The following is a 48,994-nucleotide window of genomic DNA, read 5'->3' as shown; positions in this document are numbered from 1 at the left end:
GCTGAGTCTGTTGTCTCAGCAAGGGCACCTGTCAACGTGCCTATGGTAGCAGCAACTGCGCTAGCTACAAGCTCCTTCCTTTAGGGAGGAGTAGTTGACAAAACAACCTCCTTTTTATGGCATGCAACACAAACTATGTAGTGAGCCATAGAGCCAAATCCTGTATGCATGACCTCATCATTGATCCCAAAAGGAAGGACTTGATGAAAATATTTTTTTAAGGTGTCTGTTAGACGCTGTTGTGAAAAAAGGTTCACATGCCCTAGTTGGCTGGCTTTTGATGCATAAGGGGCCGCAGTAACGTTAGGGGTTCCTATCACACAAACCCCGTCTTCAGTCATGTTCTGATAGATAGTATCAAAATAGAGGGCTTCGTGTTCAGGTAAGATATGCTCCACAACATCTAATGAAACAACTCCATCAAACAAGCCATAATTTTTACCCATGAAATCATCAAAAAGGAACGTGTATTTGTCCTCTTGCAAGTTATCTTGAGCGGCTTTTAAAGCGGGCTCATCTAGGTCAATGCCCATATATTTAGAACTATTCTGAGCAAGAAGGGTCGCTCCAATTCCATCGCTGCAACCTAACTCGAGGATATGGCGCCGTTTTCCTAGTATTTTACTAGAAAATTTATAGCGAGAGAGGACAAACCCTAACCGTTTTGGGTCATTACGAAAATTAAAAGACCAATGAGGCCCAAATTTAAATGACTGATCCGCAAAAAGTTTCGTTTTTTCATCAATCGTGTCCATCCAATCCTACGCTTTGCTATTCGATATAAGGAGCTGGGCAAGAATAACTCATGCATTTCTGCAACCATAACATCTTCATCTGCTTTGTTGCAACTCCTTGAAAGCTAATAAGCTTCCTGCGGATTTGCGCCGCGCAGCTAAAGCGCTATGGCACCAGAAATGCATGAGTTATTTTTGCCCAACTCCTAAGTTCCCATTCTAATCAAATCGGTCATTTTTTTGGAATGGTTAGGAGTTATTCTTGCCCAGCTCCTTACTTTGTGGCTTATCCAAAATTTGACGGAGAAAGAAGTCGCAAGGAACTGCTTTGCAGTGGAAAAGATCAATATGCGTAGAGTCAATGCAGTTGAGGAATTCTTTCTGCTTTTCGGTATACTCAAGCCACTTATCTGTAGGCTGGGAAACGAGAGGGGTAAACTCTTGAATAGCTGCAAGGAGGTCTTCCTCGGACATTTCAAGGTATTCAAGCCGTTCATTGGCACTAACAACGCCAAAATCAAAAAAGGCCGCATCATTCAAAAGCTCTTTTATGGAAAGAATCTCTCCTGTATCTGGATTTCTAACTTTTTTATAAACATACCGATATTTGGGGTTATGGATCATAACAGCGGGCTCGACATAATCGATCCCTAGAATAGGGGTGTGAAAGCATGAGGCAAAAGTCTCTGGACCTGTTTTTGAAGAAATCATAAAAGCTGCTCCAGAAAGAAGGGCAAAATCATTCTCTATGGATATATAGGGGCTTTTAGAATAGTCGATGAGATGAGGCCTCGGCTTAAAAACGGGTTGTTCCTCTCTTCCGTGAATGACAACAGAAAAGCCTCTACCAATTAAATCATCGATTAATGGGTCAAAGCGTTCAACATGATGGATGCTTCGTCTGTTCATCACCTTGTTGTTGTATTCTTTACGATTCAAGTTTAAAACAACAAAAGACTCTGAAATTTTTAGATCCTTTTTAAGCTGGTTTAGTAGGTTTTTGAGGTTTTGGTTAGGAGAAATAGGATCGCTTTGATAGATTAAATCTTTATAGTCGTTATAATTACGATAATTATAGAGAAAGTTAGCTCTGAACTGGTAGTAACCTTTTTGAAAGGGCTGAGGTTTAGTCTTGAGTATAGATGCATTAGGATCAAAATAGCGGTTATACTCACCAATAGAATCTTTTTGCTTAATTTTTAGAAAGTCTTGGATATTGTATAACATGATAGCATTTGCTCTTTCTGATATCAGGACAGGGGTGACTTTTATTAAAGTTTTCAAGTAAAAAATAGATTTAGCAAACTTTAAAAGAATGTTGTGAAACAAAAAACCTTTGTAGGAAATCACTGGACATTCTGAACAGATATTTTTAGCGACGGCTCTTACAAAATCAGGTTCAGGACTAATATCAAAAATCACGACAGGACCTCTAGTACGGCTCCAGAGAGCAGCATAGTGTAATGTAATTGCAATGGCTCCAAGGTCGTGGCGGCAGATGATGAAAACTTGTTGATCCAAGGGGACTTTAGAAAGCTCTTTCGAAAAATAGTGGTATAAAACGTGAAAATAGAAGCTATTAAAGCAATTGAATAAAATATGCTTAAACTTTCTTCGAAAAGATGGCATTTTTAAAATCGATAGAACCTTTAAGGTTGTTTTGGCAGAAAAGTAGAGGGGAGGATGATTTTCTATAAAGGACTTGGCAGCGCTTAGTGTTTTTTTTCGTTTGAAGTACAGTTTAGATAAGGGGTGATGAAAATAGATCTTCAAGGCGTCTTGAAAAGAAGAAAAAGAAAAATTGGAGCAAGAGGAAAGCTTTTGGGGGCTTAAAGAGGTGTTTTTTGAGCGTTTAACAGAGGTGCTGAGCTCCTCAATACGAATAGGAACCACTAACCTAGAGTGGCCCAAAAGCTTTTCGGAAGCGATTTTTGCTAGTTGATAGCGAGAAAAGGTTTCTTGACCAGTAATATTAAAGAGCCCATGATGGTTATTTCTAATTAGCTTTACAGTGATTTTTGCGAGGTCCGATACTAATATAGGAGAAAAAATCTGGTCGGTTGCAGCCCTTATAGGCTTTCCATGTATTAAAGGTTCAACTATTGTATCAATTAAAGCACCATCTCCGGGGTTTGTTGAATAGGCCTTACTAATCCTAAGCATTAAGTATTGATTGTTGCAGCTTTTAGGAATGGCTTTTTCAAGCTCTGCTTTTTGTTTGCTGTAGTGATTCAGAGGAGATGGAGGAGATTTTTCGGAATAATCTCCTGTCAAGCCATCGAAAATACAGTCGCTAGAGAAAAGAACGGGGCAAACACCCTTTTCATGGAGTTGTTTTGCAAGCGCAAGAGGGCCTTCTACGTTGCATCGATAGCTTAGTTCAGGGTTTTTTTCGCAAGAAAGGATGTTTGTAATCCCGGCTGTAATAATTGCATGGGTGCAGCCTTCCAGTGGAAGGTGGGCAATAGATGGGCTCAACAGATTTAAGCGATGAGGAGAATCAATTTTTTTATGACCGGTTGCTATGACAGAATAATTGTTTTCAGCAAGGGCTTGTAAGATATAAGAACCAACGAAGCTTCTTTTTCCTATTAATAGGATTTTTTGGTTCATAAATGTGTTAAAACCTCGGGTTCCTGGCTTTTAGACTGGATATTCCAGAAGGAAGCATAGCTTGTGTTTTCTTGAATCAATGCTTCGTGAGTTCCTGTTTCAATAATTTCTCCTCCCTTCATGACTAAAATCTGGTCCGCTGAGGTAATGGTAGAAAGACGGTGGGCAATTACAATTAATGTGCAATCTTTTCGGATCTTTTCTAATGTATTGTGTATAAGCTTTTCATTATGGCTATCTAGATTGCTGGTTGCCTCATCCATGATTAAAACAGAGGGGTTTCTAATCATTGCTCTTGCGATGGCCACCCTTTGTGCCTCACCACCAGAGATGCGGTAGCCATGCTCTCCTAGATGGGAATCTAGTCCATCTGGCAGGTTTTTGACAACATCGTAACACCCAGCAATTTTACAGATCTCCAGAATATGCTCATCAGTAGCCTCGGTTCCAAAACAAATGTTTTCGCGGGCGGTATCATTCAGGATAATATTGTTTTGAGAGATCACCCCTAGCTGGGAGCGCCAACTTTGGTAGCTATATTGCGAAAGATCTTTTCCATCGATACAGATCATCCCACTGCTTGGTTTAAACAGCCGAGTGATCAGGTTAACCATCGAAGACTTTCCCGCTCCTGAAAGTCCGACAATAGCAGTCATTTGTCCTTTTGGAAACTCAATACTCACGTTGGTTAAGGCTTGGGCTTTTTGATGGGGATATTGGAAGTAGACATTCTTGAACACAATCCCTTGCTTAATGGGGGGAGCAGGGGCACCCTTAGTAGGCTCAAACCCCTTGTTATGTTTTTCTAAAATCTCATTGAGCTTAATCACATTACCCGACTGTGAGGCAACAACACCTAAGTGGTTGAGAATTTCCCGAAAGGTTGTTGTGAATCTATAAGAAATAGCTAGGTAGGTCAGAAGGATTGGGAGAGAGTGGTCTCCGTTTGAAATAAGAAAAAGTGAGCTAATTCCAATCGTTGCTCCCATCATTGTCATGCTAAAGGTTTCTCCTACAGCAATAAGCAAACCTTGAAGAATAGCGTTCCCTTTTTGAAATTTTTGGATTTTAGAGAGAACCTGCCGACTTCTTTCTAAGAAAGCCTTTTGCATACTAAAGATATGGATGAGCTTAATTCCATTGACCGCTTGAACAACATCGTTGCTAAAGGTGAGGACTTGGTTGGCACATTTTTCTGAATAACGACTAATGATGATGATGAGTTTTTTATAAGCAAACCCTGATGCGATAAAAAAGAGGATGAAAAAAGCTGTTAGGGGAATAGAGATTTTGAAAAGAAGGAGGGTAAGGATTCCTAGGGTGCAGGTATGAATAAAAATCTTGTGAAAGGATTGCAGCATAGGGAGGATGGACGAAGAGGGCATTTGGGTATAAGCTGCTAAGCGTCCTGTTTTGTATTCGCTAATTGTTGGAAAGTCGAATGAAAGGATGTGTTCGTAGATATTTGCTTGGACCTTAGCAGACATTCTACTGTTAATAATTCCCGCTCGGGTATCTGAAACAAAGATGATTAAAGCTTTGAGAATTTGAGCGCCAACTGCAGAGATCACCATCGTTACAAATAGAGCATTGGTAGACATTTCCTGAAGGAAAGAGAGGTGTGCTATATGACGGACAAACGGTTTGTCGAGGAGGAGTTCAAGATCCTTTCCATTCAGGACATAAAGAGAGCAAAGGAGGAGGCTAAAGGTCAGTCCTTCAAAAAATGCAGCAAATGCTCCAGGAGTGGAGGCGATCAGAAACTTGATCAGGTCTTTCTTTTCCCGCTTAAAGATAACATTATAGATATTGGAAATGTATTTTTTTTGCTTCTTAAACATATTAGGGAATAAACCAGTAGTAGTCGCCGGTGTAGCCCACCTCTTTGAAGAAGGTTTTCCACTCGTCGACATGCATGATTGTTTTTGCGGTGAGGTTCCAATGATACATCAGCTCTTTTTCCTCATCGTTGCGGTAGGCATCGACAGTGATGAAACTCGATTTGCGAGAAACCCGCTCGATTTCTTGGAGTGCCTTGGCTAGCTCCTCTTTTTCAAGGTTGTGGATCGTATTGATCGAGATTACCAGGTCGAAAGAGTTGTCAGGGTGGGGAAGGGAAGTGGCGTTGGCTACTTGAAGGTGCTCTTTAACTTCAGGCTTGGCATTTTCGATGGCATAAGAAGAGACATCGATTCCAGAAATCTGGATACCGGGGATGAGGCGACTAAAGTCATAAAGCATAAACCCTTTCGCAGCCCCGACATCGAGGATCGAGCTTTTTTCGGTGAGGTTGTAGTGGTTTTGGAAGGTGGGGACAACAGGCGTCCAGAACCGGTCCATATAAGCAAAACCCCCATAGCCATGACGCCGCTCCCCATCGAAGAACTCTTTGCCAAACTGGCGGGCAATGGCCCGGTCCTCTTCGGTTTTTGTCGCGCCCCGCTCTTTGACGTTTCGCTTTGTTTTAGGATAATTGACTAGGAGGTCTACTTCTTGTCCCATATGATTACTTTTTGTGAATATATTCTAGAGGTTGTTTATTAATCGCGTCGAAATGGGCATTGACCCACTTGACGGTTTGGTCGATCCCTTCTTCCAAGGAAATTTCAGGTTTCCAACCGAGCTCTTCACGAATCTTGGAAGAGTCAATGGTGTAGGCTTTGTCTTGACCGAGTCGCTCTGGAGCGATTTCGACCGCTTCTTCCATGGGGACATCCATCTTTTTGCAGATGGTTTCGACAACATCTTTTACCGCCACCCCTTGGTCAGGAGAGATGTGGTAGATGTCACCGACCCGCCCTTTTTCCATTACGAGGAGCTCTCCTTGAGAAACATCGCGGATGTGGATGTAAGATTTTACGGCAACGCCGCCCCCATGAAGTTGGATTTTCTTCTTGTTTTTGATGTAGATCGCGGTCCGGGGGATGATTTTAAAGAGTTGCTGATGGGCGCCGTAAACATTGGTCGCGCGCACCATGACGAGGGGGAAGTCAAAATTCTTCTGGAAGGTGAAGAGGGAAAGGTCACCCGCTGCTTTCGATGCAGCGTAGGGGGTCGATGGGTTTACAGGGGTCGACTCTTTGATAAATCCTTCGCAAGTGCCATACACTTCTGGAGAAGAGATATGGACATATTTTTTCAGCCACTTTTTGTCCTTGAGCAGATTGGCAAGGCTGGTTAGGGCAACGGCATTGGTTTGAAACCAGTGGTCGGGGTTCTCCCAGCTAGGACCGACTTCACTTTGGGCGGCAAAGTTGACGATATATTCAGGTTGAAAAGCCCCTAAGAGGCGGTCGAGTTTCGCGAGATCTTTGTTGAGATCGATCTGCTCGAAGGTAAAGTGGGGAGAGGTGCGGGTTTTGTAAGGGAGGAATAGGGATTCTTTTTCAGAGGAACGGCTGATGCCGGTGACTTCATATTCGCCTTTTTCAAGGAGAAGATCGATAAAATCACTTCCTGAAAATGAGTTGCTACCAATAACTAAAACTTTTTTCATATTACACCTATGTAACCCTGGAGAAAAAACCAAGGATGTTTAGATAGCTTTTCAATTTTTTTCAGATTCGAAGATATCCAGTTGGCACATACTTGTTTAAAGTAGGGGCAACTGGATATCTTCGAATCTGGGAAAAAGAGGAAGCTTAGATAAATATTCATGGTTTGGTCTCCGGGGTTCTTAAAATGGGCCTGTGAAGGAAGCATCGGGAATGTCGAGAGGACCTGTCGTCCGTGCTTCGAGGAGCTGTTGAAGAAGGGTTTGCGCTTTCGAAGGAAGGCGCATCATTTTATAAACCTCCATCTCAATCATCCGGTGAGAGGGATAGTAGTGGTTAGCAAGGGCCCAGCTGGTGGGGCTATGGCGGTCGGGATAAGCGATACGGGCAGGAGGGTTTTTTAGATCGGTAAAGGCTTCTTCGGCGGCAAGAGCAATCACTTCCGCACCAAAGCCACATGTTTTCCAGTCGGGATCGGCGACGATGAGGCGCCCTGTTTTTCGGACCGACTTGAGGATTGTCTCTTTATCAAGAGGCTTGATGGTCCGGATGTCGATCAATTCGACCGAAATCCCATCCTCTTCAAGCGCTTGAATCGCTTTACGAGCTTCGAGAACCATATGAGAAGTGGCGGCGATGGTGATGTCCTTTCCTTCTTGAACGATATGGGCTTTTCCAATCGGAACCTCATAACTTTCTTCAGGAACGGGACCATGGATATTGTGGAGCCACCGGTGCTCAAGGTAAACGACAGGGTTGTTGTCTTTCACAGCAGAGATGAGAAGTCCTTTGGCATCATAGGGAGTCGAGGGCATCACCACTTTTAGTCCGGGGATGTGGGCAAAAAGGCTTTGGAGCGATTGGGAGTGTTGGGGTCCTTGTCCCCATCCCCGTCCCATCACAAGGCGGATGACGATGGGGGCAGTCATCTGGTCGCCAAACATATAGTGCCATTTGGCAGCGTTGTTGATCAGTTGGTCGAGGGCAAGGAGGAAAAAGTCCACCCGCTGGTGGGTCATAATAGGGCGCATACCGCGGATGGCTGATCCAATGGCAATCCCCGTCATCCCATTTTCAGAAGTGGGCATATCCATCACCCGATCGGGCCCAAATTTTTCTTGTAAACCCAGGGTTGTTCCAAAGGTTCCTTTGGGATCGGGGACGCCGAGTCCCATGAGATAAACCGAAGGGTCCTCCTCCATTGCTTGGGAGGTTCCTTCTAAAATAGCTTGGTTAAATTTTATCGATCGTTCCATCATCACTCTGCGTAGGTCAGTTCATAATCGAGATCAAACTCGGGAAGGGGACTTTCCTCAGCAAAGCTAAAGGCTTCATCGACCTCCTTCTTAATTTTTTCTTCCATCTCTTGGATGGTATCTTCAGTAAACTGTTTTTGGTAGGTTTTTATCGGACACTTTTCAAGCCAGTGACTAAACTCTTCGATTGTTCGGTAGGGGAGGTCGGTGTCAAAGTTCGGGCCGCAATGTTCCCGGAAACGGTAGGTGTCAAGGAGGAGAAATGCAGGACCATTGCCGTTTCGGATGTGGTGGACCGCTTCTTTAGCAAGGGTGAGGGTTTCTTCCACATCATTTCCATTCCCTTTTTGGGAGAAGATGCCATGTCCTTCGGCAATTTTGACAAGGTCGCGCTCTTTTGATTGGCGGACGGAGAGAGGAGAGTAGACCGAATAGAGATTGTTTTCACAGACAAAGAGGACGGGAAGTTTTTTCAGGCTGGCAAAGTTGAGACTTTCCGCAAAGACCCCTTCTTCGGTAGCTGCCTCTCCCATATAGGTAACGGTGAGAAGATCGTCCTGTTTAAGAGAAGAGGCAAAAGCAAGCCCTACTCCTATTGGAATGCTTCCAGCAACAATAGGGGTCGATCCTACAAACCCAACAGAGCGATCGACAAGGTGCATCGACCCTCCACGTCCCATCGAGCAACCCGTTTTTTTTCCGTGAATTTCAGCAATCATCGTTTTCAGATCGCCCCCTTTGGCAAGGTAGTGGGCATGGGCTCGGTGGTTGCTAACCATCAGATCTTCTTTATTAATGGCGGCGGAAACCCCAACGGCAATCGCCTCCTGCCCGATACTGAGGTGGGTGGGACACCGCATTTTTTGTTCCGAGTAGCGACTGGCAATCGCTTCTTCGATGCGGCGGATCCGGAGCATTTCATAAAAATAAGTTTCAGGGGTCACTTCAGTAGCCTCGTTAGAAATTTGTTAAAGGGAACTTTTTTGACCGGCTCTTTGTTTCCAACGGTTTGAACATTGATGGCCGAAGCAATCGAACCCAGGAAACCAGCAAGGGAAAGGGGGTACCCTTTCGCAGCGCATAGCGCAGCGATGGCAAAAAAGCTATCTCCTGCACCGACCCGATCAATCGTATTTGTAACAAGGGCGGGGATATGGACTTCAGGTTCTTTGTCTGAAGAGCAGAAAACTCCACGCACCCCTTGGGTGATACAGGTGTTTTTACATTGGAGGATTTCAGAGATGTCAGCAGCGAGTCCCTCGATCGAACTATAGCGATCATGGGCAGACAGGCGAAGTTCAGGTTCATTCAGAGAGATAAAATCAGCCCGTCGGTAGTGAGTGACGACATTAAAGCCTCGGTTACCACTATTGGTTTGGGTGTTGATCGCTAAAAAGTTGGGGAGGTCGGACAGCGCATCGACAATCCGAGGGTTTGTAAAGCCATTGCCAAAGTCGCAAACCAAGATCAGGTCGAAGTCTTGGGTTTGCTCTTTAAGGTAGGTGATTACCTCCTCAGTTTCCTTAGAGGAAAGGAGGGAGTCATTGGTGGAGTAGGTTTCGAAAAGCTTTGAAAGGCGGTTTCCATCTTGCATCACATATCGCTTTTTAGTGAGGGTGGCATGGTTGGGCAAATGGATAAACTGTTGCTTCACCTTGGGGTCGATCAACTCATCGATCAACTCGCGATGGGAACACTGTGCGCCGATGGAAGTTAGGAGGGTGACATGATCAGAAAACTGGGCAATGTGGTTGGCGATAATGAGAGAGCCTCCAAGGTAGCGCTCATTTTCGCGGCAGCGGGCCACCATGTGCAGCCCTTTTCCCGATTGCCCCATCGGTTCAGTAAACTGGTATTCATCGATAATCGCATCGCCAACGATCAAAACCTTGAGATCTTTTAGAGCTTCCACTTTGCCAATCAAGTCTTCGACAGAGTAGGCTTCCTTAATTTCAGCAAGAAGGGCGCGAAGCTCCGGAGAGATGTTCTCATAATACTGATTGAGAAGGGAAGAGGAGCTAAAGACAATATCGTCGGTATAGTAAACCGTTCCTTGGGTCTCTTCAACAGCTGCTGTTTCTTCGGAGATTTTTCCCGTCACGTCAGCGCCATGGTCAGCATACTCCTTTCCTTTAACGTAGACATTGGGCTTAATCTTTTTGATGCAGCTGACCGCATCGGGGCTATCGTTAAGAACGACATAGTCGACGCAGTTAAGGGCGGCTAAAGTTTCAGTTCGGAGCTCTTCGTTAAATGCGGGGCGTCCCGGTCCCTTATTGACATGCGCGTCAGGAGTGATGGAAACGACAAGCTTTGTTCCCTGCTCCTTTGCTTCTTTAAAGTGGCGGATATGTCCAGGATGCAAAAGATCAAAGACCCCATGACAGTGGACAATCTTTTCTCCCTCTTTCTTTTCGCTCTCTAGAATTTCTTCGAGCTCTTCAAAGGTTTTAATCTTACTTTGCATGGGCTAGTGACGTTTTCGTTTGACTGAATTTCCATGAATCGATGATTGTATGCAAGAGAAAAAAGTGGCCCATCTCTACAAGGCCATAGTCCATAACTGGCAGATAAAAGTTGAGATTCCCCAATGTTCTTAAAGGGTTATCGGGCTCAAAACCGCTCAGAGTAATCACAGGAGACCCTTTTTCCTTTGCGACTGCAGCTCCATTTAAAATATTTTGGGAGCTTCCCGAACTGCTAATACAAATCAAAAGGTCTTCTTTTTTTAAAAGAAGGTCTAAGGGACGAGAAAAAACTTCCTCATATCCATAGTCATTTGAAATGCAGGTCATCACATTTGAGTCATAGAGAGTTTGGGCTGGCACTTTGAGAGCATTGAGAAGGTCGATGGCAAAGTGGGAAGCAATCCCGGCGCTTCCTCCATTCCCAATGACAAAAGCTGTCCCTTTTGTTTCCTGAAGCATTTTGTGAAAGAGATCAAGCGCTTCGTTTTGATTTAAGAGGGTGTCTGATGAGTAGACACAGTTTTGGATCACATTCGAAAGTTCTGAGAATCTTTTTTCAAACATAACGTTTCCTTACGAGCCAATTATGAAAGATATTCAAACCAAGTCTTGGTTGCTTCTTTAATACTTTCGGGTTCCCATAGAGGAGCATCCCGAAAATCTTCAATACTTGCTAAAAGCTGGGCAACCCCCTCCTCAAAGGAGGTTTTTGCTGTAAACCCGAGAGTTTTTTCGATTTTGCTCACATCGGCGAAGGTGCAATCAGGTTCTCCTGGCCGCTTTGGAATATTGACCGAGTCGTGGTTCAACAGTTCGACAATCCTGTTAACCGGATAGTGGTTTCCACTGCCGACGTTGAGGATTTTTCCCGATGCCGACGACTCCGCTCCCATTAAAAAGGCGCGGGCGACATCTTTGACAAAGGTAAAGTCGCGGGTTTGGGTCCCATCTCCCACCACGGTCAGAGGTTTGTTGTTGAGCTTTTGAGTAAGGAAGACTCCGAAAACCGCTCCATAGGTTCCCGTCGTACGCGCACGTGGCCCATAAACATTAAAGAGGCGGAGAGAAAGAGAAGGGATCTTATAGACCTGCTCCCAATGCATCACCAGCTCTTCTCCCAAAAACTTAGTCAAAGCATAAGGATATTGAGGGCGAATCGGCGTTGTTTCTGGAGTCGGGTAGGTGTCGGGAATGCCATAACATGAAGAGGAAGCCGCATAAAGGAGTCGCTTCGCCCCTTTGGCACACTCTAAAACATTAAAGGTTCCGTCGACATTGACCTCAAAATATTCGCGGGGGTTTTCAATCGAAGGGACGATATCGGCAAGGGCAGCCAGATGAAAAACCCAGTCGACCCCTTCGAAATGGGGGCGGACCGCATCGACATCGCGGATATCTGCCTCGACAAAAGTGAGGTTTGGATGCTTCGGAAGGTTAGTCACCCGTCCCGAGGCAAGATTATCAAGAGCAATCACCTCATGCCCCTCCTCAAGGAGGAGTTCGCTCAAATGACTTCCAATAAAACCAGCACCACCTGTAATTAGTACGCGACGCACAATGTTTTTACTCATGGTTGCCCCTCTTTTGGTCACCCTTTATCCTCCAAAAATTTCGCCTTGTCTTATGGACAATGTTCTCAATTTTAGGAGGACAAATTGCTCCAAAATAGTCGAGCAAACAGGAGCAAAAATCTTGCTCGTCACGTACTAGAGCTTTCACTTTAAGTTTACCGCCTGCATCGTTTTAATATTAAAGTAACGTTTGTCCTCTAAAGAGTTGGGAAGCTTATCTTCACTAAAAGCTTCGACAAGACCGGTCACCGCATCCTCAATGGTATAGTTCGGTGTAAAGCCAAGTTTGTCGGCGATTTTTTGAGAGGAAACATGGTAGGAGCGGTTATCATCGGTCGGAACCGTTTCGATATCTACTGCCTTTGTTTTTCCCACTGTTTTCTGAACAATTTCGCCGAGCTCTCTGACCGAATGGTTATGGTAACCCACATTAAAGATCTCCCCTTGGATTTTTTCGGCAGGCATCTCTAAGACATGGAGGTAAGCGCGGACCATATCGCGGATTTCAATGTTAGGGCGGAGCTGCTCTCCTCCCATGACCTTAATTTTCCCCGTGTTGAAGGCGAGGTTGGTTAAGATATTGACAACCACATCGAGTCTTTGCCGCGGCGCATACCCACACACCGTTGCCGGTCTGAGGACGCAGCAGGTGAAGTTCTCATCTTGGTACTTAAAGAGAATTTCCTCACAAGCAGCTTTAAACTTCGAGTAGTCGGTCAGGGGAGTGAGCTCCATATCTTCGGTCACATTGGGAACATCTTTGACCCCATAGACCGATGAAGAGGAAGCATAAATAAAGCGCTCTACCCCTTTTCGTTTAGCCATCTGAACAAATGGTTCGAAGGGATCAAGATTGATCGATTTCCCTAGCGTTGGGTCGAGCTCAAAACTGGGGTCATTCGAAATGCAAGCTAGATGTAAAGCGGCTTTACATCCGTTCAAAGCCTCTTCCATATGGTCGAGGTCGCGGATATCGCCCTTCACCAAGGTGAGTTTCGGATGATCTTTAATGTCATTGAAAACATCTTCTCCATAGAGAAAGAGATCATAAACAGTGACTTCGTAACCGGCGTTGAGTAAGGTGGGGACCAAAAGAGATCCTACGTAGCCGGCGCCACCTGGAATAAATACGTGCATCTGCGTCTTCTTTTTCAGTTTGTATAAAGAAGCAGACTATATTGAAAATATTTCTAGCTTGCAAGGTTTCTTTGTCACATGACTTTGTATATGACAATTTTTTAAACTGATGGTTAGCTGCGACTTCACCAAATTTCCATCCTTCCGATTGGTACCTGAGCTAGATGTCCTGGAACTCAAGTTTGAGGATGTTTTCTCAATGTGCTGAAAATTCCCCCAATATTTTATAAAATGCTGAAGAATATGATGAAGTCAATATCTGTTGGGGATTGATTGAGTTCAAATAACTTTTCTTAATATCGAAAGATTCTTTATTTTGTCTATCACTAATAGTAATTTGTTCTTCAGAAATTGTTAATCCTCTTTGGGTCAAATAACAAAGCTTTAACATATCTAGAAAAGAAGCAGCGCCTGCAACCTCTTTAGCAAGCATTGACGACTTAATCTCTCCAAGAGAATTAATGATGTCCTTTTCGTCTGCCTTATAAGAGCAAAAACACATCTCTACTGTTACAAGAAGTTCTTTGAGAAAAGATGGCCTTCTAGCAACTGCTTCAATAGCATCAGCAACGCTACTCCGAACGTTTCGATCAAGAGAAGGGTTGTTTGTCATATTAATAAGAGCTTCTAACGCTTCTTCGGAGAAGGCTTGTCTTCCCCTAGCAGCTTCTTCAAGAGCGTTAGCAGCACTCCTTTGAATGTTCCGACCAAGAGAAGGGTTATTTGCCATATTAATAAGAGCGTCTAAAGTTTCTTTTGGAAGAGCTCCCTCTTTAGCAATCCTTGCAAGAGCTTCAGCAGCGCACATTCGAACGTTATTAGTATCAAATAGCATGTATTCATCAGAAGAGGAGCTATTAGTATCAAGTAGCATGTATTCATCAGAAGAAGAGCTATTAGCATCAAGTGTCACGTCCCAATCAAGAGAAGGACTGTTTGCTACTTTAATAAGAGTATCTAAGGCTTCTTTGGTTTCAGCTTGCCCCTTTTTAGCAACTTCTTCAAGAGCTTTAACAGCGCTTCCTCGAATGTTTCGATCAAGAGAAGAGTTATTTGCTATATTAATAAGAGTATCTAAAGCCTCTTTGGCTTCAGCCTGCCCCTTTTTAGCAACCTCTTCAAGAGCTTTAATAGCGCTTCCTTGAATGTTTCGATCAAGAGAAGAGCTACTTGCTATATTAATAAGAGTATCTAAAGCCTCTTTGGCTTCAGTTTGCCCCTCTTTAGCAACCATTCCAAGAGCGTTAGCAGCGCTTTCTTGAATGTTTCGATCAAGAGAGGAGTTATTTACCATATTAATAAGAGCTCCTAGAGCTTCTTTGGCAAAAGCTTGTCCTTCTTTCGCAACCTCTTCAAGGGCATTAGTAGAACTTTTTTGAATGCTTGAATCAGAAGGGCTATTTGCCATATTAATAAGAGCGTCTAAGGCTTTTTTTGCGAAGACTTGTCCTCCCTTAGCAGCATTCCCAAGAGCCTTAGCAGCACTCCTTCGAATGCTTTGGTCAATAGAAGGGCTATTTGCTACTTTAAAAGCAATTCCCGGAACACTCTTAACTAATTTGCCTTGAGTGTTTTGTGGAAAAGTTTTTTGCAAGCCGCTTTCGCTTAAACCATTGTTTATCAGGCTATTAGATTTATTTGTAGCGGGAATTGCTGCTACTTTAATAAGAGTATCTAAAGCCTCTTTGGTTCCAGTTTGCCCCTCTTTAGCAACCATTCCAAGAGCGTTAGCAGCGCTTCCTCGAATGTTTCGATCAAGAGAGGAGTTATTTACCATATTAATAAGAGCTCCTAGAGCCTCTTTGGCTTCAGTTTGCCCCTCTTTAGCAACCATTCCAAGAGCGTTAGCAGCGCTTCCTCGAATGTTTCGATCAAGAGAGGAGTTATTTACCATATTAATAAGAGCTCCTAGAGCTTCTTTGGCAAAAGCTTGTCCTTCTTTCGCAACCTCTTCAAGGACATTAGTAGCGCTTTTTTGAATGCTCGAATCAGAAGGGTTATTTGCCATATTAATAAGAGCGTCTAAGTCTTTTTTAGCGAAGGCTTGTCCTCCCTTAGCAGCGTCTCCAAGAGCGTTAGCAGCGCTACTTCGAACATCCCGATAGAGGGAAGAGTTATTTAGGATAGTAATCAGGGCATCTAAAACCTTCCTGGGAAGACCTTTCTTCGCTTTAACAGTGCTACTTTGATCGTTCCGATCAAAAGAGGGGTTATTTGCCACTTTAATAAGAGCATTTAGAACCTCATTGGGAAGAGTTTGCCACTCTTTAGCGACCACTTCAATAGCATCGGTAGCGCTATTTCGAACACCCCGATCAAGAGAGGAGTTATTTATCATTTTAATAAGGGCATCTAAAGCCTCTTTGGTATCAATCTTTGCAAGAGCGTTAGCAGCACTCCTTCGAATGTAATGATTAATAGAAGGGTTATTTGCCACTTTAATAAGAGCGTTTAAAGCCTCTTTAGCAAAAGCTTGCCTCCCCTTAGCAATTTCTCCAAGAGAGTCAGCAGCTACACTTTGAACATCCCAAAAGTCCGTATCGAGAGAAGAAATGCTTACTATTCTAATAAGACCAGCTAGAGCTTTTTTGGCTCCAGCTTGCCCCTCTTTAGCAATATTCAGAAGGGTGGAAAGAATATTCCACTGGGAATGATCCCAGCCAAAATTTTCAGCAATGCTTAAAGTTGCTATGATCTTATTTGGGATAGGCATCTTTTCTTTAGCAAAACGACTTATCAGATGAGTCGCTTCTTTTTGCTTTGGGTTTTCTGATAGATTTTCAAGGAGTGCGGTCACAATAGATGGATTATGCAGAAGTCTTATGTTACGATTCAGAAGCTGAAAGTTCATTTCTTGAAGGGGGGCTGTCCTGATGTACTTAGTAGCTTGTTGAATGAGTGTTTTATATTGGGGGATGATCTTTTCAGGATTATTGCACTCCTCAAAACATCGAGCGAAAAGGACCAACTCATACCCTCTTGCTAGGTCACGGGGTGCAGCAAATAGATCTTCAAAGAAATCCTTAAGGGCGTTGGTGTTTTCTTTGAGGGAAAGGCATCCAGAGGTCATTGATAGCATCAGTCGATAGCGAGGATTAAACTTATTTTTACGAACAAAGTTCTGGGCCTTCTGCCGGCATCCCTCCAGATAATATCTGGCTAGGTGCTTAGCTGCAAAAAACTCTTGGAAGGTTAAGTGTATAAAATGTCCCTCCCTTTTTTGTATCCGAAAAATTCCCATTTTTTTTAGGAGAGTTTCTGTTGTTTTTTTAAGACATTTTCCGATGTCTCTTGAACTTAAATATAGGCTTCCATCTTTTTCACAGGTTGCTTTCCATGCTAAAGCTTCCAGGGTAAGGCCAATGGGTTTTGCTTCATTTATATCGAAAGGGTTTGAAAGATCAATTACATCCTTTTTACGGTGATTACTCTCATACTTTACAAGAAAGCGCTTACAAAGCCAATCCGTAATTTCTACATAGATAGAACTGATAGTTGCAGGGTGGTCGAGTTTAAATGTCTCTTTTCTATCGAAAAATAGAGCACATAATAGGGTAAGGTTAATCGGGATGGACGCAAGGCTTTTTAGGGTTGGTTCTTTTTCAAGTTCGTTTTTTAGGTTTTCTTTTCTTTTTGTTCTCTCTTGGTCACTAAGTATCTTTTTACAGTGTTTAAAATAGGCATTGATATACTTACCTATTCCTTCACCATTAAACCCCAGAATTTCAAGCTCTGCTTCCTGATTAAAGCCCATAACCCTATCAGGTCTTGATGTTAAAAGAATATTAAAAAAATTTTCTTTAAATTGTTTGAATAAACCTTCCTTAAAAACTGAAAGCTCATCATAGCCATCAAGGATGAGGAGAGACTTTTTTCGAACCTTTTTTTGTTTAAGAAGATCGATAAGCTCTTCTTGATCAACTCCACATTCTTTTGCTAAAATTTGGTAAATATCGTTGTGCTCATATTTTTCTAAGTTTCGTAATGGCATCCAAAATAAAAACTCAAAGTCTTCATTCCATAATTTTCCTTGTGCCCACTTATAAGAAATATGATGGCAAAATGTGGTTTTTCCGGAGCCTGCTGATCCAAAAGCCACAATCCTTTTCACCTTTGACTTTAATTCTTTTGCTTTCCAAATCTCATTAGGAAGTACTTCTTCTTTAGGGTTAAAAATTGCCTCATGTGTAATGGGCCTTAAATCTTGAGCTACAGATAACTTTTCATTCTTTAGCTTTTGATTTTGTTCGTCCCTTTCCTTTCCTTTAATCATAGCAAGGCGTGTATAGGCATGCTCAATAGGCAAATGATACTCAAAGTCTCCATCATCTTGCATATTCAATACGGTTAAAGTTTGTCTAGCTTTGTAGCTCTTTTTTAAACACTCCTTTAATTTGGCTTCCAAGATACTTTCTAATGGAACCGTTGTTCTACTTTTAACCTTCCCGAGCTTTTTCTTTTTGGAAAGATCTTTTCTGATCATCGAAGTCCGCACTCCGAGCCTTTCTGCTTTTTTTCCTTGGTAGTGAAGAGCAATAAAATCTCCCTGAGTGTTGATGAGCGCTCCTCCCGAAGATCCTGGAGCAGCCTTAGCGTTATATCGCACTTCGCAATCAAAGACTTTAGTGACGCTTCCCACATCGAAGCATAGCTTTCCCTTAACAAGGCGGTCTGTTGTTAAGACATCAGGGTGCTGAATCAAGGAAATGTGGTCATTAATACTGGGTTTCACTGAGTGGAATAGCGATAGTGCATGGGTATAAACTTTTGCAAGTGCTTCAGTATGTTTGAGAGCGACGATAGTGTAGTCGAGGTGGCCTTTATCAACAGACTGAGGATTGTCAATTGTTCCTCTTCTAGGGCTAGTGACGAAGAAGCCATTGTTTCTTTCATATGGGTTTAAATCTAATTCTGGGGTTAGCTCAAACTGAACTGTTTTTTCCTTGCGATATTTGAAAAAAACCGCTTGAGATTTTGCGGCAATCCTTTCATTGGGGATAACATGGTGGTTGGTGATCAAAAGATCTGAGCCTATTAGGACACCTGTCCCCCTATTTAGGACACCTGTCCCCCTAGGAGAGGGCGCAATAATCAGACAAATTCCCTTCATTTTTTCTTGAATGATCTGGTTAAAATTGGTGAGATCGGTTGAATAGGCAGTTGTATGTTGAATGGCTATCTGATCTTCGTCTGAATCTGAGCTGTCAGTCGAACCGGATGAGCTCCAATTATCAAAAGGTTCATTGTCCTCAGAGTTTGGTGGATTAGCTTTATCTTGGGTATCTTGGGTTAAAAAGCTTTTGCTACTATCTGAATCCGAACTATCAGAAGAGCTAGTCCACCTATTTGTTGTGTTTTTGGAGCTGTCTTGGCTCTCATCTGAAGAACTACCGGAGGAGCTTGAGTCCCACAGTTTTGAAATCTCTTCTGCGCTGTAAGAGCTTGCGTTTGATTGATCTGCTTTATTATCAAATTTATGATCTGAGTCATCATCAAAGCCAGAGCTATCGGATGAGCTATCAGAGTCCCACTTAGCAGTCTTTTGATAAGATATGGGTAGAGTCATTTAGAGCTCCTTCAGATGATTGAGGCATCAGTTGTTATTCGAAGAGCTGCTAGAGCTTAGAGCGTTGGAGCTTTTCTCTAGCATTGTTTTTAAGCGTTTTAATCTGTGTTGTTGAGCCTCTAATCCTTCTTTCTCGAGGTATAGTAGCTTTTCGTGCTTTGCATATTCATCTCTGTCTACTTTAGTCAATTGAGCGTTTTGTGTTGAAGTTCCTTGCTCTTGTCTTTCTGAGCTGTCAATGCGCGAGTAATGAAGCCCTTCGTGTAGGATAGTGACTTCCTCTCCCGTAGAAGAGCCAATTGTTCGCTTGGTACCTCGAGATATCAGTGTGACTTGTTTATTAAATAGCAGAGAAGCAAGCTTAAGCTCGTTGTCGGTTAAGTAATAGCTTGAAGGCTTAATACCTGCAAAGTATTTACTGCGATGTTCAAGGAGATAGTTTCTTTTCGTTTTATCTCTTGACCTTTCAAATTTCCTAAGGTTCTTCTTGGTGGCATCAAGGGCTTTGATTCCTTTTTCCTTAGCCCAGCTAAAAACTTGTTTTCGAACAGGTTCAAATGCATCCAAGCACTGCTTTTGATCCTTCTTTAACTGTTGAGCAAGCTCTTGGTCTTCAAGCTTATCCCAACCCTTAGTTGCAGAGGCTGCCTTTCTTAATAATTCGAAAAGTTCCTTATCAATTTCTGGAGAATCTAAAACCTGAACATAAAAAGAGTATAAGTCTTGTTTTTGAGAGCTACTTAGATCAAGCCCAGCGATCAAAGATCGATAGTCTTTGCTTTCCCTAGAAAAATATTCATCTAAGCAGTCTATGATTTCTTTCTTGAAATGGGCTTGTTTAACAGCTTCTTGAAAGGCATTTACAAAGTGATCTTTTGCATCCCTCTGAACATCTCCTGTGGGCTTTGGAGAATAAAATACATATTCATTTTTAATCTTTTTCCCAAGAAGCGCATGAATAGCGCATGCCCCATCACCCCTAGTAGTCGTATTAAGCTTCCGTCTGTTGGGTACAAGATTTTTGTTATAAAGTCTGATTTTTTCATCGACTTCTTGTTCTCGACTTTGGCTCTTTTTGATTTTACCATCTATATCAGAACTTTTTATTGGCTGCTTGTCTTGATTTTCATAAATCAATCCTAATATTGTTGAAGAAAGGAGGTCATCAAGGTAGGGATGTTTTTCTCTATGAAACCTTGCAGCTAGTTTACGTAAACTTGCTTTTTCAAAATTTGGATCTTTCTCTTTCACAAGAGTGGCAAGATGTTTAATTGTAACATATCGCACCCTCCAAAAGGGATCTTTTCTTAATGTTATTTTGCCAAATAATTTTATTTCTTGTTTCTCAATTTGAGATAAGGTTAAAAGGCTGGGGAAGTTACCTTCGAAAACCCTTCTTTTTAGCTTGAGATCAGCTTCGGGGCTTTGGATGATTTGCATAAACAGATAACTAGCTTGTTGGGCTAAATACTTGTGCTTATCAGCGTCCTCTAAAAAAGGACTGAGGTGGTTAAAGGCTGTTTCATCTGGTACGTTTTCTGCACCATGCCAGCTTAAAGCCCAAATGTCTTTGTACCATTTTTCCTCAATTTCTTTGTAAATACGGACAGAAAGATCTACAAGTGGAGAGACTAGCACAGATAAGTTGATAGAGGTAGGTGAAGCCGATAAAGCCATTTCAGCAATCCCTTTTGCAATGGGGGATCTGTGATCTCTTACAACCTCTGTCCACTTCCCTTTGCCAGGCTCAAGCTTTTTAGTTGCAGCTGCAGAGCACTGAAGGGCAAAGCGGGTTTCTACTTCTTTTTTTGGAAGAGTTGAAAGGACTTTTTTAAGCTGTTTTTGGATGTCAGTAACAGTAGATTTATAGATATGCCTCTTTTCAATTGAACATTTATATATGAAAAGCTCAAGAAAAATTCGACTTGTTTTAGAAAGAGAGCATTTCAACTGGTCAAAGCACTGAACTTCTTGAGAAGACAAAATCTCTAATGCTTTTAATATCATAGGAAAAGGAATATTTTTCTCTATTAGAGCTTTTTGAAAGGCCTTTTGTTTTTCATATAGAATTTGGGTCCTTTCTTCCTTGGAAAGCTGTTTTTGGGTAAGTGTTTTAGCTGACTTATCTTCAAAAATGGCACTTCGATAATTTTTAGCAATTTTATAGAGCTCTTCCGAGCGCTCAGTCGCAATTTTTGGCTCAAAAGAAGTCGCCTTAATCAGAGGATCAACTGCTTTTTGAAAAGCGTTCCATCCAGATAATAGACTAGGGTTTTTTGGAAAAAAATTTGAAGAACCTGACATATCGACTCCCTGAGGTTAAATATTGAATTGCAATTCTTCTTATATTCACTTTTTTTGTCAACAAGTAATTTGACTTTGCTGATAAAAGCTAAGGTGCAGTCTAAATTTTTTTACAAAAAATTAAAAAATCAGTATCATCCCCTGCTTTGGTAGATCTTGAAGACAATTGAGGGTTATCTAACTATCTGAAGGAGCTCTAAAATGACTGGATCCGTATCTTATCAAAAGCCTGCTAAGTGGGGCTCTGATAGTTCATCAGACAGCTCTGGTTTTGATGATGACTCAGATCATAAATTTGAGAATAAAGCAGAGCCGTCAAGCGCAAGTTCTTACAACATAGAAAAAATTTCAGAACTGTGGGACGCTAGTTCCTCTGATAGCTCTTCAGATGAGAGCCAAGACAGCTTCAAAAACACAACAAATAGGTGGACTAGCTCTTCTGATAGTTCGGATTTAGATAGTAGCAAAAGCTTTTTAACCCAAGACACCCAAGATAGAGCTAACCCACCAAGTTCTGAAGATGCTGAGCCTTTTGATAATTGGAACTCACCCAGTTCGACTGACAGCTCAGATTCAGACGAAGACCAGCTAACTGTTCAAGGCACAACTGCCTACTCAACCGATCTCACCAATTTTAACCAGATCATTCAAGAAAAAATGAAGGGAGTTTGTCTAATTATTACCCCATCTACTAGAGGGACAGGTGTCTTAATAGGCTCAGATCTTTTGATTACCAACCACCATGTTGTCCCTAATGAAAAGGTTGCCGCAAAGTCTCAAGCGGTTTTTTTCAAATATCGCAAGGAAAAAACAGTTCAATTTGAGCTAACACCAGAAATAGACCTAAACCCATACGAAAGAAGCAATGGTTTCTTCGTCACTAGTCCTAGAAAAGGAACCATTAACAACCCTCAATCTGTTGATGAAGACCACCTTGACTACACTATCGTCGCTCTTAAACATACTGAAGTGCTTGCGAAAGTTTATAACCATGCACTATCGCTATTCCACTCAGTGAAACCCAGTATTAATGACCGCATTTCCTTGATTCAGCACCCTGATGTCTTAACAACAGACCGCCTTGTTAAGGGAAAGCTATGCTTCGATGTGGGAAGTGTCACCAAAGTCTTTGATTGCGAGGTTCGACATAACGCTAAGGCTGCTCCAGGATCTTCAGGAGGAGCGCTTATTAATGCTCAAGGAGATTTTATTGCTCTTCACTACCAAGGAAAGCAAGTAGAAAGACTCGGTGTCAGGACTTCAATGATCAGCAGAGATCTTTCCAGAAAGAAAAAGCTAGAGAACGTTAAAAACAGAACAACGGTTCCGTTAGAAAGTATTCTCGAAGCGAAGCTGAAAGAGTGCTTAGAGAAGAACTACAAAGCTAGAGAAACCTTAACCGTATTGAATATGCAAGACGATGGAGACTTTGAGTATCATTTGCCTATTGAGCATGCCTATACACGCCTTGCTATGATTAAAGAAGAGGAAAGGGACGAGCAAAATCAAAAACTAAAAAATGAAAAACTTTCTGGAGTTCAAGATTTAAGACCCATTACACATGAGGCGATTTTTAAACCAAAGGCGCCAATACTCCCCAAAGAAATCTGGAATGCTAAGAAGTTAGAAGAAAAGGGTGAGAAAAGAGTTATAATTTTTGGCTCTGCAGGTTCAGGGAAAAGTACATTTTGTCACCATGTTTCTTTCGATTGGGCAAATGGTAGACTATGGAACAAAGAGTTTAAATTTTTGTTTTGGACGCCCTTGCGAAACCTCGAACTAAAGAAGTACGAAAACAAAAGCATTTATCAAATCCTAGCAGAAGAATGTGGGATGAAAGAAATGGCGCTTTTAGATCTTTTCAACAAAGAAGATATTAGAAAAAAGTCTCTTTTAATCTTGGATGGATACGATGAACTCTCTGCCTCCAAACAAGGCCTATTTGACCAGCTTAAAAAAGCGTTTCCTAATATTCTTTTAACTTCAAGACCTCAAAGGGTTTCACGTTTTAATCAAGTATCAGAGCTCGAAGTTTTAGGATTTGATGATGAGGGAATCTTTGAATATGTTAAAACTTACTTTGAACAGCGCAAGCAAAACCTAAACAGTGCAGAAAAGGCAAAAAGAAAAGAGAATCTTGAGACGGAGTTAAAAAAAGAGCCTATTTTAAAGAGCTTAGCGTCCATCCCGATTAACCTTACTCTCTTATGTACGTTATTTCTCGATAGGGAGGAAACCTTTAAGCTAGAACGTCCTATTACTATTACTTCAATCTACATAGAAATTACGGAGTGGCTATGTAAGCGTTTTCTTATGAAGCATGAAAGCGGGAAGTATAGTCACGATGATGTGGTTGATCTCTCAAATCCTTTTGATCTAGATGAAGCAAACCCTATTGCACTAGCTTTAGAAACGTTAGCTTGGAAGGCAACTTGCGAAAAAGATGGAAGCTTATATTTAAGCTCAAGAGATATTGGACGATGTCTAAAAAAAGTGGCAGAGACTGAACTGAAAAAAATGGGGATTTTTCGGATACAAAAAAGAGAAGGGCGCTTTATTCATTTAACCTTTCAAGAGTTTTTTGCTGCTAGACATCTAGCAAGGTGGTACCTGGAGGGAAATCAACAAAAGGTTAAGGAGTTTATTCAAAAAAATAAATTTGATCCTCGCTATCGACTGATGTTATCGATGACCTCTGGTTACCTTTCCTATAAAAACGAAGATATATTACAGGCCTTTTTTGATGACTTATTTAGCAAGCCACGAGATTTAGCTAAAGGATATGAACTGAGCCTTTTTGCAAGATGCTTTGAAGAGTGTAATGCGCATGAGAAGGTTAAGCAGTATAAGGAGTTAGTTAAATGTGCCGCTGAATATATTAAACAAGCACCCATTCAAGAAATGAATTTTCAACTTTTGAATAGAAGTCCACGGCTTTTAGACAATCAAGTAATTGTAAATGCTCTTTTAGAACCAAAAGAAAAAAGAAAATTAAGGGAGGCCAACAAACTAATAAGACAGCTTCACCAAACAGCCCTTGTACTAGATAGTGTTGTAGAAAAAATTATTTTTTTAGTTAATAAAAATCACAAAATATATTGCATAGAATCGCTAGTTGATATTATGAATACTATTTATGAGATTGGAGGCATGGAAAAAGTCACAAAACTAATTAATAACGAGTCCTATAACCAAAGCGCTATCAGTAAGAAAAAAAGGAAATCTAGAGAAACTATAGATGCCCGTAAAGAAAGAATGATTAAATGTTTTTTTCAAACAGAAATTTGGGTTGCTTTATGTTATGTGAAAATTGAAAAAAAGTTAGATGCTGCAAATGATATCAAAGCCATTAAGAGTTTTTTCTTAAAAGAGTTAAGCGAATTTAGTTCTAAATCCTTTTCTTTCAATTCATTCCGTTATATTTTAATGGCTCAAGACAAAGCTTTCTTAAAGCTAGAGCTGCTGTTAAAGGAAAGTGAGTCATTAAAAAATAAGAAAGAAGCAAAATTTTTTTTTGGTTTGCTTAAGAAGCTTATTAAAAGTTCGTCATATGATGATAGCTTCCGTGTAAAAATTATTAAGACTTTGGAGCAAGCTATTCTTAGTAATACGCTTCTTGGGCAAGAGAAGTGTTTAAAGGTGATATTGGATTTTTCATCAACAGCTTCTTCGCCTTTTATTCAGCAAAGCAGGATAAATGCCTTATGGAATATCAGCTTAGATGGTACAGAGAGCATTCAGAAAAATGCTTTTGAAGGATTAAAGAAAGCTTCTAAATCTGAATCCTATGATCTTCAAGAAAAGCTTTTTAATTTTATAAAAAAAAGGAAAGAACGAGTAGGTGATTCTTTCAATAAAAATCCAGTGGGTTCTGGAACAATACCCCAGCAATTTGGACAACATGACTGTCATGAAGAAAAGTTTGTTTTGATTTTATCGGAATTACAAAAATCAAAATTTTTTGGCATAAGATCAAGAGTTATTCCGTTTTGTAAAAAGCACTATCCTTCTATAAGTTCTGTACAAGAACTTTGCAAGTTACCTAAGGTTGTTAATTTGTGTAAAGCTATAGATAGCTCCAGCGACCTAAATTTAGCCCTAGAGGAGTTTTTTAAAGGTGGGGTCTTTAGTCTTTTTCCTCATGTAAGATCCAAAGTTATAAGCCTCATAAAAAAGGAGTCAAAGGTATCAGAAGAATGCTTAGATATTTGCTTGGAGAATATTAATACAATACCTCTCAGAGGAGGTTTAGATATTTTAAATGAGATTATAAAAGAAAAAAAAATCGCCGCTGAAGAAACTGCAGTTGATTTAATTCTCAATCTGAAAGATAAGGCTCAAAAGATCTGTTTTTTAGGTTGTGCTCTCCAACCTGATTTTCTCGAGGTTATTTTAGAAATTACCAAAGTATACCCAAAATTATCTGAAAAGGCGCTTGATTCATTAATCAAGTTAGCTAAAGAGGCTTCTTTGACCTCATACCAAGAGAAAATTATTAGGTTCTTGAAAAAAAACAGTACTCATTTGCTAAGCAAAAAAAATATAATTGATAAAAATCTTCTTATTGAAGCTTGTTGGCTCTTACAGTGGCCTTGCTATAAATTAAGCTCAGATAAAATCACCCTTCACGATAATAACAGTAAGATTATTCATAAATTGATAAAATCCAAAAAAGATGCTTTGGTATCGCATATCCTAGTAGATAATAATCAGCAAGCTAGTAACAGTTCCTTCTCAAGCTCTAATAGCTCCATAGGTCAAACTCTGGAAGACCAACTTAAGGAAATTCAGAAATGTCCACGTGCATGTGATATAGATGCTTTTAAAAAGAGGGTCAATAGCTCGGAGTTACCACAGAGTCAAAAAGATAGCTACTGTGAAAGAGTTGAGCGAATGCGTCAAAGCAGCAGTAGCAGCTCTTCAAGCAATAAGTAACAGGCCAATGCTCAATTGGGATTTGCATTTCTAAGCCTTTCTCCATATAGTGCAGCGTTATGAAAGTAGCGCTTGTACACGACTGGTTAACGACGATGGGGGGAGCCGAAAAGGTCTTAGAGGCTTTGTTGGAGGTATTCCCCGCAGACCTATTTACTTTAGTGAAAGATCCGAAAGCGGTGGTGGGGACCCCGTTTGAAAAGGCAAAGACCTCCTTTATTCAAAGGCTTCCTCGGGCAAAGAAAAAATACCGCTCCTACCTCCCTTTTTTTCCGATTGCGATTGAGCAATTTGATCTTTCTGGCTATGACCTTGTGATTTCTTCTTCCCATGCTGTTGCAAAGGGAGTTTTGACCCATGCCGACCAGCTCCATATCTGCTACTGCCACACCCCGATGCGCTACGCTTGGGATCTTTATCAGCAATACCTTAGAGAATCAAAGCTTAAAAGTGGTGTAAAGGGGGTGATCGTGAAGGTTTTCCTCCACTACCTGCGGATGTGGGATGCGCAAGCAGCTTCTCGTGTCGATGCCTACGTCGCTAACTCCCACTATGTCGCCCGTCGGATCAAAAAACTCTACGGTGAAGAGGCTGCTGTCATTTATCCTCCCGTTGATGTGGACTATTTTGGGTTTACAGACCAAAAAGAGGACTTTTATCTGACCGCATCTCGGATGGTTCCCTATAAAAAGATAGATCTGATCGTAGAAGCCTTTAGCCAGATGCCTGATAAGAAGCTTGTGGTCATTGGGGACGGGCCTGATATGGAAAAGGTGAAAGGTAAAGCGAAGAAAAATGTGGAAATTCTTGGTTACCAGAATAGGGAAACGCTCCGCTCATACCTTCAGAAAGCCAAGGGTTTTGTCTTTGCTGCGCTTGAGGATTTTGGGATTCTGCCGGTGGAGGCGCAAGGGTGTGGGACCCCGGTCATCGCTTTTGGCAAGGGGGGCGCTCTGGAGACGGTCATTGAGGGTGAAACGGGGCTTTTTTTTCGTGAGCAGACGGTGCCTTCTCTCATTGAGGCGATTGAGGCTTTTGAAAGGAAAAGCTTTGATCCTAAAAGGATCAGAGCCCACGCTGAAACTTTCCGTAAAGAGCGCTTTAAGGAGGAGTTCCAAGCCTTCGTGGAGGATCGGCTAAAATCTCTTGAACTTGTCAGGGATATGCCTTAAAATGGGGGGAGAGGCGATCCTAAATGAAAAAATTACCTATTGGCATTCAGAGTATTGGCAAGATTCTTTCGGGGGGAGACTATGTTTATATCGATAAAACCGGCTTCATTAAGGATCTTTTGGATGAGGGGTCTCCTCACTACTTTATCGCGCGGCCAAGGCGGTTTGGTAAATCTCTTTTCTTGAGCACATTGGAGAAGGTTTTTTCTGGAGGTCGAGAGCTTTTTAAGGGGCTCAAGATCGACAAGAGTGGCTACCAGTGGAAAGAATACCCGGTGGTTCGGTTTGACCTTTCTAAGGTGATTAATCGCTCTTCGGAGGAGTTTGAAGGGGGACTAAAAAGGGCGATCAAGAGAGCTGGGGCGGATAGGGGCGTCTTGGTAGAAACCCCCACCGTTCAGGAGGGACTTGATTGTTTGATCAGCCGTCTTGCAGAGGCAAAAAATAGCAAGGTGGTGGTGTTGATTGATGAGTATGATAAACCGATCATAGACCGCTTGGGTAACCTTGAGATTGCTCAGGAAAATAGAGAGATCTTGAAAGATTTTTTTGCAACGCTAAAGAGTCTGGATGAGTATCTTAAGCTTTCTTTTATCACCGGGGTGAGTAAGTTTTCTCAGGTTTCCATTTTTTCGGGACTCAATAATTTGAACGATATCACCATGGATCCAAAGTATGGGGGAATCATGGGGTATACAGAAGAGGAGCTGAAAGATGCTTTTCAAGACCATATTGAAAAAATGGTTCAAGAAAGGAGCCAAGGGGAAGATGGAACCTCAGAGGAGGCTATTTTAGATGAAGTTCGGAGTTGGTACAACGGCTATCGGTTCTCAAGGAGTGATATTCGTGTTTACAACCCGTTTTCTACGCTCAACTTTATGAGCAAAAAAGAGTCAGCGAGCTATTGGTACAGCACGGGAACTCCTTCTTTTCTGATCGACCAGCTTAAAGGTCATCCTCAATCGATGGTTTCTTTGGATGGAACGACAGCAAAAAAGAATGAACTTATGGATATTAGCTCCTTGGAGAATATCGATTTGGAGGCTTTGATGTACCAAACAGGCTATTTTACCATTAAAGATTATCATCCCATTTCAAAGCGCTACCATTTGGGGATCCCAAATGAAGAGGTGAGAACAGCTTTTATGGATTCCTTGGTGAAACATTTTACAAGCACGGCTGATGTCAGGTCTTCGGAAGTATTTGTAAATGCTTTGGAGAAATATCAGGTAGGCGCTTTATTTGATCATATTAAAGTGGGGCTTTCGAGTTTTGCCTATCAGGCGTTTTCGGGTGCTAAAGAGCGGACCTATCAAGCGATGCTTTTAGCGATGTTACATGGGATGGGGTTTGACCCACTATCGGAGCGATCGACAAATACAGGACGGATCGATGTTGTTTTAGAGATGGCCAAGACGAAATATATTCTCGAGCTTAAGCTGGATGGTTGTGCGGATGGTGCTCTAAAGCAAATCCATCGGAAAGGGTACTTTAAGCCCTATATCAATAAAGGAAAGGATATCGTCATCGTAGGAGCAAACTTTTCCTCAGAGACTCGAAATGTCTCTGAGTGGAAGGGAGAGCTCCTTTCTGAGTCTGGGGAAGTCATTCGAGAGCTTTTCCCTGATTCAGGAGATGATCTAAAGGTTAAATAGATGAAAAAATTACCCATTGGCATTCAGAGTATTGGAAAAATCCTTTCGCAGGGTGACTATGTTTACGTTGATAAAACTCCGTTTATTAAACAGTTGCTGGATGAAGGGTCCCCCTATTACTTTATATCTCGCCCTAGAAGATTTGGTAAGTCGTTGTTTTTAGATACCTTATATGAGGTGTTTTCTGGCAATAAGGAGCTTTTTAAGGGGTGTGGGCTTTATGAGAGTGACTATGACTGGCAAAGCTATCCCGTTGTTTACCTAGATTTTTCGAAAGTTGCGAGTACTACTCCAAATCAGCTGGAAAAATCGTTAAAGGTTCGACTGGAAATCATTGCTAAAGAGCACGGCGTTTCCCTTATTACAGCTGATATCCAAGTTGCACTGGATACGCTAGTTGTAGGGTTGGCAAATAAATACAAAAGTAGGGTAGTCATCTTGATCGATGAGTATGATAAGCCAATCATAAATCGCTTGGAGGATCTCGATATCGCTCGAAAAAATAGGGATATTTTGAGGGACTTTTTTGGAACGATTAAAAGCCTGGACAAACATTTAAAGTTTACATTTATAACAGGGATTAGCAAGGTTTCTCAGGTTTCTCTTTTTTCTTCTCTTAACAATTTAAATGATATTACAATGGATCCAAAATATGCGGGAATCATGGGATATACCGAAGAAGAACTAAGGAAAGCATTTAAAGATCATATTCAACAAGTTGTTCATGAAAAGCGTCAGCAAGATCAGGATGCTTCAGAGGAATCTGTTATAGATGAGGTTCGAAGTTGGTATAACGGTTATCGGTTTTCAAAAAGTGATATTTGTGTCTACAACCCGTTTTCTACGCTTAATTTTATGAGTAAAAGAGATCCTTCAGGCTACTGGTATAGTACTGGAACCCCTTCCTTTCTAATCAATCAAATTAGAAAGCAACCTCAGTTGGTCACCTCTCTGAGGGGGAAGTCGGTTTTAAGAACGACTCTTTCAGACATCAGCAACCTTGACCGGATCCATCTATCTGCGATGATGTTCCAGACGGGCTACTTAACGATAAAGGGCTACAATTCTCAGGAGGATTCTTATCAGCTAGACTTTCCTAATCGAGAGGTTGAGCAAGCTTTTTTTAATTCTCTTATTGAAGAGTTTACAGAAGCTGAGCCTTTAATCATTAAAAGGGCTGCTAAAGAAATTTTCCAAGATATGGAGCTACTTCGCATTGAAGCATTTATCGCGAAAATAAACATCCACTTTTCAAAAGTTGCATACCATCTTTTTAACCAGGCGGATGAGGGGTTCTACCAAGCGGTTTTTTTTACTTTGCTAGAAGTTTCTGGTATCAAAACATTCACTGAAATAGCAACAAATACTGGTCGGATAGATCTTGTTTGTGAGACGCCTAATGCTATCTGTATTTTTGAACTTAAACTTGATATACCCAAACAAGTTCAAGAATTGGGAGTTTGCCAAAGCCAGCGCCCCAAATTTAGATCCCTCGAAGCAGTTCCCTATCGAAGAGATAGGGGCGATGCAGAGAGAGTTAAATGTGGGGATGCTGGCGCAGGCAAAAACCAATTCTTGAACTTGTTTGGGTATCAAACAGCTGATATTGCGTTTAAGCAAGCAGAGGAAAGGAACTATAAAGAAAGGTACTCTCTTGATGGGAAAGATATCTTAGTTCTAGGGGTTAATTTTAGCTCTAAGTCTCGCAGCGTTGCTGACTGGGTGGGGATGCTTTATTCTTCATCAGGAGAACTGAAACAAGCATTCCCTTCCAAAAAAGTGCAAGCAAAAAGAGAATAAGGTTTTTTTGATGCCTAAAAAATCGTTTTTATCTCCTAAAAAGGGGGAGGCTTCTCCCCCTGAGTATACAAAGTTGATCAACTCTTTAAAGGCTAAAATACGGTCTTCCCAAATTAAGGCAGCTTTAGCTGTGAATAGTGAGCTTATTAAGCTATACTGGGAAATTGGTAAAGAAATAGTTGAAAAACAAAAGCAGGAAGGTTGGGGAAGCAAGACCTTGGAAAGGGCAGCTAAAGACCTCCAGAAAGAGTTTCCTGGGATAGAAGGCTTTTCAAGGGCGAATATCTTTAGAATGAAGGCCTTCTTTGCTGCTTATGAAAAAGTCGCACAAACTGTGCGACAATTGAAATCTCTCCCTATTTTTGATATTCCATGGGGGCATAACATTCTTCTCATCCAAAAACTGAAGAATAACAACGAACGCCTTTGGTATGCTTCCAGGAGATCAATATAATGTCAGAAAAACACAAGAAAAAGAAATAGGTTGGTAGTGTGTTGTAAAAAAAGTTTTTTGTCGAAATTAACCCATCTTTTCGGCCCCAGAATTCTTTCAAAATCTCACCTTGTCCATAGACAATGTTCTCGATCTTTCGAGAATACTGGAACCCAAAATCTGGGCGTAATTTCATCCAAAAATTTTTTGTACAACACATTAGTGCTTTATCATAAAAGCTTTTTTTCAGCGCTCTTGTTGAGAAATCTCCTTCCAAAAAAGGTGTGAGCTGATGAAGGCCATTATCTTAGCTGGAGGAAGTGGAACCCGACTCTGGCCCCTTTCTTCTGAAGAGATTCCCAAGCAGTTTCTTTCCTTTGGAAAAGGGGGCTCTCTTTTAGAGCAAACAGTGCGCCGCTTTACAAAAGATCATGCCGTTTTAGTTGTTGGGAGCGAGAAATATGCTCCGATGCTCGAGGAGCAACTAGGCGCCCAGGCGGCGGTTCTTGTTGAACCGGCCACCAAAAGCACCGCTCCTGCCATCCTCCTTGCCCTAAAGCATTTGGTAGAAAATGGAGCCTCAGAGGAAGAGGTTTGTATTGTCTGCCCTTCGGACCACTACTTTGAAAAGGAAGAGGATTTTCTCCACCTTTTGTCTGCAGCAGAAAAGGGAGCCCGCGGTGGAGCGATTGTCACCTTTGGCATTACCCCTACCTATCCCGAAACGGGGTATGGCTACATCAAGACCGAAGAGGGGGAGGTAAAGCGGTTTGTTGAAAAGCCCGACCTCGATACCGCAACCCACCTGCTAGAGGAGGGGAATTACTATTGGAATGGGGGGATTTTTGTTTTTCAAATTAAGACCCTTTTAAAGGAGTTTGAAACCCATGCTCCCGAGTTATTTGCCTGGTTTCAAGGGGACGTTCCTTTTGAAGCCCTTCCCACTATCTCGATCGATCATGCGATTATGGAAAAAACAGAAAACATCCTCCTGATCCCTTACCCTTCTGGGTGGTCTGACCTTGGCTCTTGGGACCGGCTTGAAGAAGCTTTACCTAAAGATGACGCAGGGAACTTTCTTTCGGGCGCTGTCGAAGCGATCGATACCGAAGGATCGATGATTTTTGGCGATGAGATTGTCACCCTTGGGGTCAAAGATCTTGTGGTCATTAAGCGGGGAGGGAAAGTGGTGATCTGTTCGAAAAAGCACTTGCCTCGTCTTTCTGAAACAAAAAGTTACTTAGTAAAAGAAGAGTAAACCACGTTAAGTGGTGGTGCATGTTGTGGTTACTCCCCGCAAAGAGGAAAACATGGATAAGCCCTACAATGGTAATAGGGCTTAGGCGGCGTAGGCGGGTTTGGCTAAAGAAGTAAACCAGAGTAACCACCAAAACCACTATTCCTACAATGCCAAGCTCATAGAGAAGCTCCAAATAGATGTTGTGAGTTAGGATATTGGCTCCAAATCCGTTTCCAAAAAAGACATTGCCATTGAGCTCGACGGCTCCTTTGATCCACTCTGTAAAGCGAACTCCGGTTGACCCATAATTTAAGCTAATCGCCTTTACTCCGTTGATAAAGATCGTGAAGAAATCGATTGAGTAATATTTGAGGATGAAAAGAAAAAGAAGGCAAACGACAGAAAATTGGATGACCACTTTTCGAGCAGATCGAGAGGTCATGCAAAGATAAATGACCGTGACAAGAAAAGAGAGGTAGGCGGCGCGGGTTGTCGTTAAGAGAAGGGCTATAAAAGTAAGAGAAGCAAAAACAAAAAGGAGAAAGCGAGGCTTTTTAGCAAATGCAATGAGAAGGATTGCAAGGACAAAACTTGAGACATTCCCATATTCATTGGGATAAGTGCCGGGAGAAAAGCGGAGAAGTCCCCACCCCATTTGGGTTTCTACAGAATACTTTTGAAGGGTAGCAAAAGAGATTTTTCCCGAATAGTAACCCAAGTAAAAAGTATAACCCATGATTAACGAGATCAAAAAACCTGCTAAATAAAGGCGAATCAGTCGCCCTCGCGCTTTTTCTTCAAGGCAGAAGGCTGCTCCAAACATAAACAGACATTGCGAGACGAAGAGGAAAGCGCGGAAGAGGGGGTAGGCATCTCGATCGACCTCTTTATTATGGGTAAAGTAGGCTGAAATGAGGCAGTAGGCGAGGAAAGGGACAAAGGTAAGGACCGTTTTCCATTGATCGGTTTTTAGGCGGAAGAAAAGAAGGGGCGTTAAGAGGAGGAAGAAGTGGTAGAAGCGGAAGGCATAGGGCATGAAAGAGGGGGTGAGAAGGGTTCCGAGAGGGCCAAAAAAAACAAAACAGTAAATAAGAAAGTATTGGATCTTACGTAAGATGAGCACTGAGGATGCCCGCAAGTTTCATCATGTCGATTGGGTCGGAGTGGCCAAAAACTTTTGCAAGAGCTTTATCGGGAACGATTTGCCGCTTATTATCGGGGTTTTGAAGGTCGTGAGCTTTGATATACTCCCAAACCTTTTTGGTCACTTCGGTGCGAGACATTTCTTTAGCGCCAATAATGGCTTCTAACTCGGGTGAAAGGGAAAGAGGTTTTCCAACAGCTTTTTTTCGGGTGGTTTTCTTTTTGGTCGCTTTTTTCTTTGCAGCGGTTTTCTTCGCTCCCTTTTTCACCTTCTTGACATAGGCGGTTTTCGGGTGGTTTTGGTATTTGATCTCTAGCTCATCCACTTGATTGGCGATCACATCGCAGTCTGGGTAGTTGGAACAGCTAAAGAAGGGTTTTCCCCATCGGCTTTTTCTTTGCCTAATGTCACCATCACATCCAATGGCAGGACATTTGGGGAGGTCATCGGGAAGGGGCTCATCTTTTTTCGGGATGTTGACGATGCCATTACAGTCAGGGTAGCGGGTACATCCAAGAAAGGTTCCAAAGCGGCCGAAGCGGATCTTCATTGGGGAGGAACATTTTGAACAGGGTTGATCCCAGTCAAAGTTTTCGGCGTAATCTTCTTTCTTAAACTCGAGCGCTTCGATCGAAACGGTAAACTTACACTCTGGGTAGTGGGAACATCCGTAGAAGTATTTGTCGCGCGACCAGATCTTTTGGAGTTTGTTTCCACACTTTGGGCAGTTGATATCGGTCATTTCCTTTGGAACAACCGCCTCTTTTTCTGCTTTTTCTAATACGGGGACAAACTTTGTCCAAAACTTGTCTAAGAATTCCTTCCAATCTTGCTTGTTTTCGGCGATTTCATCGAGCTGATCTTCCATTCGCGCGGTGAATCTTATATCCATGACCATCGTGAAATGGGTTTCGAGCATTTGAGCGATGATTTTTCCAAGCTCGGTCGGTTTAAGAGCTAGACGTTCTTTAACGGTATAGGCTCGTCCTTGAATCTTATTCATGATCGAGGCATAGGTAGAGGGGCGGCCAATTCCCGATTTTTCAAGCTCTTTAACAAGGGAAGCTTCTGTGAAGCGGGGGGGAGGTTTGGTAAATGATTGAGTGGGCTCGACTTCAAGGAGATTAAGGGTTTGACCTTCTTTCAAAGGAGGGAGGAGTTTCTCGGCATCTTTTTTGTCGTCATCGACATCTTCCCGCTCTTGGTAGACGGCTAAGAATCCTTTGAACTTGATGATCGACCCGGTGGCACGGAGGGTAAGGTCTTTGTCGGTTTCAATATCGCAAGAGACGGTATCGTAAATCGCGGGGTTCATTTGGGAAGCAAGGAAGCGGCGCCAGATCAAGAGGTAAATCTTATACTGATCAGGGGTGAGGTGAGACTTGATCACATCGGGTGGATGGGTGAGGTTTGTCGGGCGGATCGCTTCGTGGGCATCTTGGGCACTTTTCTTTGAGGTGTAGAAGTTAGGTTTGGAAGGGAGGTACTCTTTTCCGTAGGCCCTATTGATGAGTGTGCGTGCGGCATTGATCGCCTCCATCTCTACGCGGACCGAATCGGTACGCATATAGGTGATCAAACCTTCGGTTCCCTCTGATCCGAGGTCAACCCCTTCGTAGAGACTTTGGGCGATTCCCATGGTTCGTGAAGCGGCAAAGCCATAGTGGCGGCTTGCCTCTTGCTGAAGCGTTGAGGTGATGAAGGGAGGGACAGGACGCCGCTTTTTCTCCTTTTTCTCGACCTTTGCGATCTTGAAGTTGGAGTGTTTGAGCTGAGTGACAAGCTTTTTGGCCTCGATCTCACTCTGAACGGTGACCACATCTTTCCCTTCGACAAGTTCTTTTTCAATCCGCTTCCCTCCAATCGAATGGAGAGTGGCAACAAAGGAGCGCTCTTTTAGATCTCCTTGGAGAGTCGTAGAAATGGTCCAATATTCAATAGGGTTAAAGGCTTCGATCTCTTTTTCCCGATCGACAACAAGCTTAAGAGCTACCGATTGAACCCGTCCTGCAGAAAGGCTGCCTCCCGAACTGCTCCGCTTGATCCGCTTCCAAATGATGGGGGAAATCTTATATCCGACCATTCGGTCAAGGAGGCGGCGGGCTTGCTGGGCATTGACAAGGGATTGGTCGATTTTTCGAGGGTGTTTGAGCGCCTCAGAAACCGCATCTTTTGTAATCGCATTAAAGGTAACCCGCTCCACTTTGGGCCCCTTTGGAAGGATATGAGCAATATGCCAGGCAATCGCTTCCCCTTCACGATCGGGGTCGGGAGATAGGTAAACCGTATCACACTCTTTCGCCGTTTTGCGAAGCTTGGCGATCACATCTTTTTTGTCAGGGAGGTTTTCGTACTCAGGCTCGAACTTGTTCTCGAGATCGATTCCAAACCCTTTTGAGGGCAAATCGCGGATATGACCGACCGATGACTCCACATGATAGGAGCTTCCTAAAAATTTCTTTAGAGTCTTCACTTTCGTGGGAGACTCAACGATAATAAGAGTTTTACCTTTAGCCATAATTGGTCCTTCAGGCTACTGAACCCCTTTATTTATTGCAACCCTACGAGCCAATTGAAAATAATTGATGATCACTTTTTGGTTCTTTTCACAAATTTTGTCGTTTTACTTAAATATCCTACCCTAAAGGGCATGTGAATTTTCATCAAACGGAAAAATTTCCAAAAATTTTCCAAAAATTGATTGGTCAATAATTTTGCAATTGACTCTTATGCGTAAAAATTTTGGTTGAACGGGAATTAGAAATCACATAAGTTACCCAGCTTAAGACCTGTGACAGCCACTTAATGGATACCTGCTTGAATTTTTCTTTTTCTCCAGGTCCAGAGGGGCAAAATGACCCCTACTTTAGGCAAGTATGTGGTCGTTTTGCCCCCTTGAACCTGAAAAAAAATCGAAAATCCCCTCAGGTACCCCTAGGTGGCAGTCAGCAGGTAAGAATTTGATTATAGGAGCCTATTACATGCGACGTTTTTTCTATATTTTGATGTTTACAGGGGTCGGTTTTCTACTGGGATTTGGTGCTTGGAAAATAAAGGCAGAGATCATTGCAAAAAGAGAAGCAAAGAAAAAACATACCGCCTATGCCACTCATCCAGTGACCGAGAATAAAAATTTTGTTATCATTACCTATGCAAAAAATAACGAAAAAACATGTGAGCAAAACTTACTTTCAGCCCTCAACCAGGAATATGAGTCATTTCGGGTCATTTATATCGACGATGGTTCAAAGAAAGAAGCTTTTGCTACGGCGCGCGCCTACATCAGTAATCACGATTTTAATGGGCGAGTTACCCTGATCCAAAATAAAGAAGAAGAGGGGGAAGTAGAAAGCATTTACCGAGCCATTCATTCGTGCAAAAATGATGAGTTAGTTATCCTTTTAGGAGGGGAAGAGTCTTTTGCTCATTCGGGAGTTTTAGCGAAGCTCAACCGCTACTTTGCTGACCCAGACGTTTGGATGACAGCAGCCGAAGAGGTTCGTGTTCCAGCCTACAATAAAAGTATAGGCCCTCTCTTTTACCAAACGTTTTATGCCGGGCTTTTTAAACAGATCAAGCTCCAAGATTTTCTTGAAGAGGGCAAATTTTCTCAGAAAGGATGTGAGAATATCATGACCAGCCCCCTCAAAGCTTTAGCGGGAAAACATGCCTACCACGTTCAAGAACCTTTTTTCCTCTCTCGCAAAGAAAAAAAGATAGAGCTAAGACAAGAAAACTACCACTGCTTGGGTCGAAACCCTTGGCATGACTTTAGCAGAGATGAAGAACTTGTCGATATCGTTATCTTCTCCTATAACCGTCCCCTTCAGCTCTACGCTTTTCTAGAGTCATCGGAGAAATATGTTGAAAATCTTCACAGACAATTTGTGATCTATCGAGTCGGAAATACCCACTATGAAAAGGGGTATGACAAAGTCAAAGAGGCTTTTCCCAATGTGATCTATATTCGTCAATCGATCGAGACCCCTTACGAAGATTTTGCCCCAATGGTTCGGAAGGTGGTTTTTAACCGCGACTTTTCGATTGCCCGCTACGTCACCTTTGCCCTTGATGACCACCTTATCAAAGATCAGATAGACTTGAAGGAAGGGGTTAAGCTGCTAAAGGAGACGGGAGCCCATGGGTTTTACTTCCGCTTAGGGAATAATCTTGATGACCACCCCGAGGAAAGGAAGGTTGAAGTGGAAGAAGGGGTGTATGCTTGGCAATTTTCCAAGATGGAAGGGGAATGGGGAGCCCCTAATTCCGTCCGAATGGCTCTTTTCAAGAAAGAGGACATCCACTCCGACTTTCTCCACATGAAGTTCCATAACCCAAATATTTTGCAAGCACTATGGAATAAGCAAGCAAATTTATTACGAGTTGGGTTATATTATGATCAATCTAAGGTGGTCAGATTACCGCTAAATACTGTCATGGAAAACGAATGGATCCATGCAAAGTCACCAAAGATTTCGACAAAAGATCTTTTAACGACATTCGAGCAAGGGCTGAAAATGGACATTTCTTCCTTAGAGAGATTAGAAAACAAAAAGGTAGAACTTGAAATTAGCCCCCGGTTTGTAAAGCGATGAAAAAAGAAATGATCCTCTTCTTATTCGTTTGCCCCCTGGTCTTTTTTTATATCTTTTCTAGTGAAATTAGAGGGATGAGAACACAAAAGATTCCCCATATCACCCTCCAAGATTCCTTTGAACAATTGGAAGGGCTCGAGACCACAGACTGGAGCTACATTCAAACCAAAAGAGACTATGAGGATCTTGAGTTTTATAAAACCCTTTATGAGAAAAATAAAGACCACCAATTCGATTCCAGCCTCACCCTTAAAATTCCTACAACTGTCCACCTTATTTGGATTGGGCCACGACCATTTCCAATGGGATCGGTCAAAAATATTCGCTCTTGGGTGGCCCACCATCCCGACTGGACTTTTAAATTTTGGACCGACCGCCCTCGCCCTTCCCCCTGCAATAATATGGAAGTTCACTATGTCAAAGATTTTAAATTTGAGTTTTTGAAAGAAAAGTTTGAAGAGTCGACAAATTGGGGAGAAAAAGCAGACCTTTGGCGTTATGAAATTCTCCATCAAGAGGGAGGGGTTTACATCGATCATGATGCAGAGTGTCTCCGCCCCTTTCATAGCTTGCACACAGGGTATGACTTCTATGCCTGCTTAGAAATGCCCCACGAAGGGATTGAAGAGCTCGCCTTGACCGCAGGGATTGGCATTATTGGAGCCCGCCCCCACCATCCTGTTCTTCGAAAGACGATCCAAGTGGCTCTTGACCGGTGGGATGAAGTGACGAAGAGATTTGCCTCAACCGACCCCCTTGCTTTAGCGCGAAGGGTGGCTCACCGCTCCTATATTGCAATGACCTATGCTCTTCGGGATCACTTAGGCGAGCCAGGAAATACCGACATCATTTTTCCCGCCTGCTACTTCTATCCAAAAAGTGGTCTTCCCGGGTTTTACTCCATCCACCACTATGACACCTCCTGGCATGATAACTTTGAGTCAGAAGAAGATAAATACTACACTAGGGCGCTCTGTAAGCTCAGGAGTCGAGATGCCAAGATCTTAAGAGTAGAGCTTTTAAGTTTGCTGGTAATCATCGCCTCTTTTATCATATACGTTCTTATGAGCAGACAAGTCAGAGGTAAACAATGAGATTGCTAATCCTTTCCCTTTTACTCCTATTTGCAGGATGTGAAAAACAGAGTCAAATGAAGCAAACAGATGACTTCAACACCCTCATGGGAGCAGAAAAGAGTGTTTGGCAGTTTATCAAAACCCATGAAGACTATGAAAACATCCACAGCTTGCGCGAGCTTTACGAAAAAAACAAAGACCTTCAGTTCCTCAAGACAGATCAGATAAAAATTCCCAAGGTGATTCACTTTATTTGGTTGGGGCCTAACCCCTTTCCCAAAGAGTCACTTGATAATGTGAAATCATGGGTCGAACACCATCCCGATTGGACCTTTAAGTTTTGGACCGATAGAAGACGGGCCCTGCCTCATAGGAAAATGGAGCTTAAGTTTATTTCCGATTTTAAGTTTCAGAAACTGAAAACTCACTTCGAAGCTTCTGATAACTACGCCGAAAAATCAGATCTCATGCGTTACGAACTTCTTTATCAAGAAGGGGGGCTTTACGTCGATCACGACGTCAAATGTTTCAACCCTTTTGATTCTTTTAACGAAAGCTTTGACCTCTATTGTGGGATAGAAACACCGCATGAGCCGATCATCAGTAGCTCGGTTAGCGTTTGTAATAATGTGATTGGCTCTCGACCAGGGCATCCTGTCTTGAAGCGGTGTATTGATCTCATAGAATCTCGGTGGGATACCTATTCATTGGCCTATCCCGGTAATGACAAAGAGTCGATCATCTATCGGGTCGCTCACCGTACCTTTGCCCCATTTGACATGGCAGTACGAGAACTTGGTGGAAAAGGAGAAAATAAAGATATCGCCTTTCCCGCCGCTTATTTTAACCGAATCGATGAAGACTTTGCCCTCTTTGCTCACCACTACTACGCCTCCACATGGTTTGCCGATGAAACCAAGTTTGAAAGAAATGTCCGCCGTCGCCTCATCTCCATTTCCCGCAAGAACAACCAGATCCTCCTCTTCAATGGGGTCATCCTTTCGGCAAATGTTCTCCTTTTCGCCTGCCTCTTCTTTCAATACCGCACAATTAGACGGAAAGAATGCTCGGAAAAGAAAAACTCAAAGAATTAGGCGAAGCAGGGATCATCGCTGGTCCAGATGAGTCAGAAGAGGCCTTTGTAAAGCGGCTTTACATCCTAAAAAAAACCGCTCCCAGTCAGCTCCTTAAGGGGTATACCATTCACCCTTGGGAAGGGGATTTTGAAAAGCTTTTGGGCGCCAGGCCCGATTGGATTCCTCTCACCTATTCCAATCGGAAACTTCTCCCCTGGCAAGGGGCCGTGCTTTGGGTTTTCGATCACAAAATCCCCCTCATCCAACTCCGTAAAGGGTTTAAAAAAGGGAAGTTTCTCCTCTATTCATGCGAAGAAGTTCTCTTGCATGAGACCATCCATGCCCTCCGCGCCTCTTTTGAGGAACCCAAGTATGAGGAGATCTTGGCCTATGCCCATTCGAAGTCAAAATGGCGACGGTTTTTAGGCCCTCTCTTTCGTAAACCCAGCCATGCACTTTTTTTTATCTCCCTTATTTTTATCTGCTTGCTCATTCAAGGGAGTTCCCTCCTCTTTCTCGATTCCCCCTTCCTTCCCTACCTTCAGTTCTTAAGTCTGGTCCCTTGTGTTGACTTGGCTTTACGTGGAGCGACCCTAGTCAAGGATCGTCGCCTCCTCAAAAAAACACTCGAAAAAATTTCCCAGCTTTTTCCCAAACAAGCAAATCCTTTTCCCGTTGCTCTTCGTCTTAAAGATTCTGAGATCCAAAAGTTTGCAACTGATTCTGTTGAGCAGGTCCTCACCTATATCGAAGAGCAGGTTCCCCGTTCTGTCCGTTGGCGACAGATTCTCGCCCAATTTGGTTGACATCCCCTCCACTCTTAGTTATTCAAACTATTAGGGGAGTGTAACGAAGTGAAAATGCTAAAAAAAGAAAAGTCATTAATAAAAAGGTTTTTTATTCTTTTTATTATACTATTGCTGCCGACTTTCTTTATCAGGGAATATCGGATTATCAAGTCGAAAAAGGACATGAGGATCCTTCCTGCCGAAGACTTTTACTGCTTTGAGGTTGCTGATTACCAGGGTAAGTCTTTTACCTTTATTGTTTTGACCCACAATAATGTCGATTCGATCGAGCAAAACCTTGAGACGATCCTCTCTCAAGACTATGAGGATTTTCGTGTTTGCTATCTTGACCTCGCCTCCAGCGATGGAACAGCAGAGATTTTAAGAGAGCGGGTAGGCGAAAAGGTGAACCTTGTTGAGTGTCAAAAAGACTATGAGCTTTACGAGGCTTACTATAATATTGTCTTAAACTGTCCCGACGACCAGGTCATTGTCCATCTTTATGGGACCGATTGGCTTGCTCATAACGATGTTCTCTCTTGTCTTTCCCACTCCTATACCAATCCTGATGTGTGGCTTGCTTATGGGCAATACCTCGATTACCCCAGCTACCAAAAAGGAGTTCATAACCCCAAGCCTAAAAAGACCCTCTATAAAAAGAGGGTGCAGCGGGCTCCTTGGGTCATGGCTCCTCTCAAGACGTTTTATGCAGGTCTTTTCAAAAAGCTCCATGTTGAAGCAGGCTTCTTCCTTTCGATCGAAAATGAAAATGCCCTCCTCATGCCGATGGTTGAACTTGCAAAGGCCCATGTCCGTTTCATCCCCAATGTTCTCTTCATCCATAATAAAAATAGTGGCAGGGTCAGAAAGAGTCGCCGCCTTGCTTTCATGGCAGACCAGGTCGAAAAAACCCTTTCGAAAAAGATGGTGGATCTGATGATCCTTTCAGAAAACACTCCTCAGGATCTAGAAAAGTGTCTTAAATCTTGCCAAAGCAAGCTAAAAGGGGTTGCCGATATTCATGTGATCTACCGCTTTATAGAGAAGACTTACCTGGGTTACGAGAAAGTGAAGCGCAAGTTTCCCAAGGTCCACTTTGCTCACCCACTCGAATATGGAGAAGAGACCTTTAAGCAAACCGTGATCCAATCACTTTGGGGAAGCAAAGGTTCTGCCCCTTATGTTCTCCTCTCTACCGATCAGGTGAAGGTCACCGATCCGATTTTTCTCCCCACTTGTGTTAAAGCCATGCGCAAAGCGCATGCTTATGGCTTTTTCTTTCCTCTTGGCAAGGAGGGGAAAGGGCCCATTCGACAAGGGATTTACTATTGGAACATCCGCAACCAAACAGCCGCCGCTCTTCAAATGGGGCTTTATCGCCGTCTTGATCTTGAGCAAGACCTTAAAGCGCTACAGTTTGGGTCTCTTCAAGAGTTGATGGAAAGATGGGCGGGGCAAGCTGCAGGAGACCGCCTAGGTCTTTGCTTTGAAGAAGCTAAAGCAGGATAAAATATTTTTGCCTGCATTGATGGGAATGAGGCTCCTCATTCAGCGGGTTGACAGAGCACTAGTGCTCTGTCAACCCTAAAATTAAGGATAGATTGGTTGAGATTTTTGTTGGCTGGTAAAGTGTGGAGATCGAATCTAAACTTTTATAAGTTTGTGAGATCGAACACGAAGCCAGCCGGGAAAAGATAAATCAAGATATCCTAATTCTTAGGGTTGACAGAGCACTAGCTTTAGTTTTCTCCAGGCAAAATACCTGGTAATGGAGCTCAGTACACGACAACTTTTGGAGTCAATGGACTGCTGCGGCTTCAACAGATGTCCTTGCTTCCTTACCAATAGCAATTTGGCTATGGGACTCATCATTCAAAAAAATCTGGTTTTGCCTCGCTTGCTCTTCGCTCTCCAAAAATTGCCGTGTGCTGAGCCTGAATGCTTACATCTTTTTTAGCTTCTGTTAATTGACCTAAAGGGCCTTTTTGAAAAAACAGTGTCTCATGAACCCAAATAGGAATATCTTTCGTTAAATTTTTGCTAAGCTTTTCTCCTACTTTTTCATTGGGAACGTAAATTGCTTTAATCCATTTAGAAGCTACTTTTTTAGGTACCAGGGCTTCTGCTTGTCTGGCTGCTTTCCATATTGTTCTGTATGAGTAACTTTGACTTCTATATGCATAAAAAGGATTTTTAAGAGCTCTCATCACCTCGCGACTAAAGCAGGCCTTTTTGGCTGACTGAAATTGGGCGATGTTTAATGCAGCATTTACGTTGCTAACAATAGCTTCAGGTTTACGAAGGACTGCAATGTCAATAGATAAAACACAAAGTTGTTTTTTCTTTAGCTTTAATGCAAGCATCATTCCATTATGTGCATTGAAGTAAAGGTTAACATATTCATGGAGTATTAATTGTTTTTTGTTATACTTCTCTCGACTATTATTGGGGATATATTTATAGGATCTATTTTTTTGAACACTTGGGTTTGATATATCTTCATGTTTTATTGTTTCTGCCAGTTTATGGCAGAGGATCCCCTTTTCAAGTATTGAGGCTACATTTTCAATCGGTGTGATAAAGTGTAGCTCTTTAAAATGATGCTTTAGGCTTTCATTATTGCATTTATAATTTAAACTAAACATTAAAAATCCTTTTTGTTTTATAAAAACTAGCTTTTTTTGTTTGATATGTCAATTGTTAAAAACATTTTTATTTAGTAATAAAATTATTATTGATAATAATTAATATTTAACGTCTTTATCTAAAGGCACTTAGGTGGTAAAAAAAATGAGAAACGAGAAAAAACTTGAATTTTAAAGTTTATCTATTTAAAAATGAGAATGTTGTTTTTTTATTTAAAGGAGAAAAATGAGTGCTCTAACTAACATTTATTGCTTGGTTACTAGAAGTGAACTTTCAACGTATCAAAAAAATGGGGTGAGCTATAAATCTTCGGCTAACCAACAAGTAAGAATTCCCCCTAACGAGTACTGTAAAGCCGAAGAGTGTGTTCGTCTTATTTTTGATCCCATAAAACATGTAAAAGAGTTAAAGATTGACCCGAAAAAAATTTGCATTGTTCAGGTAGATGAAAAAATTAAAAAATCAAATGATTTATTCTATATTAAAAATTTTGGGTACTTAAAAAGAATACTTGTATCACCTAACTTCATTAGTCAGATTTATGTTGTTTCTTCTTTGGATAATAATAAACTAGAGCCCTTTTGTAGTGTAAAAATTTTGAAGGGGAATCTTTTTAATTCAAAAATGCAAACATATGTAAACGCTGTTAATTGCGTTGGAGTCATGGGGAAAGGGATTGCGCTAGCTTTTAAAAAAAAATATCCCGATATGTTTGCAGACTATAAGAAGCGCTGCAGTAAAAAGGAGCTTAAGTTAGGTACCCTTCACTACTATGAAACTTCAGATGGCAAGGGTATTTTAAATTTTCCAACCAAAGGGCACTGGAGAGAAAAATCGAAGTTAAATTCTATCAAAATGGGGCTCGATTACTTGGTTAAAAACAAGGGTCTTCTTGGAGTTAGCTCAATTGCTTTTCCTGCCTTAGGATGTGGAAATGGGGGACTGCAATGGAGTCAGGTTGAACCGATCCTTAAAGAGTATGCGCAAAAGCTTAATATGCCCGTTGAAATTTATGCTCCATATTAACCAGAGTGGCGCCGAAGGAACTTCCTCTCCTTGTTCATTTGACATTAGTGGCACTCCGGGGTTTAAGGTTAACGGACTCTTAGGGCTGTATCGACCTCTTTCTGAGAGATGCTGGTTCAATCCTGAGTTCTTTCCGATACTTTGCAACGGTCCGCCTGGCACACTGGATCCCTTGAGCCTGAAGCTCTTGTGAAAGGGCTTGATCAGATAGAGGTTCTTTTTCCTTTGCGATGAGTTGTAAGAGAAGGTGCTTCACATCTTGGTTGGGGTTAAAGAAATCCCGCAGTTTTAAAAGCCCACATGGAGTGGCAGCCGCCTTATGACTAATAGCGCGTGTTATGGTTGATTCGCTAAGATCCAAAGCTTTAGCAACAGAGCACATGGTCATTGGGGTGGGGGTATCGGTGATGCCTTCAAAATAATCGCGCTGCGTCTTTAAGAGGTAGAGGGCAATCTTTTCGAGAGTTCTCTTTCTTTGGTCTAAATTGCGCATCAGCCACTTAGCTCCTGTTAAATACCCTTTCATCGCCTCTGTTGAAGGCGAAATTTGTAAGGAGGGAAGGTGGACCTCCACACCCCATGTCTCTTCTTCTTTTTGTATCGTGATGTCTGCAGCCAAAAAGGGATTAACCTCTTGGTGAAACTGTCTTCCTGGAAAAGGGTTTAAAGGGCGAAGCTCCTTAATAACAAGCTCCTTGACCTCTTTAAGAGTGAGGTTCAATCTTTTTGCAATCACCGCCCACCGCTTATGGAGAAGATCTTCATAGTGGTTCTTTACAATGCGGTAGGGACCACTTTTTTCTTTACCGGCCAGCTGAATAAGGAGCGCCTCTTGGGTATTTCGAGCGCCTAGTCCTAAAGGCTCAATCTGATGGAACTTTTTTAGAACCGTCTTTAACCCTTCGAGCTCTTTTTCACTTAAGGTTAAAAAACCATTCCTATCAAGTGAGCCAGCAATGAGTTGCGCCTTTTCTTTTTCCTCATCGGTCTCAAAGTGGAGAGGAATTTCTCCAAGTAAATATTCATAAAGGGTCGGCTCATCTTTTATGAGAGAAGGATTGAATTCAGAAGGGGGCAGCTCCTTCATTTCAAGAAGGGGATTTTGATCGACCTCCCTTTCAAGCCAATCGGTTAGCTCAAGAGTAGGCATCGCCAAAACATGAAACGCCTGTTCCATGGCAGGGCTTATGATCAGCCGCCCTTCTTGTTTAACACTCTGTCTGAGATCCATGTTTCCCCCTGCTTGTCATATATCACCGAAAAATTTTTCTTGCAAAAAAGAATTAAACTCTTAAACTGGTGTCTGTAACCTTTTTTCAGTGGGGAAAACGAGGTATCTAATGACTTTACTGCCACTATCAACGCTCATTTTCACTCTCCTGGCTGGAGGAGATATTCTAGATGGTCCTACAAGCGATACAAAAGGGGATATTATCAGTCGCTATCAAGGATACGATATAGAAGAGACAGAGGATGAGGTAGATGAAGATGACTCTTCTGAAGAAGAAGAGGCTTAATCGATGCAGATCTTGAACTTGGCATACTTGCCAACCAAAGAGCGTGTAGTCTGTGATTCGATAAACTCCACATCGTAGGTGAGCCCTAACGATGTTTGGTAAGACTTTTTAACGATTCCCTTTCCAAAATCTTTATGAAAAACGACGGTTCCTACTCGGAACCCCGATTCTTCTACCCAGTCTTTATCTTCTTCGACCTCTTCACTGAGCCGATTAAGGAAGTGCTCCGGCACTTCGCTTAAGAAGCGGGAAGGACACATCACCTTAGAGATCCCCCACATAAATCGGTAGGTCGAAGCGGTTAGATAAAGGTACCGCTTGGCGCGGGTCATTCCCACATAGCAAAGACGCCGCTCCTCTTCAAGCGCTTCAAGGGAATCTTTAGCGTTAATATGGGGGAAAAGATCTTCTTCCATCCCTACAACAAAAGTGAGGGTAAACTCAAGCCCCTTTCCATTATGGAGGGTCATGAGCCGCACCGAGTCGTGAGCCGGGGTTTCATCGAGCCCAGACTTTAACGAAAGCTCCTCTAAAAACTGGATGAGGGTGGGGTTTTCCCGCTCCTGGCTCCACTCAGCCCCCTTACTAATGAGCGCTTCGAGGTTACTTTTCCGATCTTCTAAGCTTTCAGGGTCTTCTCTCAAAACTCTTTCATAACTAGAAAGCTCAATCGCTTTTTGCACAAGCTCTTCGATGGGACGTTCTTCTTTGACAAGCGTTTTAAGCTCTTCGATCACTCCAAGATAATCCTTCAGTCCCTCTTCGACCCGCTTGGTCAATTTGAGGGTAGTGATTTCTCGGTTAAGAAGCTTTCGGACAAGGGCCAGGATGGGGAGCGCTGTTTCCTCTGCCGCTTCACGGAGCTTCACCAAGGTGGTATTTCCAATTCCCCGCTTTGGCAAATTAACCGTCCGTGCAAAGGCCAAAAAGTCAGAGTCGGAGACAACCATCCGGAGAAGAGCCAAAATATCTTTGATCTCTTTCCTTTGATAAAAAGAGAGCCCACCAAAAATGACGTAGGGGATTTGCTCCCTTAAAAAAGAATCCTCAAAGGTGCGCGACTGAGAGTTCGTGCGGTAAAAGATCACACACTCTCTTAGTGGAATATGTTCTTCACGGGTCCTTCGAATCAGCTCTTCGACAACAAACTGCGCCTCTTGTCGCTCATTGGGAGCAATATAGACCCCAATCTTTTCCCCAGCGCCGAGATCGCTCCACAGCCGCTTTTCATACCGTCCCTCATTGTGGTTGATCAGCCCGTTTGCCGCCTCCAAAATATTCGACGTACTCCGATAGTTTTGTTCGAGGGAAATGACCTGCGCCTTTTCATAATCCTTTTCAAACTCCAAAATATTTTGGATATTAGCCCCCCGCCATGAATAGATCGACTGATCGGGATCTCCCACCACAAACAAGTTGTTGTGCTTTTCCACTAAAAGCTTCGTCATAAAATACTGGGCTGCATTGGTATCCTGGTACTCATCGATCAAAACAAACGACCACCGCTTCTGATAGTGTTCGAGAGTTTCTTTAGACTCTCGAAAGAGTTTGACCGTCAAGTAAAGAAGGTCATCAAAGTCAAGGGCATTGTATTCTTTAAGCTTTTCCTGGTAGGCGATGAAGACATCTTTCAAAATCTGATCGGTCCGCGACCGAAAGTCCCCCTCCAAATCATTTGGCGTCAATAAATCGTTCTTTGCATTAGAGATCGCCACCTTAATTGACTTCAGGAGTCCCTTCTCATTTTTGCAGCCCATCGCTGCCAAACAGTTTTTCATGAGCTGCAGGCTGTCATTTTCATCATAGATTGCAAAGTCATTCCGGTAGCCAAGGGCGCTGATCGACTCACGCAAAATCCGTGCTCCCAATGAGTGGAAGGTCGAAACGAGGACATACTGTTGGGTCATTTCCTGAACCCGTGTCCGCATCTCATCAGCCGCTTTATTGGTGAAAGTGAGGGCTAAGATTTCTGCTGAGGGAACGCCTACCTGGAGCAAATTGGCAATGCGGCAGGTAACGACGCGGGTCTTTCCCGAACCTGCTCCTGCAAGGACCAGCATTGGTCCTTCCATGTGCTCTGTGGCAATCTTCTGCTGGGGGTTTAAACTTACCATAGCAAACACGATACCATGGTAAGGAAAAGGAGGCAACCTGCTCCTATATTTGTAGCAAGTGATCAATCTTTGGCTTAAGATCTTCTAAAACACTTGTGAGCGGTGGGAGATGATCGACAAGCGAGCCAAGCGATTGGTCCCAGGTTGTTTTAGCGCTTGAGACCATGATATCTTGGAAAAAATCTTCAACGTGAATGAAAATCACTTCTTTACCCAAACATTTTTTAAGTAAATGTGTCTTCATCAAAATATCGATGCGGATACCCCTTCCTTTAGGGAGGGGAGGAAGCATCGCTCCTTTTTAGATTGTTTAATTTGTAGCCATGGTTTAAAATAGCTTGTATGAAACGAACCATTTCTCTTAAGTTGACCCTTTCCGATAAAGATTTTGAGATCCTTTTGGAAACGCAAAAGTGTTTCAGCCGAGGCTGTAATGCAATTGCTCTTCAAGCTAAAGAAAAGCGGTGTTGGAACCATGTCGCTCTCCATAACTTTTGCTATTCTAAAATAAGAGAAGAAATTCCGCAACTGGGCTCTCAAATGGTGTGCAACGCCCTTAGGAAAGTATGTGGAAGCTATAAAGCACTTAAAATTAAAAAAGGTCAAGAAGTTCCCGAGATTTCGTTTAAAGAAA

At 42.4% G+C, this 48,994-nt stretch carries 32 protein-coding genes and 1 pseudogene; 14 read left to right on the top strand and 19 right to left on the bottom strand.

Annotation, left to right across the window (positions count from 1 at the left end; genetic code table 11):
* Positions 1–80: 80 nt before the first annotated feature.
* The 13 genes from NEPTK9_RS03045 to NEPTK9_RS02985 form a co-directional block, all read right to left on the bottom strand.
* Positions 81–755 (bottom strand): class I SAM-dependent methyltransferase, encoded by a 675-nt coding sequence (locus tag NEPTK9_RS03045; RefSeq protein ID WP_194847357.1) that lies wholly within the window; start codon positions 753–755, stop codon positions 81–83.
* Between the two features lie 228 nt (positions 756–983).
* The gene (locus NEPTK9_RS03040) at positions 984–3,347 is read right to left on the bottom strand and encodes a sugar nucleotide-binding protein (RefSeq protein WP_194847356.1); all 2,364 of its coding nucleotides are present in this window, start codon (positions 3,345–3,347) and stop codon (positions 984–986) included.
* Positions 3,344–5,188: an ABC transporter ATP-binding protein gene (locus tag NEPTK9_RS03035; RefSeq protein WP_194847355.1), complete on the bottom strand. Its 1,845-nt coding sequence runs from the start codon at positions 5,186–5,188 to the stop codon at positions 3,344–3,346. Before NEPTK9_RS03035 ends, NEPTK9_RS03040 begins: the two co-directional genes overlap by 4 nt.
* 1 nt (position 5,189) lies before the next feature.
* Complete coding sequence (locus NEPTK9_RS03030) at positions 5,190–5,849, bottom strand: class I SAM-dependent methyltransferase (RefSeq protein ID WP_194847354.1); 660 nt, start codon at positions 5,847–5,849, stop codon at positions 5,190–5,192.
* 4 nt (positions 5,850–5,853) lie between these two features.
* A complete protein-coding gene (locus NEPTK9_RS03025; protein ID WP_194847353.1) occupies positions 5,854–6,843 on the bottom strand; it encodes a GDP-mannose 4,6-dehydratase in 990 nt (329 codons plus the stop codon).
* Positions 6,844–7,023: 180 nt separating this feature from the next.
* Positions 7,024–8,097: an alpha-ketoacid dehydrogenase subunit beta gene (locus NEPTK9_RS03020; RefSeq protein ID WP_228546999.1), complete on the bottom strand. Its 1,074-nt coding sequence runs from the start codon at positions 8,095–8,097 to the stop codon at positions 7,024–7,026.
* A 2-nt stretch (positions 8,098–8,099) separates the two neighbouring features.
* Positions 8,100–9,041 carry a thiamine pyrophosphate-dependent dehydrogenase E1 component subunit alpha gene (locus NEPTK9_RS03015; RefSeq protein WP_320412046.1) on the bottom strand — a complete coding sequence of 314 codons (942 nt, stop codon included), beginning with the start codon at positions 9,039–9,041 and terminating at the stop codon, positions 8,100–8,102.
* Positions 9,038–10,564 (bottom strand): PfkB family carbohydrate kinase, encoded by a 1,527-nt coding sequence (locus tag NEPTK9_RS03010; RefSeq protein ID WP_194847351.1) that lies wholly within the window; start codon positions 10,562–10,564, stop codon positions 9,038–9,040. The genes NEPTK9_RS03015 and NEPTK9_RS03010 overlap by 4 nt, the downstream gene beginning before the upstream one ends.
* Positions 10,554–11,129, bottom strand: a complete 576-nt coding sequence (locus NEPTK9_RS03005) for an SIS domain-containing protein (RefSeq protein WP_194847350.1) — start codon at positions 11,127–11,129, stop codon at positions 10,554–10,556. Before NEPTK9_RS03005 ends, NEPTK9_RS03010 begins: the two co-directional genes overlap by 11 nt.
* Before the next feature lie 20 nt (positions 11,130–11,149).
* Positions 11,150–12,136, bottom strand: coding sequence for an SDR family oxidoreductase (locus NEPTK9_RS03000; protein ID WP_194847349.1), 987 nt, complete (start codon positions 12,134–12,136; stop codon positions 11,150–11,152).
* 144 nt (positions 12,137–12,280) lie between these two features.
* Positions 12,281–13,273, bottom strand: coding sequence for an NAD-dependent epimerase/dehydratase family protein (locus tag NEPTK9_RS02995; RefSeq protein ID WP_194847348.1), 993 nt, complete (start codon positions 13,271–13,273; stop codon positions 12,281–12,283).
* 196 nt (positions 13,274–13,469) lie between these two features.
* Entirely contained in the window at positions 13,470–18,839 is a 5,370-nt protein-coding gene (locus NEPTK9_RS02990; protein ID WP_194847347.1) for a HEAT repeat domain-containing protein, read from the bottom strand.
* A gap of 27 nt (positions 18,840–18,866) precedes the next feature.
* Positions 18,867–21,143, bottom strand: a complete 2,277-nt coding sequence (locus NEPTK9_RS02985; protein WP_194847346.1) for a hypothetical protein — start codon at positions 21,141–21,143, stop codon at positions 18,867–18,869.
* A gap of 201 nt (positions 21,144–21,344) precedes the next feature.
* Here NEPTK9_RS02985 and NEPTK9_RS02980 point away from each other — a divergent pair, with 201 nt between their 5' ends.
* The 6 genes from NEPTK9_RS02980 (at position 21,345) to NEPTK9_RS02955 (ending at position 32,396) form a co-directional block, all read left to right on the top strand.
* The gene (locus NEPTK9_RS02980; protein ID WP_194847345.1) at positions 21,345–26,078 is read left to right on the top strand and encodes an NACHT domain-containing protein; all 4,734 of its coding nucleotides are present in this window, start codon (positions 21,345–21,347) and stop codon (positions 26,076–26,078) included.
* A gap of 59 nt (positions 26,079–26,137) precedes the next feature.
* Positions 26,138–27,250 carry a glycosyltransferase family 4 protein gene (locus tag NEPTK9_RS02975; protein WP_194847344.1) on the top strand — a complete coding sequence of 371 codons (1,113 nt, stop codon included), beginning with the start codon at positions 26,138–26,140 and terminating at the stop codon, positions 27,248–27,250.
* 23 nt (positions 27,251–27,273) lie between these two features.
* Positions 27,274–28,905 carry an ATP-binding protein gene (locus NEPTK9_RS02970; protein WP_194847343.1) on the top strand — a complete coding sequence of 544 codons (1,632 nt, stop codon included), beginning with the start codon at positions 27,274–27,276 and terminating at the stop codon, positions 28,903–28,905.
* The gene (locus NEPTK9_RS02965) at positions 28,906–30,705 is read left to right on the top strand and encodes an ATP-binding protein (protein ID WP_194847342.1); all 1,800 of its coding nucleotides are present in this window, start codon (positions 28,906–28,908) and stop codon (positions 30,703–30,705) included.
* A 10-nt stretch (positions 30,706–30,715) separates the two neighbouring features.
* Positions 30,716–31,159, top strand: coding sequence for a DUF1016 N-terminal domain-containing protein (locus tag NEPTK9_RS02960; RefSeq protein ID WP_194847341.1), 444 nt, complete (start codon positions 30,716–30,718; stop codon positions 31,157–31,159).
* Between the two features lie 271 nt (positions 31,160–31,430).
* Positions 31,431–32,396: a mannose-1-phosphate guanylyltransferase gene (locus tag NEPTK9_RS02955; RefSeq protein ID WP_194847340.1), complete on the top strand. Its 966-nt coding sequence runs from the start codon at positions 31,431–31,433 to the stop codon at positions 32,394–32,396.
* Here NEPTK9_RS02955 and NEPTK9_RS02950 read toward each other — a convergent pair.
* Both NEPTK9_RS02950 and topA read right to left on the bottom strand, forming a co-directional pair.
* Positions 32,308–33,501: an O-antigen ligase family protein gene (locus NEPTK9_RS02950; protein WP_194847339.1), complete on the bottom strand. Its 1,194-nt coding sequence runs from the start codon at positions 33,499–33,501 to the stop codon at positions 32,308–32,310. The two genes, NEPTK9_RS02955 and NEPTK9_RS02950, sit on opposite strands and share 89 nt — an antisense overlap.
* Positions 33,485–36,040, bottom strand: a complete 2,556-nt coding sequence (gene topA, locus NEPTK9_RS02945; RefSeq protein ID WP_194847338.1) for a type I DNA topoisomerase — start codon at positions 36,038–36,040, stop codon at positions 33,485–33,487. The genes NEPTK9_RS02950 and topA overlap by 17 nt, the downstream gene beginning before the upstream one ends.
* A 463-nt stretch (positions 36,041–36,503) precedes the next feature.
* On the opposite strand from topA, the gene NEPTK9_RS02940 reads away from it, so the two are divergent.
* The 5 genes from NEPTK9_RS02940 (at position 36,504) to NEPTK9_RS02920 (ending at position 42,566) form a co-directional block, all read left to right on the top strand.
* Positions 36,504–38,117 carry a glycosyltransferase family 2 protein gene (locus NEPTK9_RS02940; protein WP_194847337.1) on the top strand — a complete coding sequence of 538 codons (1,614 nt, stop codon included), beginning with the start codon at positions 36,504–36,506 and terminating at the stop codon, positions 38,115–38,117.
* Positions 38,114–39,211: a glycosyltransferase family 32 protein gene (locus tag NEPTK9_RS02935; RefSeq protein WP_194847336.1), complete on the top strand. Its 1,098-nt coding sequence runs from the start codon at positions 38,114–38,116 to the stop codon at positions 39,209–39,211. The genes NEPTK9_RS02940 and NEPTK9_RS02935 overlap by 4 nt, the downstream gene beginning before the upstream one ends.
* A complete protein-coding gene (locus tag NEPTK9_RS02930) occupies positions 39,208–40,287 on the top strand; it encodes a glycosyltransferase family 32 protein (protein WP_194847335.1) in 1,080 nt (359 codons plus the stop codon). Before NEPTK9_RS02935 ends, NEPTK9_RS02930 begins: the two co-directional genes overlap by 4 nt.
* Positions 40,257–41,075, top strand: a complete 819-nt coding sequence (locus tag NEPTK9_RS02925) for a hypothetical protein (RefSeq protein WP_194847334.1) — start codon at positions 40,257–40,259, stop codon at positions 41,073–41,075. Before NEPTK9_RS02930 ends, NEPTK9_RS02925 begins: the two co-directional genes overlap by 31 nt.
* Before the next feature lie 165 nt (positions 41,076–41,240).
* Positions 41,241–42,566: a glycosyltransferase family A protein gene (locus tag NEPTK9_RS02920; RefSeq protein WP_194847333.1), complete on the top strand. Its 1,326-nt coding sequence runs from the start codon at positions 41,241–41,243 to the stop codon at positions 42,564–42,566.
* A 359-nt stretch (positions 42,567–42,925) separates the two neighbouring features.
* Here NEPTK9_RS02920 and NEPTK9_RS02915 read toward each other — a convergent pair whose 3' ends face one another.
* Positions 42,926–43,702, bottom strand: coding sequence for a DarT ssDNA thymidine ADP-ribosyltransferase family protein (locus NEPTK9_RS02915; protein ID WP_194847332.1), 777 nt, complete (start codon positions 43,700–43,702; stop codon positions 42,926–42,928).
* 226 nt (positions 43,703–43,928) lie between these two features.
* Here NEPTK9_RS02915 and NEPTK9_RS02910 point away from each other — a divergent pair, with 226 nt between their 5' ends.
* Positions 43,929–44,729, top strand: a complete 801-nt coding sequence (locus NEPTK9_RS02910) for a macro domain-containing protein (RefSeq protein ID WP_194847331.1) — start codon at positions 43,929–43,931, stop codon at positions 44,727–44,729.
* 79 nt (positions 44,730–44,808) lie between these two features.
* On the opposite strand, the gene NEPTK9_RS02905 is transcribed toward NEPTK9_RS02910, so the two are convergent.
* Positions 44,809–45,960 carry an RNA polymerase factor sigma-54 gene (locus NEPTK9_RS02905; RefSeq protein WP_194847330.1) on the bottom strand — a complete coding sequence of 384 codons (1,152 nt, stop codon included), beginning with the start codon at positions 45,958–45,960 and terminating at the stop codon, positions 44,809–44,811.
* Positions 45,961–46,069: 109 nt separating this feature from the next.
* Between NEPTK9_RS02905 and NEPTK9_RS02900 the strand changes: the two genes are divergently transcribed.
* Positions 46,070–46,246 carry a hypothetical protein gene (locus NEPTK9_RS02900; protein WP_194847329.1) on the top strand — a complete coding sequence of 59 codons (177 nt, stop codon included), beginning with the start codon at positions 46,070–46,072 and terminating at the stop codon, positions 46,244–46,246.
* Here NEPTK9_RS02900 and NEPTK9_RS02895 read toward each other — a convergent pair.
* Together NEPTK9_RS02895 and NEPTK9_RS02890 are read right to left on the bottom strand one after the other, a co-directional pair.
* On the bottom strand, positions 46,243–48,360 hold the full coding sequence (locus NEPTK9_RS02895) for an ATP-dependent helicase (RefSeq protein WP_194847328.1): 2,118 nt from the start codon (positions 48,358–48,360) through the stop codon (positions 46,243–46,245). The genes NEPTK9_RS02900 and NEPTK9_RS02895 overlap by 4 nt on opposite strands.
* A gap of 43 nt (positions 48,361–48,403) precedes the next feature.
* Positions 48,404–48,652: a hypothetical protein gene (locus NEPTK9_RS02890; protein ID WP_194847327.1), complete on the bottom strand. Its 249-nt coding sequence runs from the start codon at positions 48,650–48,652 to the stop codon at positions 48,404–48,406.
* Between the two features lie 50 nt (positions 48,653–48,702).
* Between NEPTK9_RS02890 and NEPTK9_RS02885 the strand changes: the two are divergent.
* Positions 48,703–48,994 (top strand): annotated as a pseudogene (locus tag NEPTK9_RS02885) (RNA-guided endonuclease TnpB family protein); the annotation flags it as partial.

The sequence above is a fragment of the Candidatus Neptunochlamydia vexilliferae genome, from assembly GCF_015356785.1.
Lineage (GTDB): Bacteria > Chlamydiota > Chlamydiia > Chlamydiales > Simkaniaceae > Neptunichlamydia > Neptunichlamydia vexilliferae.
The sequence above is the reverse complement of the archived record's forward strand: the minus strand, read 5'-3'. Positions and strand labels throughout refer to the sequence as shown.

Excerpts from the sequence above, each read along its gene's own strand:
- NEPTK9_RS02990 (WP_194847347.1), bottom strand. The coding sequence starts at position 18,839 with ATGACTCTACCCATATCTTATCAAAAGACTGCTAAGTGGGACTCTGAT.
- NEPTK9_RS03035 (WP_194847355.1), bottom strand. The coding sequence starts at position 5,188 with ATGTTTAAGAAGCAAAAAAAATACATTTCCAATATCTATAATGTTATC.
- NEPTK9_RS03010 (WP_194847351.1), bottom strand. The coding sequence starts at position 10,564 with ATGCAAAGTAAGATTAAAACCTTTGAAGAGCTCGAAGAAATTCTAGAG.
- NEPTK9_RS02910 (WP_194847331.1), top strand. The coding sequence starts at position 43,929 with ATGAGTGCTCTAACTAACATTTATTGCTTGGTTACTAGAAGTGAACTT.
- NEPTK9_RS03030 (WP_194847354.1), bottom strand. The coding sequence starts at position 5,849 with ATGGGACAAGAAGTAGACCTCCTAGTCAATTATCCTAAAACAAAGCGA.
- NEPTK9_RS02930 (WP_194847335.1), top strand. The coding sequence starts at position 39,208 with ATGAGATTGCTAATCCTTTCCCTTTTACTCCTATTTGCAGGATGTGAA.
- NEPTK9_RS02940 (WP_194847337.1), top strand. The coding sequence starts at position 36,504 with ATGCGACGTTTTTTCTATATTTTGATGTTTACAGGGGTCGGTTTTCTA.
- NEPTK9_RS02980 (WP_194847345.1), top strand. The coding sequence starts at position 21,345 with ATGACTGGATCCGTATCTTATCAAAAGCCTGCTAAGTGGGGCTCTGAT.
- NEPTK9_RS02965 (WP_194847342.1), top strand. The coding sequence starts at position 28,906 with ATGAAAAAATTACCCATTGGCATTCAGAGTATTGGAAAAATCCTTTCG.
- NEPTK9_RS02900 (WP_194847329.1), top strand. The coding sequence starts at position 46,070 with ATGACTTTACTGCCACTATCAACGCTCATTTTCACTCTCCTGGCTGGA.
- NEPTK9_RS02895 (WP_194847328.1), bottom strand. The coding sequence starts at position 48,360 with ATGGTAAGTTTAAACCCCCAGCAGAAGATTGCCACAGAGCACATGGAA.
- NEPTK9_RS02890 (WP_194847327.1), bottom strand. The coding sequence starts at position 48,652 with ATGCTTCCTCCCCTCCCTAAAGGAAGGGGTATCCGCATCGATATTTTG.
- NEPTK9_RS02970 (WP_194847343.1), top strand. The coding sequence starts at position 27,274 with ATGAAAAAATTACCTATTGGCATTCAGAGTATTGGCAAGATTCTTTCG.
- NEPTK9_RS02915 (WP_194847332.1), bottom strand. The coding sequence starts at position 43,702 with ATGTTTAGTTTAAATTATAAATGCAATAATGAAAGCCTAAAGCATCAT.
- NEPTK9_RS02935 (WP_194847336.1), top strand. The coding sequence starts at position 38,114 with ATGAAAAAAGAAATGATCCTCTTCTTATTCGTTTGCCCCCTGGTCTTT.
- NEPTK9_RS02985 (WP_194847346.1), bottom strand. The coding sequence starts at position 21,143 with ATGTCAGGTTCTTCAAATTTTTTTCCAAAAAACCCTAGTCTATTATCT.
- NEPTK9_RS03000 (WP_194847349.1), bottom strand. The coding sequence starts at position 12,136 with ATGAGTAAAAACATTGTGCGTCGCGTACTAATTACAGGTGGTGCTGGT.
- NEPTK9_RS03025 (WP_194847353.1), bottom strand. The coding sequence starts at position 6,843 with ATGAAAAAAGTTTTAGTTATTGGTAGCAACTCATTTTCAGGAAGTGAT.
- NEPTK9_RS02955 (WP_194847340.1), top strand. The coding sequence starts at position 31,431 with ATGAAGGCCATTATCTTAGCTGGAGGAAGTGGAACCCGACTCTGGCCC.
- NEPTK9_RS02925 (WP_194847334.1), top strand. The coding sequence starts at position 40,257 with ATGCTCGGAAAAGAAAAACTCAAAGAATTAGGCGAAGCAGGGATCATC.
- NEPTK9_RS02995 (WP_194847348.1), bottom strand. The coding sequence starts at position 13,273 with ATGCACGTATTTATTCCAGGTGGCGCCGGCTACGTAGGATCTCTTTTG.
- NEPTK9_RS03045 (WP_194847357.1), bottom strand. The coding sequence starts at position 755 with ATGGACACGATTGATGAAAAAACGAAACTTTTTGCGGATCAGTCATTT.
- NEPTK9_RS02920 (WP_194847333.1), top strand. The coding sequence starts at position 41,241 with ATGAGGATCCTTCCTGCCGAAGACTTTTACTGCTTTGAGGTTGCTGAT.
- NEPTK9_RS02975 (WP_194847344.1), top strand. The coding sequence starts at position 26,138 with ATGAAAGTAGCGCTTGTACACGACTGGTTAACGACGATGGGGGGAGCC.
- NEPTK9_RS02960 (WP_194847341.1), top strand. The coding sequence starts at position 30,716 with ATGCCTAAAAAATCGTTTTTATCTCCTAAAAAGGGGGAGGCTTCTCCC.
- NEPTK9_RS03005 (WP_194847350.1), bottom strand. The coding sequence starts at position 11,129 with ATGTTTGAAAAAAGATTCTCAGAACTTTCGAATGTGATCCAAAACTGT.
- topA (WP_194847338.1), bottom strand. The coding sequence starts at position 36,040 with ATGGCTAAAGGTAAAACTCTTATTATCGTTGAGTCTCCCACGAAAGTG.
- NEPTK9_RS02905 (WP_194847330.1), bottom strand. The coding sequence starts at position 45,960 with ATGGATCTCAGACAGAGTGTTAAACAAGAAGGGCGGCTGATCATAAGC.
- NEPTK9_RS03040 (WP_194847356.1), bottom strand. The coding sequence starts at position 3,347 with ATGAACCAAAAAATCCTATTAATAGGAAAAAGAAGCTTCGTTGGTTCT.
- NEPTK9_RS03020 (WP_228546999.1), bottom strand. The coding sequence starts at position 8,097 with ATGGAACGATCGATAAAATTTAACCAAGCTATTTTAGAAGGAACCTCC.